This is a genomic window from Chryseobacterium electrogenes, from assembly GCF_053553015.1.
In genome coordinates this window covers 1,611,339-1,669,009 of sequence record NZ_JBNPPB010000002.1, presented here as the reverse complement: position 1 = coordinate 1,669,009, position 57,671 = coordinate 1,611,339, and the positions used below count along the sequence as shown (strand labels likewise).

The window sequence follows — 57,671 nt, the reverse complement described above, 5'->3', positions numbered from 1 at the left end:
GGTAGAGAAGTTGCTAAGAAAGATAAAGCAAGAATTATGGGAGCGCTTAGTAATTATGCTAAGTTCGGTAAGGAAAGCCGCTTTACAGATATTCTTTCAAAAGAAACTTTAGAAAGCATCAAAGCTAACGATCTAATGAAGAAAATTAAAGATATTAACAAATATCCTTACGAAGTTTTCTTATACGGAAAAGATCAAAAAACTCTTACCAATAACGTAAAACCTTATATCCAAAATGCTAGTCTGGTTGCCGCAAAAGCAAAAGACTATCCAGAACCAGCAACAAGCGGAAATGTGTATTTTACCAATTACGACATGGTGCAGACTGAGATGTCTAGAGTAGCAAAAGGTAGCGAAGTTAACACTAAGAATTTCGGGAAGATCAATGTATTTAACGGATATTTTGGTTCAGGACTATCGTCTATCGTTTTCCAAGAAATTAGAGAAAGTAAGTCGTTAGCATATTCAGCTTATGTTAATTACTCACCTAACAGCATTCTTAAGCATCCTAACTATGTAACAACTTACATCGGGACTCAGGCTAATAAGTTGCCGTTGGCAGTTAACGCGATGAATGAGTTGATGGCAGATTTCCCACAAATCCAGACTCAATTCGATAATTCTAAGAGCTCTGCACTTAAGCAGATTGCCTCTAACAGAATTAACAGAACTAATATCTATTTCAACCAATTAGCTTTAGCTAAGTTGGGTATCAATTATGATATCAGAAAAGATACTTATGCAGAGATTCAATCTTTAACATTACCTCAATTGACTAATTTCTATAATTCAGAAATAAAACCATTGAAGTATAACACCGCAATTATCGGTAAAAAAGAAAATCTAGACATGGGTGCAATTAATAAAATGGGAGATTTCAAAGAGGTAACTCTAGAAGAAATTTTCGGATACTAATCTATTCTCACAAGATCATAAAGAACGGCTTCTATTTTTATAGAAGCCGTTTTTTTTATGCATAATTTTTTAGGAGCTTTTTCCTGCTTTTCGCTCATACGCTTCACGCCTTAGCTTTTCCCAACGCATGTTGCAGGGTATCCGCTACAATCAGGTTTATCATTGAATAATCCGTTACATTAATGTTAATTATTAATGATTAATACTTCTAATAATTATTATGGATTGGATATTTATTTTTTTTAATAAAATATATTAATGTATTCAAAATTGTTATACATTCGTTATAAAGAAAATGTAAACCATATTGTTATGAAGAAGGTCTTGAAGGAGAAAATAGCAATCTTGCTATTTGTGATGTGTTTTGGTAGTGCTTATGCACAACAGAATCCACTGTTTTCTAACGATATATATAGCGGGATTAGCTCTGCTACAACATCACCTACACAGACTTTTATTAATCCCAATCCATGGGATGTACAGTTATTTTCTGAGGATATTTCATTGTTAAATGATTACACTTACGTTTCTCAATTAAGCTTATTTGGACTTACAAGCACCAAGATAGAATCTGCATCGCCCAGAAAAGGGATTAGAGGTGATACCAAAGCTGGTGTTTTGGATTTCTATAATAAAGATTTAGCTAATCTGCATTTTAGTTCGGATATAATGGGGCCTTCTTTTTCTTTAAAAACTCATCTTGGCGATCAAGAGTTTAGTATTGGTTTGTTTTCCAGGCTTAGGACACAAGCATCTGTTAAGGATTTTGATAACTATTTAAGATTTCAAAATGAAAATATTAATAAGCCGGATAATTATTTTCTAAAACCATTTAATACCAATTTTATGAACTGGGGAGAATTAGGACTTAATTTCTCGACCAAAATTTTCCAACAATCAGATTACGATTGGTTACTAGGTTTTAACCTAAAATATGAAGTAGGTTTTGATGCCTATAATCTTAGCAATATAGATGATCTACAACTTAGTGCAAGGCAAGATAGTAATGGGAAAAGCATCGTCTCTGCACAACATTATAATATTGCAGCAAGCTATGTGACTAATTATAACTTTGATCAAAAAAAATATGAGCTCAAGCAACAAGGTAAAGGTCTTGGTTTGGATATTGGATTATCATTTATTAATAAATTCCCGAACACTGAGGGTTATGATTTTAAAGCAAGTATTAATATTTTAGATATTGGCTATGTTAATTTTAATCAAGGCGTTAATCATCAGTTTGTAGGTAATAAGAAAATCGAGCTAGATCATAATCCTGCTTTTGATAATATAAAATTCAATTCGGTAGAAGAGTTTTTACAAACTTTGAGTCAAGAAGTCTATGGCAATGCTCATGCATCTCTTGAGTCTCCGGGTTTTAGAATCGGCTTGCCTACAAGTATTAATTTGGGCTTAAGTAAGAATCTTAAGGATTATCATTATCTTAATTTTAATTGGAGTCAGCGAGCGCCAGTTTTTGATAATAGCCTAAAGAAGATGAATGCGATGTCCGTTTCTTATTCTGTCCAGAATAAAGCCATTGCCTATGGATTCTCTTCTTCTTTATATGAATATCAAAATCTACAATTTGGTGCTTATGCTAGATTAGGCCCATTTATCATAGGAAGCGAGAATGTTTTCCCATTAATTTTTAATCATAAAAAACTGCATGCAGCCAATATTTTTATTGGATTAAAGTTATATCCTTTTTGGGATGACGATCTCAAAAGGCATCGCAGAAAAGATTGTAATTGTGACTAAAACAAAAAAAGGCAATTGATATCATTGCCTTTTTTGTTTTTATTAATTTTAATGCTGATAAGTGTAATATCTAGCACCTAATGAGAGAGGATTATCTTGTTCTATAGATGTTAAGCCAAATCCTTTATAGTGAGGATTAACTGACGATTTTAACTGTTTTTTATGTAGCTTCTCATAAGTGTCAAAATCTATAGCGGTACGATTGTCTAAATTCTCAAAAAGTTGCCATTTTTCTACAACTGATTTCCAATTTGATCCAATTTTTCCTGCGAAAACTTTGGATTTCGATCCGCTGCCGTAAGCTACGAAACCAATTTTTTTCTCAGCAAGATCCTCATTGTTATCATAACTAACTTGTAATGCAGAAAGCAAAGCCATAAAGATGGAAGCAGTGTACATATTGCCAATTTCTGACGATGCGCGCTGAGACGTTTCAATTTTTTGATTAATAAAATCAATATATTGTTCAGATTTTGCTACCGCTTTTTGCTCTTCTGCGTTAGAGTAGGGCAATTGGTTTTCTATGCTGTAGATCTCCGTGAAAACTCTTTTCCCGTGGAAGGCATAAGGTAAATGGAAAATAATATGGCGCCAGTTTTCATAAGGTTTTTCTATTCCGGATAATTCTGTGTAATGCTGATAAGCTTCGCGAATGCGATCTTGATAACATTGGTTAGAATATTGACCATCAAAGATAGGTTCGTCCGTAAAGATCTCTATACGATCTGGCATCTCTTCTGTTGCATTTTTTAGATCAGACTTCAAGATGCTTCGTCTTGGTTTAAAAAAATCAAAAACGCTTTCTGTGGCAACTCCAAATGTACTTTCTATTTCCAAAAGTTCTGGATTGGCAGATATTAATAAAGCTACAGCGCCACCACCTTGTGTGTATTCTCCAGAAGAATTAAGTTCGTATTTTGCATAATCAGAAGCAATTACAACTGCCTTTTTGTCTGGGTTGCAACGGATATAATCCAGGCAATTTTGCAAAGCATCTACAGCGCCAATACAAGCAAAGGTGAGATCTACAGCGTCACAATGTTTAAAAGTGCGTGCTCCTAACTTAGGCTCTAACACTTTTTCTACCATTTGTAATGCATAAGTTGCTGTAGGTTTTGCTGCGTCTAAAGCACTTTCTGTACCTAGATATAATCTAGAAATATCTTTAGGGTTAATATTATAGTCACTGATTAACTTAAGTAGTGCTTCTGCTGCAAAAGTAGCTGCATCCTCATGAGTATCAGGTAAGGCCATTTTTTTTAGACCTAGTCCTTTTTCTAATTTTGCGGGATCGATGTTTCTTTTTTCTGCTAACTCGTTGATCTTTAAGTAAAGTGAAGGGATGTAATAGCTGGCTGCTTCTAATCCAATAGTCATAATTAATTATTTATATACGAATTTACAAAAGTTAAAAGAGAAAATAGGAAAACTGTAACGTTAAAAGTAATAAAAAAGATAATTATTTTAGATGATAAAAAAGCAAAGTTTTTTTAGAGATTATAAAATCAAGATCTAAAATAGCTTTATGATGAGCTTAGATAGGGCTATTAAAAAAATAAAACGCTCCTTATCAAAGAAGCGTTTTAGTATTAAGTATAGAAATATTTATTTTTTTACAATTTTCTGAGAAACAGTCTTACCATTAACCGTAGCTGTTACGATATAGATGCCTTTAGCAAGTTCGGATACATTAAGTCTGCTATTGTCGTTAACTTCAGCGGTTTTTACAACTTGTCCGTTCATATTAGTTATAGATACTTTTGTAGTTTGCCCGAAGATGATTTCGTTAGATACTACAGTGTTTTTCACTAAGTTAATTTTGGAAGCGTTAGCATCAACAACTGCCATGGTTTTTGTAGAATATGTTACAGAAATAGAGGTAATTCTCAATTGCGTATTAGAGGTATTCGCATTCTGAAACATAAAAGATTTTGATGCCTCAATGTCAGAGATTGTATAAGCACCATTTTTTAAAACTGCATTTTTACTTGTAGTTTCATCTACGCTATATTTTACTGTTGGTGTATTACCTGAAACTGCATTAATTGTAATGCTTTTTATTATTGCACCATCATTAGGCGTAATAGTCATACCGCCGCCGTTTCCATTAGCAATAAAGTAAAATCTTAAAGACTTGTCTGCTGCATAGTAAGCTGGATTATTAGACGAACCATTTTTAGAGGTTGTAAAATTAAGATTTTCATCTATAACTCCTGATGAGATAATTTGACTGTTATTCCAATTTTGATCTGCAAATACGAAATCAACAGTTTGTGTCTGTGCATTCATTGATAATGCGAATGCTGCAACAGCTAATAAAGAATAAAATTTTTTCATTTTTTTTAAATTTTCTGTTACAAAAATATTTGTTAATTATTGATTATCATGTATATGTAGTGTTATGTGTATGTAAATAATTATTAATATTTTTTAGATGACCACAAAAAAACCGTCTCGGTTAGGAGACGGTTTCTTATATAGTTTTTAGTATAAACTTATTTTTTTACAATTTTTTGAGAAATAGTTTTACCGTTAACTGTAGCTGTTACGATATAGATACCTTTTGCAAGTTGAGACACGTTAAGCGATCCGTTTTCTAGGACGTCAGCAGTTTTTACAACTTGTCCGTTCATGCTAATGATAGATACTTTTGCAGCTTGCCCGAAGATGATTTCGTTAGATACTACAGTGTTTTTAACTAGTGTACCTTTAGCTACATTAAGATTATCAACTGCTAAGCTTTGAGTTACTGTAAGAGTTACTTCATCAGAAGTTGTTGTACAAGTATCAGAAGAAATAACTACTCTGAATTTAGAGCCATTCATCGACATTTCTGTTTCAGAAATACTGTACGTCTTAGTTTTAGCAGAATCAATTAAGTCAATGTTTCCCCAAGTTTTAGCAGATTCGTCATAAGCTTGCCATTGGTAAGTCAAATTATTACCTGTAGCATTAACTGTAAATTCAGCTGCTGTACCTACTACAACGCTTTTGCTAGTTGGTTGATCTACAATAACTGGAGCTGTACAAGTTTCTGTTTTTTTCTCTTCATATACTATTTCAATTGAAGAAACATAAGATACACCAGAACTCTTTTTAATTGCAAAGTAAGTGTAATTAGTATCCTTAAGATCATCAGCCGTCCATCCTGTAGCAGATGCTGCACCTACCGCTGTACCACCTGTTACATTATAGTTACCGCTATTAGTGTTTACCAATCTGTCAGAAGAACCACCTTGTAATGTAAAATTATTGGCACTACCTACATAATTGATTTTTACGCAGGCAATGCTGTTGTATTGTAGATGACACCATTATTAGATTGCGCTTGTATATTGGTATTAGCCTCAGCACCTGTTGGAGTATTTTTATTATTACTCGTAATTGCTTTCCCACCGAAGTTAACCTCGTCTGTGGTCCATTTTCTTTCTGCACCATTAGCATAGGTGTTTGAACCTAATACTTGAGTTCCTCCAATGCTAGTGTTGGTAATAGTAATGGTTTTGGTTTGTCCAAAGGCTGTTAAGCTACCGAAGCTTAATACTGCTCCTAATAAAGCAGACTTTAAAGAATAAAGATTTTTCATGGTTTTGAAATATTTAATTAAGTTAATTTTTTTTTAATAAGTTTTTATAACCTTCTATTAATTACTTATAAAGATTGAATAATAGATTGAAACTATCTTACATTTGTTTTTAATAGATGGGCTACAAATATAAACTTTTATATTTAATCATAATTTTTTAGTTAAAAATGACGTTAATTAGCTGTAGATCTTTTATTCATCTGTATTATTCGTAGATTTACATCTAGATTTGATTTGAAATTGTATCGGCATATTTTTACCATTTTGTTGTGTTGTTTGGCTTGTGGATTATTACAAGCACAGGTTTTTTCATGGCAAAATCCTAATCTTCCTAAAGATTCTATTAAAAAAGATAGTATTCTATCTGCCAAAATCAACAAAGATTATTTTACTAAGGATACCTTAGATTTTGTTAAAAAATCAAACAAATTAGTATACGACGAAGAAGTCTTGGTAAAAAACACGAAATCAAAAATTCTCGGTGATCTAACCTCTAAAGGATCTATCGTACGTGGAATAACTTTCGGGAACAATCAGGGATCTTCTGTCCAGAGTACGATGGATCTTCAGATTTCTGGGAAACTGAGCGATGATGTGTCGATTTTAGCATCCATTTCGGATCATAATTTGCCAATTCAAGCAGATGGTTATACGCAGACGTTGCAAGAGTTTGATAAAATTTTCCTTCAACTTAATATCAAAAAAAGAAGTATTCTTAGAGCCGGACATCTAGATTTGGATGATGATAGGACGTATTTTGGACGTTTCCAAAGACGAAGTATGGGCATGCAATTCCTTACCAATTGGGAAGAAAACGGTAACAAAACCTCCGTGGACGTCTCAGCGGGTATTGCCAGAAGTGAGTTTAATAGGATAAAATTTCAAGGGATAGAAGGTAACCAAGGACCGTATCGATTAACCGGGAAAAATGGCGAACTGTTTATCACAATTATTTCTGGATCGGAGCAAGTCTATATCGATGGTGTGTTAATGAAGCGCGGTGAGAATCTCGACTATATTATTAATTACAACACCGGCGAAGTTACTTTTACGAGTTTTAGACCGATATATAAACAGAATTTTATCACTATTTCTTACAATTATACCAACCGAAATTACACCCGGTTTTTAGTGACAGGTAATATCCAACATCAGCGAGAACGACTAAAAGTTGGCTTAAGCTGGTTCATGGAAAATGATAATAAAAATGCACCACTTTCTCTCAATCTGAGTAAAGAAGACATGCAATATCTAGTTGATGCGGGTAACAATCGGGATCTTATGTATGCGCCTTCTGGCGAAAGAACGGATTATGATGTTAACAAAATTCTGTACAAGAAAATATATGCAGGATCAGCGTATCACTTCGAGTTTTCTACCAACAAAGAAGATGAGTTGTACCAAGTGTCTTTTACATATTTTGGTGATACCAAAGGTGATTATCGACTGACACAAACTACCAATAATGGTCGGGTTTTTGAGTATGTTGGGTTAGGATTAGGCGATTACAAAGCCGTGCGTAAGTTACCTGCTCCAGAGAAATCTCAGGTGTTTTCTACCAATGCAGAATATGCTTTAGAAGATGGTGTTGTAGGCGTAGATTTGTCATTAAGCAATCGAGATATTAATCTTTTTTCTTCTAAAGACAATCAGGAAAATATTGGTTATGCCGCAAGAATCTACGGAAACAAAATTTTCAAGAAAAATGATTGGACAGGTACGCCAATGTTCGAATATCAACATATCGAAAAAAACTTCCACGTCTTGGATCGTATCAATAATGTTGATTTTTGGAGAGATTTTAACTTGACCGAAGAGTTTAGCCAAATAACCCAAAATAGATTAATGTTAGGTTTCAATAACCAATGGAAAGATCACACTTTTCTTAATTATAAACTGAACTATCTCGACGAGAAAGACAATTATAAAGGCATTAAAAATGATCTGGCTTTCGGCTGGAAAAATCAAAAATGGATTACAACAGCCAATGCGTCTTATCTGGATACCAAGTCTACCTTAATGAACTCTACTTTTGTGCGTGGTGGTGCCTCTGCGGAGCTTCTAGGTGAAAAAGGGAGTTGGGCAGTTGGCGGATCTATGGAGCATAATCTTAAGAAATTTAATAATAATCAATTGTATGATGTCGGTAGTTTTAGTTGGAAAGAAATTTTCCTTCAAAAGAGAATATCAGACAGCACAAGGACTAAATTACTGACCAAAATCTATCTAAGAAATAACGATTCTATCAGAGATAATCGCCTTCAGAATATGAACAATATTTTGGGCATCATGGCAGAAAGTCAATTGATAAAGACCGAGGCTACACAACTTTCGACGTTAATCCATTACCGTAAGTTTTTTTATAAAGATCAGACGTTTATCAATAACCAAAACCAGGATTTTGTGGTCGGCAATATTATGTACAACCAGCAACTCTTCAAAAACGGAATGCGATTGCAGGCTTTTTATGAGCTCGGTAATGGGCAAGAAGCGCAGAGAGAATTTCAATATATTAAGGTGACAGATGGACAAGGCGTTTATAAATGGACCGATTATAATGGTGATGGTATCCAACAGTTAGACGAGTTTGAGGTGGCAGAATATGCTGATCAGGCGCAGTATATAAGGATCTACACCAACACTGTAAAATATTTGGCGTCTAATAAAAACAAACTGCAATTGGCATTATTTGTCAATCCGTCGGTGATTTTTAGCTCTGGCAATGACTTCTTAAAACGCTGGAATTTCAATGTGTCCCTATTATCGCAAAATGCTTTTACCAAAGGCGATCGCGTATTAATTTTTAATCCATTTGCCAAAGAAAAAGATCAGATTAGCAAAACGCAAAACCTCATGTTTTCGACTTTGTTTACGTCCACGGATAAGTCCGGCTGGAACGGCAATTACCGCTTCACGGCGACCAATAATTTGGTTAATGCCAATTACAGTATCGAGGAGCGTTCTCAAGATTCTCACTTCCTTAATGTTGGCTATTGGTTTAATAAAAACTTCCGTACAGATTGGGAAAGTCAATTTCAAAATATTGATAATAATTCTCAGTTATTTAGTACCAGAAACTATCTTTTACAAATCTGGGAAACGAAGCCAAAAGCCACTTATAAGCTCACAGAAAGCCTACAGACAGAATTGTATGGCGCATTGCGACAAAAGAAAAGAACCGATGGTGATGAGCTTCTCAAGGCGTACGAGCTCTCTGGGACCTTGCAATGGGATCGCCAGAAAACCTCTGTTAGAGCGAGTTTCTCATTCATCAATAACGATTTTACAGGCAACAGTTTCAGTATTGTAGGTAACCAAATGTTGGAAGGTCTTAAGTCTGGCAAAAACCAAGTTTGGACGGTGTTTTTACAGCAAAGCGTCAACTCGTTCATCCAGCTTAACGTTAATTATGAAGGGCGTAACTCGGGCGACAGGACAATTCATATTGGCAGTATGCAGGTTAAAGCTAGTTTTTAGGATTTTTATTTGGGCGGCATTTCGGGCTATTCAGGGGTTTCGTCTTCAGAAGCCTTGGTTGGTCCAGCGCTATTCTTCAGACCGCTCGCAAAGTTTATATTGAGCGAAGTCGAAATGCTCGCGCCCTTACTATCCCGGCCGCTTTTAAAGTATACAAGAAAAGCAAGCTTGCTATGGAGCAATGACAAGCTTGTCGTGAGGTGATAACAAGCTTGTTATTTTTATCAACTAGATTTATAGCTTAGAAATCAGCGATTAGAAAGTCAGAATTTAGTATTTTTAACCAATAATCAATACCTATCTTACATCAACTCTAAGATGGAATATTAATCTTATTATTGTAAAATAAATTCATAATTATGGCAGATATAAAAGTAAGCGCTGTAACAGGCAAAGAAGCCTATTTAACCAAAGTTACGGCGAGAGATCACACAATATTAATCGACGAACCTAGTGAGCAAGGTGGCAAAGATCTCGCTCCAAAGCCCACCGAATTACTTGCGGCATCATTAGCGAGTTGTACAGCAATTACCCTAAAAATGTACTTTGATAGAAAAGGTTGGGAAGTTGGTGATATTGTTGTAGATGTGGAGATAGATGTTGATAGTCCTATTACCAAGACTATTTTTTCTAGAAGCATTAGTTTTTCTAATTCTCAACTAGACGAAGCACAACTTAAGCGAGTAGATCTCATTGCTAATGCTTGTCCTATTCATAAGATGTTATCAAGTACAATAGAAATTAAAACCAAAATAAATTCATAATGGAAATAAAACACACTAACAACGAAAAAAATGGCCAATTCGAAGGAGTTATAGATGGTAATCACGCTGGCGAAATGACTTACACTTGGGCAGGAACGGACAAGTTAATTATTGACCACACAGGTGTAGAAGCCGCTTACAACGGACAAGGTGTCGGGAAGAAACTTCTTTTAGCATTGGTGGATTATGTTAGAGAGAATCATGTTAAAGTCATTCCGCTTTGTCCTTTTGCAAAAGCAACCTTTGAGAAAAATGCAGACTTGCAAGATGTATTATAATGTGATAATTCTTTAATCACTTTAAGTTATAAAAAAGGGTCAAAAATGAATTTTCATTTTTGACCCTTTTTTCGTTTTATGATTCTTTTTAAATGTCTTCAAATCCTCAAATTACCACATCAAATTATCTCAACTTTTCAGCGATATATTTAGCTGTTGCTGATTTTTTGTTTTTAGCAAGATCCTCAGGAGTTCCTGTAAAAACAACTTCGCCACCATGTTTTCCGGCATTAGGACCAATGTCAATAATATAATCGGCACATTTGATAATATCAGGTTGATGCTCTATCACAATCACAGAATGGCCTAACTCTATCAAAGCTTGCAGAGATTTCATCAACTTGTTAATATCATGAAAATGAAGTCCTGTAGAAGGTTCGTCAAAGATGAATAAAGTCTTATCCGTTGTCACTCCTTTAACCAAGAATGACGCCAGCTTTACACGCTGAGCCTCACCACCAGAAAGGGTAGAAGAGGATTGTCCCAATTGTAAATAACCAAGACCAACATCTTGTAATGGCGTTAATTTCTGTACAATCTTAGCTTCATTATTTTCTTTAAAAAACTCTAAAGCTTCATCCACAGTCATTTTCAGAATGTCAGAAATGTTTTTCTCGTCAAATTTTACTTCCAAGATTTCATTCTTGAATCTTGTGCCGTGGCAATGTTCGCATTCTAATTCAATATCCGCCATAAACTGCATGGATACAGTGATAACGCCTTCGCCTTTGCATTCGTCACATCTTCCGCCATCTACGTTAAACGAAAAATGCTTTGGTTTTAACCCTAATAATTTCGCGGCTTTTTGCTTTGTGAACAAATCCCGAATATCATCATAGGCTTTGAGATAGGTTACTGGATTGGATCTGGACGATTTCCCGATTGGATTTTGATCGATCAGTTCGATGTTTTTAATCAATTTTTCAGGAAATTCTACGCTGTCATAATCTGCCTTTTTACCACCCATTCCTAATTGGATTTGGATTGCATTGGTTAAGATTTCTTTCATCAACGTCGATTTTCCACTACCAGAAACGCCGGTTACAACCGTTAACATCTCTAGCGGAACATCAACATCTATATTTTTAAGATTGTTTTGTCTTGCGCCTTTTATTTTGATAAATTCTTTAGGCGTTCTGCGCTTTTTCGGAACTTCAATTTCTAAATCGCCGTTAAGATATTTAGACGTTAGACTATCTGATTTTTTTAATGCATCATAATCTCCCGCAAAAACCAATTCGCCACCAAGGTAACCCGCTTCTGGACCAATATCTACTATGTAATCTGCAGCGTGCATAACGTCTTCATCATGCTCTACCACAATAACCGTATTGCCAAGATCTCTGAGGTTTTTAAGCACTTCGATTAGATTTTCGGTGTCGCGAGAATGCAGTCCAATACTTGGTTCGTCCAAAATATAGATTGATCCAACCAAAGAACTTCCTAGACTTGTTGCCAAATTGATTCTCTGACTTTCTCCACCAGAAAGCGTATTAGACGTTCGGTTTAAAGTCAAGTATCCCAAACCGACTTTTAATAAAAATTCTATTCTGGAAGTGATTTCGTACATCAATCGTTTAGCCACTTCAGCGTCGTATTTTGATAGCTTGAAGCTTTGCATTAACGGTAATAATTCGTCCAACGGTAATTCTATCAATGACTGAATGTTGTGACCATCCACTTTTACCCAAGAGGTTTCTTCTCTCAGTCTAAGTCCTTCGCAGGTCTGACAATCGGTTTTCCCACGGAAACGTGACAACATCACACGATATTGGATTTTGTAAAGATTCTCCTCCAACATCTTGAAGAAGTTATCAATGCTCGGGAAATTGGCGGTTTTGTCACCTTTCCAGAGATATTGTTTTTGTTCTTTCGTTAATTGATGGTAAGGTTTGTGGATTGGGAAATCTTTAGCATTTTTGATGAAAGACTTCTTCCATTCGCTCATCGTTTCGCCTTTCCAAGAAGAAATAGCATCTTCGAAAACCGATAGATTTTTGTTAGGAATAACAAGATCTTCGTCTATGCCAATCACTTTGCCGTAACCTTCGCAGGTTGGACATGCGCCATAAGGATTATTGAAACTAAAATAATGAACATTAGGCTCGTTAAATACGATATTGTCTAACTCAAATTTATTAGAAAAATCATGGATTTCGTTGGTGTCAATATTTTTTAGGGCGCAATAGCCATGACCTTCGTAGAAAGCCATCTGGATAGAATCTGCCAAACGTTGTAAGAAGTTTTCGTCTTCTTCATAGCTAAATCTATCAATCACCAAATTGATTATTGTTCCTTTTTCTGGGACAAAACCAAAGCTTTCTAGATCTTCTATCCCAGCAAGATTGCCGCCAATTTCTAATCTTGTAAAACCAGAAACTTTTAAGGTTTTAAGCTGTTCTGCAAAATGTTCAGGATCGTAGGTTAATGGTGCTAATAATAGAAAACTCGTGTCTTTTTTAGATTCTTTAATATAATCGATAACGTCGGTAACGCTATCTTTTTTTACTTCTTCGCCTGATACTGGAGAAAATGTGTGTCCAACTCTGGCAAATAGCAACTTCAGGTAATCATAGATTTCTGTAGATGTCCCAACTGTAGATCTTGGATTAGAAGAAATAACCTTTTGTTGTATGGCGATAGATGGCGCTAGACCTTTGATATCATCTACTTTTGGTTTCTCTAATTTGCCCAAAAATTGTCTGGCATAAGAGCTAAGACTCTCAACATATCGGCGTTGACCTTCGGCGTATATCGTATCGAAAGCTAAAGATGACTTGCCACTACCGGAGACACCTGTTATCACGATGAGTTTGTTTTTTGGTAACAAAACATCAATGTGTTTCAGGTTGTTGAGGTGTGCATTCTTTACGAATAAGAATTTTTTTATATCAATATCTGCTGTTGCTGCCATGGTAAAATTAAGAGGTACAAAATTACGGATTTTTAAAAGATTTTTTGAAAATCATTTTTACTAATTATTGTTAAGGAAATACTGGGATTTTTATAATATTTCATAATAATATGATTTATAATTTTAGATTAGTTGTAATAAAGTCCTTTATTACTTAGTGAGTCTATTATTTTTAATTGTTCTTTGTTTATATAAATTTGTGCATCATAAAATTATTTAATGAAAATAGTATTAGTTTCTTTATTAATATGTGCAGGTTTTATAGCTCAAGCACAGGATAATAATATCGACGAAGTAGTTGTGCAAGGTAAATTCTTATCAACGCCAATCTCTAAAGTCAGCGAAAATATTACCGTTATTACCAAACAACAAATTGCAGAATCTCCATCTAGAAGTGTTGCAGATCTGTTACAATATTATACAGGATTGGATATTAGAAGACGCGGGATGAACGATGTACAGACGGATCTTAGCGTTAGAGGAAGTTCTTTTGAGCAAGTATTGGTATTGGTAAATGGCGTCCGTATTAACGATTCTCAGACGGGACATAACACCTTTAATTTACCAATTGATATGGTTTCTATTGATCGTATCGAGATTATAAAAGGCCCAGCAGCAAGACGATTCGGGCAGAATGCTTATGCTGGTGTTATCAATATTATTACCAAAGTAGGCAAGGATAATCAATATCAGGTTAATGCATCTGGTGGAGATTTCGAAACTTGGTCTTTGGGCGCTTCTGCGGATTTTGGGAATGAAAAATTCGGGAATTTTATTCAAGTTAATAAAGCACAATCTGAAGGTTATCGTTTTAATACCGATTATGATGTGCAAAATGTTTGGTATCAAAATCAAATCAAAATCAATAACGGATCGGTAAAAATGCAAGCCGGCTTTACCGAAAAGAAATTTGGTGCCAATGGATTTTATTCTTCCCCCAAAGCAGCAAATCAATATGAAGAAACACAAACTTCTTTGATAAGTGGAAGTTATGAGCAGACTTTTGGTAAGCTTAATCTTAACGCCAATGCATACTGGAGACGCGGGCAAGATATGTATCTTTTCGATAGATGGAAGCCAGAAATATACAGAAATATGCACATCGGTAATAATATTGGTGGAGAGGTTAATGCTAGTTATCAATCATCATTAGGGACAACGGGCGTAGGTGTAGAGTTGAGAAATGAAAAGCTAAGAAGTAATAATCTCGGAGAGAGAGAACGATTTATCACACAATTGTTTTTTGAACATCATTTCACATTTTTGGATCAGAAGCTTAATATCGTACCTGGTATTAGTTGGGCTAATTATCCTGGTAGTGGTAATTTTTTCTATCCAGGATTAGATGTTGGGTATAAGATTAATGCTAATCATAAAGTCTATGCTAATGTTGCCAAAGTTAATCGTGTACCAACTTATACGGATCTTTATTACATGAGCAAAACCGAAGAAGGAAATCCCAATCTAAGACCAGAAAATGCAGTGTCTTATGAAGCTGGTTATCAATTTCAAAAGTCGGCGACACTCTTTAAGGCAAGCGTTTTTGGTAAAGAATCAAAAAATGCAATAGATTGGACCAAGCAAAATGAAAGTGACAGATGGCGTGCAGAAAATATCTCTAATATTAAATCTTTAGGTTTCGAAACGGAGGTTACACAAGGTTTCAATTGCTTTGTTAAAAATCTCTCTGTAGGCTATACTTATCTGGATAATAAAATTAGCAAAGACGATAAAGATTTCTCCAGGTATGTTCTGGACAACTTGAAACACCAGTTTAATGCTAAACTTCAATTAAAAGTTAAGAAATTGGGCGCGGATGTTATCTACCGTTATAATGAACGTGTTGCATTGGGAAGCTATAACTTGCTAGATGCTAAGCTTAATTACCAACTCCCGAAGCTAGATCTTTATTTATTGGTTAATAATATCACCAATACCCGATATACTGAGACCAGCTTGGTTCCTATGCCGGGACGTTGGTTTATGCTAGGATTTACCTTTAAAAATAAATTTTAATTATAGAAACATCTGCCAGAATAGGCGGATGTTTTTTATTTTATCTTCTAAAAAGGTACAAATGACAAATTAATTTTTGTTAATCTTATTTCATTTAATATTTAAAATTTGCCTTTGTTTTACTTCTAAAATAGAAATAATTTCAAGCACTTGGCTAATTAATTATAAATGTTTATAAGGGATGTTTTAATTTTTGATTTTATTTTGTCTAATTTTACACAAATTATTACAATGCAAGTAGGAAAAACACAAAGCTTAACAATTAGTGAACAAATTAATTCTGGCTTTATACTAACTGATGAATCTGGTGAAAAGGCATTCTTATCCAAAATTTTTGTACTAGATGATATGATCATTGGCGAGCAGATTGAAGTTTTTGTTTTCCAAGATGATGACGCTATAAAAGCGACTACAGAGTTACCATTATGTGAAGTCGATGAGTTTGCGGTAATGACTTGTGTACAAAGTATGGCTGGTGGTGCTTTTATGGATTGGGGGATTATCAAGGATCTTTTTATTCCTTATAAACTGCAAAAAGGAAAGATGCTAGAAGGAAAACGTTATATGGTCTATGTCTATGTAGACGAAGATTCTGGCAGATTAACAGGCACAACCAAGTTTAAGCGTAATCCTCAGTACGAAAATCTAGCTTATCAGAAAGGTGATAAAGTACAGTTGATGATGATTAATGAGTCTGAGCTAGGCTGGAATGTTGTGATTGATAAAAAGTATATTGGATTAATCTATGCCTCTGATGTATACAAAAAACTCTATCCACTATCTTCTGAGATTGGTTATATCAAGACGATAAGAGAAGATGGTAAGATTGATATTTCTCTACAGCCAGAAGGTTTCGAAAATATAGATGAGTATAAGCAGATCGTTCTGGATCGATTAGAAAGTAATGCAGGATTAATTTATCTATCTGATAAGTCTTCTCCAGAAGATATTAAATATGAATTGCAGATGAGCAAAAAGAATTTCAAGAAAGCAATTGGTGGTCTTTACAAAGACAAAAAAATTGAAATCTTGGATGATAAGATTCGTTTACTATAATACATATTACAATGGCAAAAGTATTGGTGACAGGTGCAACAGGATTGGTAGGTACAGTCTTATGTGAGTTATTACAATCCAGTGGCTATGAGGTCTCCATTATTGTAAGATTCTCAGAAGAAAAAAATAATACACCTTACAAAGCCTTTTTAATAGACTATGATAATCAAAGTGTAGAAGATGGCGCTCTAGATGAGGTAGATTATATCATTCATCTTGCAGGGACGCCTATCTCTATGCGATGGACAAAGGCATATAAAAAATTAATTATTGATAGTAGAGTCGTATCGGCAGATATTCTTTTAAAAGCCATTCAGCGAAAAAATTTACGATTGAAAGCCTTTGTTTCTGCCTCCGCAGTAGGCTATTACGGTGCAATTACCTCCAAAAAAATCTTTACAGAAGAAGATGCTCCTGCCAATGACTTCTTAGGGCAAGTTTGCCAAGCTTGGGAGCAGAAAGCCCAAGATTTCAGCAATGTTGCAGATAGAGTAGTTATGCTTAGGACTTCTGGAGTGCTGTCTAATAAAGGAGGATTGTTGGCAGAAATAAAAGAACCTGTGGAGAAAAACGTAGGCTCACCTCTAGGTAGTGGCAGACAGTATGTCCCTTGGATCCATGTAGATGATATGGCAGCAATGTATCTCAAAGCTATTGAAGATCCTAATATGGAAGGCGCTTACAATGCAGCGGCGCCAGAAGAGGCAACTAATAAATATCTAATAAAGAAAATCGCTCGTCAACTGAAAAAGCATTTGTGGTTTCCCAAAGTACCCGCTTTTATGCTTAGATTGATGTTCGGGCAGATGTCTAGCCTTATCCTTAAAGGCAGTAGAGTATCGTCAGAAAAAATTATTAAGCAAGGTTTTAATTTTAAATATGAAACTCTAGAGTCTGCGCTTAAAGATCTTTTGCCTTTGGCTAAAAAGTAATACTTAGTGGTTGACAAATGAATGATTTTTTATAAGCCTAGCATGTCATCTGTTAAGATTAGGTGTACTAACAAAAAATGGCAAGCTTGCTGTCGTGTCATAACAAGCTTGCCGTGATACCATAACAAGCTTGTCGTTGAGTAATGACAAGCTTGTTATTTTTAAAGGCAAAATGTAAATAGAGTATATCACCATATATTGATATTCAAATACAAAAAAAGACTGCTCAATTGAACAGTCTTCTTTTTGTTTATACAAGGTCTTTATCAGACGTTTTTTTCTTTTTTCTGTACCAAAGTCCGAGACTTCCTATGGATAGCAATGCAAATAATCCTGCACTGGCTAAAGAAATAGACTTACCGGTCTTGATAACTTCTGGTTCGAAAACCATTTTTATCTGATGTTTTCCCGCTGGGATATGTACCGCGCGCAAGAGATAATCTGCTTTTATGTAAGGTACTTCATCATTATCGATATACATCTTCCAGCCATGTGGATAATAGATTTCTGAGAAAATAGCCAGCTGAGGAGTTTTACTTTCTGACTCGAATTCCAACGCATTAGCCTCATAATTCTTAAGCTGAATGTAAGCTGTAGAGTCTTTTTCTAGCTTTTTATCTTTAAAATAAGCTTCGTCTTCTTTACCAATAACAGCTAATTCTTTAGAATTGATATCCCCTAAAGATGCTAATTCTTCATTAGGAGAATTGGCGATTTTTATCTGTGAGACAAACCATGCATTACCATTAGCTTCGGGATTAGGGAAGCTCTGTGGTTGTTGCGTATCACCACCAACAAAATACTTAGCATTTAACATATTAAGAATTCGAGGTGTCTTCACGCTATCTGTATTGTAAAAATAAGCATTAATGAGGTCGTCATAACGTCTAAGTTTTACGGCATGATAGCCACCAATGGATGACTTGAAGTAAGACGTATTGGTTTCGCTAAAAGTCCCTAATGTGCTATTAAAAATTCTATAATGAGATTGGTCTTTTTCGGCAATTGTTTCTAGAGTTTTATTGACTTTAGCTTGTTGTAACAATGTTTGGATGTAAGGATTCTCACCAGCTTTACCGGATAAATAGTCAGAACTTTCTGTCTGGAAAGGGTTCTCAGCAAAAGTTTTATCTACAAAGTTACCTTCATTAAGATAACGCTTATCCACTGTCCAAAGATCGAAAATACTAATCAATCCAATAACAATTAATGCTACATTAACAGATAGTTTTTTCTTTAAAGAAAGGAATAATACAGCTGCTGTTATTGCTACATATATAATAGCTTTAATAGCATCTGTGCTAAACATCTTATAACGCTCATCTACCAAGTAATCTAAGAAGATAGGCTGTAGATATGTTTTTTCACTATTGGTGTAGAAGCCTAATAAAGCCTTCCCGAATACTAATAATATCAGCGTAAAACCAAGTACACCAGCGGTTACATAGGTTAATATTTTTTGTTTATATGCATCTGTTAAGATATTGTCTGTAGAAGTTTCTGTTGTTTCATTAGAGTTGAAAAATCTATATAAACCAACAATTGCAATAAAAGGGAATAGTAATTCTACAACAACCAATATAGAAGATGGCGCTCTAAATTTATTATAAAGCGGAACATAATCTATAAATAAATCTGTTAAGAAAGCAAAGTTACTTCCCCAAGCTAATAAAACTGTTAAAATAGAAGCGCCTAAAATCCAGTAACGGTATTTTTTATTAGCAAAGAAAAAGCCTAGTAAAGCCAGAAAACATACTACCGCACCTTGGTAAGCTGGACCAGATGTACCAGGCTGATCTCCCCAGTAACTAGGACTACCAAAACCTTTCATGAATTGATCATACTGTGCTTGGCTCGTAATGTTCTCTTGCGCCATTTCTTGGATGTGTGACATAATCTTATCACTACCTTCTTCTTGGCTAGCACCACCCATCAATCTCGGGATAAAAAGGTTGAGCGTCTCTAATTGTCCATAGCTCCATGCTGTAATGCTGGCTCTATCCATACCAGATTTGCCTGCTGTATGTTTGTCACTATTTAGGATTTGTTTTCCTCTTACAGTTTCTTTGACATATTCAGAATTTGCCATTAGCCTTTGTGCATTCATCCCTACGCCTAATACCATAGCTAAAGCTAAAATACCTGTAGAAAGCCCGAAGTGCTTCCAAGTGATTTTATGCTGAAAAGCACGTACAAGCTCTGATAAAAATAAAAAGCCTAATGCCAAAAATAGATAATACGTCATCTGAGGATGATTGGCACTAATCTGCAATGCCATAAACAAAGTGGTAACTATAAAACCTAAAATGTACCGCTTGCGGATGTATACTAATAAAATACCAGCTAGCAATGGCGCAAAATAAGCAATGGTGTGCGCTTTTCCGTTATGACCTGCAGCGAGAATAATATAAAAATAAGTAGACAAGCCGAAGAATGTTGCACCTAATAAAGCGTATTTCCAATTGCGTGTTGCTACAATTCCTAAAAAGAAAAATCCAGCACATAACAAGAAAATATAATTGGCTGGTTTTGGAAGAAACATAATGCGGTCATCCACTTTTTTAATAATATCACCACGAAATTGTGCTCCTGACTGATAGGTTGGCATACCGCCGAACATAGCATCGCTCCAGTAAGTTTCTTTGCCATTCTGAGCACGGTAATCTAGTAGTTCTTTGGCGCCGCCTTTATAATAAACAATATCATGCTGCATCATTTGCTTGCCAGAGATGATCGGACTAGCATATAAGACGGCCATGATAACAAAAATCACCAGGCAAATGGCGATATAAATAAAGTTTTTGTTTTTCAGCATTGTTTAAAAATGTGAGTATGGTTGTTTTTTTATTTGTATTAATTAAGAGGATTTTTTATCGTCTTTTATTTCTTCATAATCTACAGTTTCTGCGTCCCAATTAACTTTTTCTTTGACTTTTTTATCGGCTTTAGATTGTTGTTGATTATTTTGGTTGTTGGGTTTAAGTTGTGGAAAGTTTTTATAAAACGAATTAAAAAATAATCGCTTAAGGATATTCCAAACAAAGAATATTACCACAACGGAAAGGATTAATTCTAAAATATATTTCATTGTTTATTAATATTTAAAATTGAAGCCAAGATAATCTCGGCTCCAATGATGAATTATTTATAAGCAGGGTTAATAATGATGGATGAGTTAGAAGTCTGTGTCATACTTTGGCTCTTTTTACCGTCAGAAAGAGACTCTTTTTGATCAGTCTTAATGCTTACATTTTCATGCAATAGCCAGCCTGTATTAGCATCCAATATTATTTTTCCTGTTTGTGTACCTCCTACAGACATGCTGTGTGTCATGCCTTCTTGAGATCTCTTATTGGTCTTGGTAGGGATTGTACCTGTTACTGCGATTTCTGCTTTACCATCTTCAACTTTAACAAGGCTATAATTGGTAGTTAGCTTGATGTCGCCACCAGGAAGAATATCTTCTGTATCTGTCCATTTCTCACCAATTTTAACTCCTTTTGCAGGAATGAAGGTTAGGTTTTTTTGAAATTGTTCTTTCAATGTTTTTTCATTAAAAGAAGCTTTCATGCCCTCCATAACTTGTGCTTTCTGCTTTGGTTCTTTAACCAGATTAACTAGCGCTGCATCAATTTTTTTGTAAACTGCATCAAAGCCTGTAATAGAGTTGATTTTACCGTTTACGGTCATTTTCATGTTCAGTTTATTACCGACCATTGCCTTATTGATGATGTACATACCTTTAAGTTGTTCATCTTTAGGCTCAGCACCTTTGGTATCAGAGATAACTGTTTTTCCGTTGGCAGAGTTAGAGTTTCTTTTACCGATTAGATTAATAGAAATATCGTAGACATTATCTTTGAAATCATTAACCGTAATAGACATTTCGTCTGTAATCTCGTTGGTACCAGACATGGTTTTGCCTTCTGGTGTAGAAATACTTTGGATGTCTCTTTGGTAAGATGTTAATGGATAAGTTTTACCTTTTTCTAGAAGAAAAGTCTGCTTATAAATACCGCTACTGTCTGTAATAGCCATTTTGGTAGTTGCTTTTTCTTCTTCTGGTACGGTGACAGTTACAGTTTCGGTTTTTCCTGTTTCGGGATTAACTTTTGTAATTGTCTTGGTTGTTTCTTTTTTACAAGCTGCTAAGCTTATCGCAATAAGAGCAAGTGCTGTGATTTTTTTCATCAAAAAAAATTAGATCGTTTTACTTATTTTTTGTCTCATAGCTTCATACAAGAATGCGCCACAAGCAACGGAAACATTAAGAGATTGTGTTTTTCCTTCGATAGGAAGTTTTACTTTCTCATCACTATGGTGTAAAACTTCTTTAGAAATCCCCGTTTCTTCATTTCCCATTACTATAGCACAAGGCTCTGTGAAGTCTACATCGTAAAGCAATTTTTGCGCCTTTTCTGATGCTGCAAAGATACGAACGCCAGATTGCTGCAAATAATCTACAACATGTGCCAGGTTATTTTCTTTACAGATTTTGATATTATAGATGGCTCCAGCTGATGTTTTTATAGCATCAGAATTAATTGGTGCACCTCCTTTTTCTGGGATAATAACAGCGTCTACACCAACACATTCTGCTGTACGACAGATAGCGCCAAAGTTTCTTACATCTGTTAATCTATCCAAAATCAATAAGAATGGCGTACGTCCTTCTTCAAAAATCTGTGGTAAGACATCCTCTATTTTATGAAAAGGAACTTCAGAAATAAACGCAACAATTCCTTGGTGATTTTTTCTAGTAATACGGTTCAGTTTTTCTACAGGGACGTAGTTAGGGCGGATTTTATGTTTTGATAAAATATCTTTCAGTTCGGCATAGATAGGTCCTTGTAATGCATTTTGTACAAAGATCTTATCGATTGTTTTTCCAGCTTCAATGGCTTCAATAACGGGTCTTAACCCAAATATGAAATCGTCTTTCATGTATATAATTTATAGTGTGCTTAATCTATTACGAATACTAAGAATTCGTCATTTGGTGTTTTAAATCCTAAATCGTTGGTTCTTCTATAATCTTCAAATAATCTTGAAGGAAAAGTATCATCAAATTTAGTTGTTTTATAAAATTTCCCTTTTAATTCTACAGGGATTTTTTTAGTGAATTTATCTCTTATTTCTTTAGTGAAATTAAGTGAGCTTATATTTTTAGAATCTACATAAAAGCAATGCTGTATTAATTTTTCTTGATCTGCATACTTTTTATAATCTTCTAATAAAATATAATTAGGAAGATTGGTATTGCCCCAAGTAAGATACATGACGCTAATGCTTTTTTCTTTTTTATCTACTGCTTTATAATGTGTAAAACGGTCATTGCTTTGGTTCATTTTCTGGTCATTCTTCTTAAAAAACATAAGTAGAAGTAGAGTAGAGAATAACGTCAAAGTTACAAAGCCTTTTTTTATCATTACTTTAATTTTTCTCCTAAAATTGCTCTTTTTTGAGCCAGAATATATCCGTAATGCAATGACTCATGCATATTATTAAAAGTGATTGCATCTTGGATATCCTTCAGATCCATCCCGAAACTTGTAGAATACGGTGTGTAATCTGGGAAAAATTCTGCATCGTAATCTTTCATCAACACTTTAGAGGTTTCTATCAAAAGAAAAGAAAGGTCTTCTATCTCAGAATTATCCACTTCCATCTTTGCAAAAGTTCCCTTTTTATACTGTTCTACCCAATATTTATCAATTCTGAAAGGGTTACCACTCAGGTAATAATGCAACAATTGTTGAGTGGCCACACAATGCGCAATGTTCCAATAGATATTGTTATTATATCCATCAGGTATTAATAACAGGTCTTCTTTTGGTGTGTTTTGTAGGACTTCCAAAAGGTTTTTTCTGACTTGTCTATGTGCGGAAAAATGATAATTCATTTTAAATCAAGATTTAGAGTTCAAAATTAACTTAATTCTATGAATGCGACAAATGCTGATTATCCTAATAAACGTTAATTGATATTGATTTTCAATATTTTTGAAGAGAATAATGACTTTATTGTAGTAACTTTCTTTGTTTTCCTAGTTTGTAAAGTATTAATTTATAAATATTAAAGCTACTTTAACAAATATTTAACTCAAGATTGGCAATCATTATGTTGATTATTGTGGGTTTTTAGTAGAAATTTACCAATTATTTTTAAATAAAATTATGTCAGAATTGAACCACTCTGAGGATATTAAACAATTGATGGAAAAAGTAAAAGAGCAGAATTATTTCTTCTCTTTATTGAAACAAGAAATCAACCGTGCAATTATCGGACAAGAATACATGGTAGATCGATTATTGATCGGCCTTTTGGGTAATGGACACGTTCTCTTAGAAGGTGTACCTGGATTGGCAAAAACTTTAGCAATAAAGACCTTGTCAGAAGCCGTACAAGGCCAATTTTCTAGGATACAATTCACCCCAGATTTGCTGCCTGCAGATGTTGTTGGGACAATGATTTATAATGTCAAAGACAATGATTTTTCTATAAAGAAAGGGCCTGTTTTTGCCAATTTTGTTCTGGCAGATGAGATTAACCGTGCGCCGGCCAAAGTTCAATCGGCATTATTAGAAGTAATGCAAGAACGACAAGTAACAATTGGAGATGAGACGATGCCTCTTCCAAAACCATTTTTGGTGTTAGCGACTCAGAACCCGATAGATCAAGAAGGAACTTACCTCTTGCCAGAAGCGCAGACCGATCGTTTTATGCTAAAATGTAAAATTGATTACCCAGAGCTAGAAGACGAAAGGAAGATTATGAGAATGATCTCCACACAAGATATTCCGCAGATTAGACCAGTGATTACTTTGGATCAAATTGTTGAGGCCAAAAAACTGATTAATCAAATTTACCTAGACGAGAAAATCGAAAAATATATCTTAGATATGGTTTTTGCGACGCGTTATCCTCATCAATATGGATTGGATGATCTAAGTAATTATATCAGTTTTGGGGCATCTCCAAGAGCGAGTATCAACTTAGCGATTGCTTCCAGAACTTATGCTTTTCTTAAAGGTAGAGCCTTTGTTATTCCGGAAGATGTAAAAGCTATCGCAAAAGATGTATTAAGACACAGAATTGGATTAAGCTTTGAAGCGGAAGCGGAAGAAGTAACACAAGATCAAATTGTAGAACGTATTTTAACCAAAATACAAGCTCCATAATTTAATTGGTTGACAGTTGATGGTTTTTGGCTTGTGAGATTATCTCATGGCTAATGACTGTCAACCATCAACCGACAATTATAATCGTATGCAAATAAAAGATATTGTCAAAAAAGTAAAACAGATAGAAATCCGCACCAGAAAGAAGACGGAAGCTAGTCTTATGGGACAATATCAAAGTGCTTTTAAAGGGCAAGGGATGACATTTTCTGAGGTTAGACCTTATCAATTCGGGGATGATACACGCCGTATGGATTGGAATAAAACTGCGCGCTTCCGAGAACCTTTTGTTAAAGTTATGGAAGAAGAGCGGGAGTTAACCATGATGCTTTTGGTAGACATTTCTGCATCGATGGATTACGGTACACATACACAACTTAAGAGAGAATATGTTGCTGAAATAGCCGCGACATTAGGATTTTCTGCCGTGGGGAACAATGATAAAGTTGGACTAATTTTATTTGCAGATAAAGTGTATAAAGTTATTCCGCCACAGAAAGGTAGAAAACATATTTTGAGTATTATCAGTCATATTTTGACAGCCGATTATATTCCTGCAAAAACCAATATCGACGTTGCTTTTAATTATATGATGAGTGTTTTTAAAAGGAAATCTTTATTGTTTGTTTTTTCTGATTTTCAGGATGAGATAGATGATAAGATTCTTAATGTTACCGCAAGAAAACATCAGATGCTCGGGCTGAGGATCTATGACCAGAAAGATCAGGAAATTCCAGATGTTGGCTATGCCTTGCTTAATGATGCAGAAACAGGCGAAGAAATCTGGGTTAACACTTCTAATTCTAGATGGCGATACGAATATGCCGAGAATCAAAAACAAAAATTCCGACATTTAAAAGAATTATTTGAGAAAGGTTCTGGGACGCTAATGGAGATTAATACGGGACAAGATTATAGTAGATTTTTATATCAATATTTTAAAAAATAGTAATAGACTTTGATATTTTTCAGAAAAACATATGTGATTATTTTAATGTTAATCGGAGGTTGGATGATGTCTCAGACCTTATCTTCTACGCTTAACAAGTCTACTTTAGGCTTAGGCGAAGCCGCCGAATTTAAGATTAACATTAATGACATTAACGGAGAAGATGTCTTGGCGGCGCCTAAAAATGAGTTGTTACCTTTTCATTTTGAAGTCGTTAAAGACAGCATTTCTAAACAACAGAATTCTTACTCGAGAGTGATTGCTTTTGCCGTTTTTGAGGAAGGAAAATTTATTATTCCGGCTTTGGATATCAAGGTAGGAAACAAAATCATGAAAACCATTCCTTACGAAGTTGAAGTGACTAATACGGCACAGAAAACCGACCAGATTAGTGATATCATGAAGAATAAGGAAGTGAAGTTGAATATCAAAGATTATTGGGAACTTTACAAGTTTTACATTTTGGCTTCGATTGCTGTTTTGGGGATTATTTTCTTGATTATTTATTTTATTAAATTCGGTAAAAAACGAAAAGGAAGTCCAATTGTTACGACTAATCAAACCTTAAAAGAATTAGAACGTCTTAAAAAGAAAAACTACATAGACAACGGTGATTATCGTATGTTTTATGTAGAACTGATAGAGATTAGCAGAGGATTTTTAACCAAGCAATTTAAGATTCCGGCGGATGTATTGTTAACCGACGATTTGATTGATAACATGAAGCTTAATAATGTTATTTCTCTAGAAAACGAAAAAATTTTAGAAGATATTTTCCATAGAAGTGATTTGGTGAAATTTGCCAAAACGATTCCCGCAAAAGCCTTGATGGAAAAGGATTTTGAAGATATTAAAAATTTAGTAAAACGATCCACAAAAGATGTGGAAGCAGAGCAGATAAGGACTATGAATTAGGTTTTTTCGCCTTTTCTAAAGCCTCCGTTACAATGATGAATTTCGAATTTTACAGCCCTTGGTTATTATTACTTTTTGTTTTCATGATTCCCATTTTTATTCGGGATGTCAGTAAGAAAAAACAAAAAGGTATCAAAGTTCCCACCATACAATCCATGCGAAAAAGTAACGGAATTGGATTGGTGATGTTTTTTCTCAAAGTATCAAAATATATCATATTATCAGCTTTAATCATCGCTATTGCCCGACCGAGAACCTTTACGGTTTCTGATGATCGCGATGAGACCAAAGGTCTGGATATTATGTTAACGGTAGATGTGTCGCTCAGTATGCTTGCCAAAGATCTTGATCCTGATAGATTAGAAGCCCTGAAAAGAATCGCCAAAAATTTTGTTAATCAGAGACCTAATGACCGCATTGGTTTGGTGGCTTATTCTGGTGAGGCTTATACCAAAGTACCTCTGACAACCGATCATCAAGTCGTTAACGAGGAAATTAATGAGCTTAATCCGCTAGAGTTGCAACCAGGGACTGCCATTGGAGAAGGTCTAGTAGTTGCCGTTAATCACCTTAAACATAGTAAAGCCAGAAGTAAAATTATTATCTTAATGACCGATGGTGAGAACAATGTCCTTAATGCAATGGCGCCTAACGTAGCGGCAGAATTAGCAAAGAATAACGGGATTAAAGTCTATACAATTGGCATTGGTAGCAAAGGTTATGCGTTGTTCCCGACGGCAACTAACGCGTTTGGCGAAATTGTTTTTACAGAAAAAGCGACCGATCTGGACGAAGGTTTACTGAGAGACATTGCAAGCCTTACAGGTGGAGAATATTTCCGGGCAACGTCTAATGACAGTCTGCAGAATATCTACAATAATATTAATCAGTTGGAGAAATCTGATATTAAAAATACAAAACTCTATAATTATCAAGAATACTTCCGTGTATTTTTGTGGATTGCTTTAGTCGTTTTACTTTTTGATGCGCTACTGCGTTGGGTTTTATATAAAATTTTGAATTAATGATGAACTGGTATCTAGGGAATAATTCTTATCTATTACTGTTACTGCTTTTGCCATTAATAGGCTATTTTCTGGTGCATTATATCCGTTGGAAGCAGAAGAAACGTAATATCTTTGCAGAAGAATCTTTTCAATCTAATTTATTTGAGAAAGTAGGTTTCTTTACTAAACTTTTTCCTGTTTTATATTTTGTTGCTTTTTTGTTTTTAATCTTTGCAATGATTGATTTGTTGGGAGGGAAACAAGAAATTAAATCTGAACAAAAAATGAGTAATGTTATTTTTTTGTTGGATGTTTCTAATTCTATGAACGCTCAAGATATACAACCAAGTCGCCTTGAGGAAGCTAAAAATATTATTACCAATAGTCTGCAAAAGATGGCAAATGATCGTGTTGGTATCGTTGTTTTCGGTGGTGATGCTTATTCTGTAATGCCATTAACTACTGATTATTCTGCGGCGCAAAACTATATTTCTGGCATAGAAACTAATGTGATGCCCACTCAAGGTACAGATTTTTTGAAAGGGATGCAGATGGCAGTTAAGAAATTTGCAAGTATCCCAAAAGGTGCCAGAAAAGTTGTTCTCATTAGCGATGGCGAAGATAATGAAGGTAATGAAGGAGCTGCTATTAATTTGGCTAAAAAAGAAGGCATTTCTGTGATTACGATAGGTATAGGTTCTGATGAAGGCGCACCAGTTCCGGAGTATTATTATGGTCAATTAATGGGTTACAAGCTGGATAGAAATGGAGAAACCGTTGTAACCAAATTACAAAATAAATCTTTGAAAAGTATTGCTAACGCTACAGGAGGGGCTTATCTTCTTGGTAATGATCTGGATGAAGCTGTAAAAGGAGTTCTTTCTAATATTAAAAACAACAGTTCATCTAGTTCTTTGATTGTGTCTTCTCAATCTTCTGAGCATTATTATCAGTACTTTTTAGCGGTTTCTATTATTTTCTTTTTGATGATTTATCTGTTTAATCCTAAGAGAGATTTTAATATTTAGAAAATAAAATGTTTATCAATTTTCATATTCATTTATTTTTAGAAAATAATAGAGTAGAATACCGTAATTGTATTTTTATAATAGAGAATTTAAAGCCTTTATTTTAACCCAACTTTAACTTTTAATCCATTGGTTTTAACAGATAATAGAATAATTTTGTAGCATGATTTTTAGATTACGCTTGGCGCTATGTATGTTAGTTTTTTCTGGGCAACTTTTGTGGGCGCAGGAGAGATATAATACATTGATTTATGAAGGTAATAAGCTTTTCGAAAATAAAAATTATGATGCATCTTCTTCTAAATTTTTAGAAGCAATTAAGAGTAAAGAGAAAGACTTTGGAGCACACTATAACTTAGGAAATGCTTTGTACAAAAAGAAAATGTATGAAGAAGCTAAAGCAGAATTTGATAAAGCACAGCAAAATACCAATAATAAGTTAGAAAAAGCTGCAGCACTTTACAATATGGGTAATGCTTATATGCAAACTCAAAACTCTGATAAAGCAGCCGAGTTTTATAAAAAAGCCTTGAAACAAGATCCATACAACGAGAGTATTCGTAAGAATTTTGAAATTGCTAAACTCAAAGAAAAGCAAAAACAAAATCAACAAAAAGATCAAGGGAAAGGCGATAAAGACCAAAAAGATCAAAAGCAAGGTCAGGCAGGAGATCAAAATCAACAAAGCCAACAACCTAACGGAAAAGGAAATCAAGAAAAAGGTAAAGGCGAAAATGGCGAGCAAAAGAAATCTCAAAAGCCAGAACAAGAAAATAAAATACCAAAAGATATAGAAAATGCGATAATGGATCGCGTTGAAAACAAAGAGCGTGAGACTGCTAGAAGAATACTGAATAAAGATGCCAACAGTATGCCGCAGTCTAACGAGAAAGACTGGTGATGAAGCTAAAACTTTCTTACATAATTATTCTATTGTCTGCCATAATGACTTATGGTCAGGTTTTTTTGAGCACTGAAACCAATGTCAAAGAAACAACACTAAGAGATGTCGTAAGCCTTACAATAGTCATGAAAATTAGCGGAGAAGATTACGTGCAAGAGTCCCGTCTTATTCTTCCTGATCTAGAAAAATTTGATATTGTAGCTAACGGATCAGACCAAAAAACTTTTATTGATCCCGTTAATAAAGTAAGAGTTAATCAATTTATTTATCAGCTTTTATTGCAACCTAAGCAGGTTGGTAATGTGAAAATAGGCTCGGCACTAGTTAAGGTTAACGGTAAGATGTACAAGTCAGAACCCTTTGATATTCTCATTAAACCAGATGGATTAAAAAGGCAGCAAGAGAAAGCAGCTTACGCCAATGATGTCTATCTTAATGTAAAAGTAGAAGACAGAGAAATCTATAAAAATGCTCCAGTAGTAGCGGTGTTAAGAGTATACAGCAAAGACATAGATAATTTTAGGAAGATAAAAAATATTCATCCTAAAAAACAAAACAACGTCATAGTACAAGCCATTAATTATAATCGATCGGATATAGAGTCTGGCGGAAAACAAGAGTATTCTTCTCAAATTATTGGTACGTTTGTGATTTTCCCAAAAGAAGAAGGCGAGGTAGAGTTGCCCTCTTTTATAGCAGAAATAGCTAATTCTAAAGAAGGGAAATTAGTTTCTAACCGTCCCGTTGTTAATGTTAAAAAATTACCAGCTGGCGCGCCAGAAGATTTTGATAATTTTGTAGGTAATTTTAGTTTGACAATAAGCGACGTCGAGACTTTACCACAACCCATTGAAATTAATAAACCAATAGATGTCGTTCTCAAAATGGTTGGTAAAGGAAATCTATCTTCCAAAAAAATGCCTCGCATCTTAGAAACGGAAGATTATAGTGTTTTCCCTCCTAAGTTTGTGAAAAAAATTAAAACTGAAAGAGAAGGTGTTGTAGGCGAGATTGAAGCACATTATATTGTAATTCCCAAAAAAGCTGGTGATATAACGATTAAGAGTGAAAGTATGTCATTCTTTAATCCAGCTAATAAAAAATATAAAGAATTAGGTAGTCAAGCAATAGTGATAAAAGCGATGACGCAAGAGCAAATCTCTAATAACAAAACTACTCTGCAAAAGGTTAACGAGTATACCAATAATGTATTAGAAACTGTTAGTACACCTGTTATACAAACTAAAAATTTAAAAATATCTACAACTAAAAAAATTAATTGGTCGGTTATTATTGCTAATCTAACACTAGTTGTGGTATTATGTGGTGTGTTTTTGTTTATTAGAAAAAAATTAAAATCAAGACAGAATGCAATTCAAGTTGCGCAATCTATCGTTACACCTAAGATTACTAATATTGAAGAAACCGAAGCGCTTCTCAGAAATAAAAAATCTATAGATGTAGAATCTTCATTAATGTACTTGAATAAATTAGTCGATCAGAAAAAATATAAAGAATTTTTTGCGGGATTCTCAGAGTTAGATGAAGAGGTTAATGTGTATTTTGCGACCGTTAAGACCATCGATTTTAAAGATTACCTTTACCGAAAGTCTGGATTCTTAAGCGTAGAAAATTACAATAAATTATTACAAACAGTAGAGATTGAGAAGTATGCTCCATTACATTCTGATGAAGAAATGATTGAGTTAATGAAATTAATTAATACAGTCTTTTTAGAAATTGAGAATTAATTAAAAATATTTCATAATTTTGCGAAATTATTAATGTCAGCCAATGGAGTTTTTCGAGCATATTTCTTTTAAAGAAACAATGACCTGTTTTATGGTTTTATTTGCAGTTATAGATATTATAGGATCTGTTCCTATTATCGTGTCATTGCGCCAAAAATTCGGGAAGATAGAATCCGAGAAAGCAGCAATTGTAGCTGGTTCTATAATGATCGCTTTTCTTTTTATAGGGAATAAGATGCTAAAGTTTATTGGTGTCGATCTTAATTCTTTTGCCATTGCGGGAGCATTTGTTATTTTTATCATCGCTATAGAGATGATCTTAGGCATAGAAATTCAGAAATCTACTCAGTCACAAGCTGCTTCTATTGTACCAATTGCTTTTCCTTTGGTAGCAGGCGCAGGGACATTAACAACAACATTATCACTTAAGGCTGAGTTTCATGAGATTAATATTATTTTAGGGATTATTCTTAATACGATATTGGTCTATATTGTGCTCCGTGTTGCGCCTTGGATAGAGAAAAAATTGGGTGAAGGCTCGCTGCAAATATTGCAAAAAGTTTTCGGTATTATCCTGTTAGCAATCTCTATTAAATTATTTACAGCTAACTTTGCACAGCTCATACAAAATTATGTTCATTTTTAAAAAATTATAATTATGCAGATGTTTTATAAAATCTTCGTGGTCTTATTTATTATTTTCATAGGTGTTAATATCTATGGAATTAATTGGAATGATGGCTTACTAGCTGAAGAAAATTCTAAATTTGTATTTTCTATAGCGGTATCACTTTTAGGTCTTATGGTTATAGTTATTATGAATAACTGGCAGAAATTGACTGTTAAAAGATAAAAAAAGACCTTTCAAAAATTGAAAGGTCTTTTTGGTTATTATGATCTATCGTACATTTTATTGTATAGATCTAAAAAATGTTCTTTAATAATTTTTCGTTTTAGTTTTAAAGTCGGCGTTAGTAAGCCATTGTCTTCAGTCCAGATTTCTGGAGTCAACTCAAACTTCTTAATTTGCTCCCAATTTCCTAATTGTTGATTCATTTTATCCAACTCTTTATTTATAGCATTTTTCACATCATTGCTCGTAACTATTTCTTTCAGGGAGTTTCCTACATTAATATTATTGTCCTTAGCCCATTTTTTAATATAGTCAAAATCAGGTTGAATTAAAGCAGTTGGCATTTTTTCGCCTTCACCTACAATCATAATCTGTTCTATGAATAACGAAGCTTTGGCTAGATTTTCTATAACTTGTGGTGCGACATATTTTCCTCCAGAAGTCTTGAACATTTCTTTTTTACGATCAGTTATAAACAGAAAACCATCCTCGTCTATAAGTCCTATATCACCAGTTTTGAAATAGCCTTCATGATCAAAAGCTTCCTTAGTTAATTCTGGATTTTTATAATAACCTTGAGTAATGGTAGGGCCTTTTACGGTAATTTCGCCGTCTTCAGCAATTTTAACATCAATGTTTTTTAGAGGTTTTCCGATAGAACCTAATTTCATAAACTCGAAACTATTAACGGATATTACCGGTGAGGTTTCTGTCAACCCATAACCTTCTTGGATAGGGATGCCAGCTGCTTGAAACATTGTGTTTAATCTTTTAGATAAAGGAGCAGAGCCAGATACTAACGTCAATATATTACCGCCAATACCTGCACGCCATTTAGAAAATACTAATTTGTCTACAATTTTGTGCATTAATCCTTTAGGAGCGCCTAATTTATAATTTTCGGCAATGGTTAGCGACCAAAGGAATATTTTAGACTTGATACCACCAGCTTCTGTCCCTTTTTTATAGATAGAATCGTAGACTTTTTCTATTACTCTTGGGACTACAGTCATATAGTGTGGCTGTACTTCGAGCAGATTTTGGCTTAGCTTATCGGTACTCTCTGCAAAATACATGGAGAATCCGTTATAGGTAAAGAGGTAATAAACCATTCTTTCGAAAACGTGGCACATTGGTAAAAAGCTCAATGCTTTGCTATCACCGTCTCTGCGAGGGATTCTGTCTTCGCATCCTAATATATCTTGTACGATGTTACGATGGGTCAACATTACGCCTTTCGGTCTTCCAGTTGTACCAGAAGTATATATGATAGAAACTAGATCATCTTGTTGGATATTTTGTTTGATAATTTCTAATTCATTTTGATTAGAATTATCTTCTCCAAGTGCTAAGACTTCTTTCCAATTTTTAGCATTGTCAACCTTATCAAAAGTATAAATGTCTTTTAAGAAGTTAAGTTCATCTTTAATTTCATTTATTTTTTGAAATAATTTCTGATCTGAAACAAAACAAAATTGACAATCAGAATCTCCTAAGTTATAGATAAAATCATCCTTAGAAAGCGACGGATAGATAGGAACTGTGATAATGCCTAAGTGTTGCGCTGCTTGATCTACAACACACCATTCGGTTCTGTTGGTTGATGAGATTAATCCAATTTTGTCTCCTTTTTTAAGACCAAGATTCATTAAGCCTCTAGAAAGCTGATTACTAAGGTTAATAAACTCTTGCGTGGACAGAGAAGTCCAAGAGCCGGTTATTTTATCATTAATATAATCCGGTTTTGGATATTTATCTAAGGTGAAATAAGGAATGTCGAATATGCGTGTAATTGTCATGGTTGCCAAATAATTGGCTGCAAATATAAGCATTATGGGTTTTTATGATGCAAAAAAGCTATCCAATAGATAGCTTTTTTTGTTTGTAGATGTATTACGTTATTTCTTAGAAGGTTCGCTACGATCGTATAATTTTTCGTAAAGATCTATGAAGGCTTCTTTGATAACTTTTCTCTTTAATTTAAGAGTTGGAGTTAGTAAGCCGTCTTCAATGCTCCATACTTTTGGTGTAAGTTCAATTTTTTTAATTTGCTCCCATTTGCCTAATTTAGAATTGATTTGTTCCATTTCTTTCATGATACGTTCTTTAAGTTCTGGGCTATTGGCTATCTCTTTAGGCGTTGTACCAATATTTATATTTTTATGTTTAGCCCAATTCTGAGAGAAGGTAAAATCAGGCTGAATTAATGCTGTTGGCATTTTTTCTCCTTCACCAACGACCATAATTTGTTCTATAAATTTAGAGGCTTTGGCGTGATTTTCTATAATCTGCGGTGCGATAAACTTACCTCCCGAAGTCTTGAACATTTCCTTTTTACGATCTGTGATAAAGAGAAAACCATCTTCGTCTATGTGACCAATATCTCCAGTTTTAAAATATCCATCGTTATCAAAAGTTTCTTTGGTTTTTTCGTCATCCATATAATAACCACTAAAAACGGAAGGTCCTTTTACGGTAATCTCGCCATCTTCGGCTATTTTTACTTTGAGATTTTGTAGCGGAATGCCTACTGAGCCAAGTTTCATTTTTTCAAAACTATTAACAGAAATTACAGGTGATGTTTCTGTGAGGCCATAACCTTCTAATACGGGAATGCCTGCTGCCTGAAACATTCTGTTAAGCCTTGTGGATAGTGCCGCAGATCCTGATACTAAGGTGATGAGATTGCCACCAAGGCCTTCTCTCCATTTTTTAAAAACCAATTTATCCGCTATAATGTGTGCGAAAGATTTAGGGGTATTTAATTCATATTTTTCTGCAATGGTTAGCGACCAAAGGAATATTTTTGATTTTAGTCCTCCTGTTGCAGTTCCTTTGTTGTAAATAGAATCGTAAACTTTTTCTATCAATCTAGGCACTACCGTCATATAATGAGGCTTTACTTCTTTTACATTGTCTCCAATTTTCTCAATACTTTCTGCATAATAAACAGAAATACCATTATTAACAAAGATATAATACACCATTCTCTCTAAGATGTGACAGATAGGAAGAAAGCTTAAGGCTCTAAGATCTTTATAATCTATGTTTTTACCTCTTGGGATTCTGGAGTCACTTGCTAATACGTTAGAGACAATATTCTCGTGAGTGAGCATTACTCCTTTAGGGCGACCTGTAGTCCCAGAAGTATAGATTAACGTCACAATATCTTCTGCGCTAATGGCCTTTGATAGATCCTCTACTTCTTCTTGTGTGGCGTCATCTTCTCCGAGGTCAAGAATCTCTTTCCAGTTAGGTGCGCCTTCTAGATCATCAAAGCAAAATACACCGACCAGAGAGTTAACTTCTTTTTGGACGGCTTTCATTTTTTGATAAAGTTCAGCGTTAGAAACAAAGCAATATTTAATTTCAGCATTATTAAAAATGTAGATGTAATCGTCTTCAGAAATTGTAGGATAGACAGGGACAGAAATGGCACCAATTTGAGCAATACCAAGATCCATAATACTCCATTCTGTACGATTAGTATTGGTGATTAATCCAATTTTGTCACCAGGCTTAATACCAAGTTTTAGTAAGCCTCTTGATATTTTATTTCCTTGATTAACAAACTCTAGAGTTGACGTCTTTTTCCAAGAACCATTTTTTTTTGTAACAAGCGCATCATCTTTAGGAAATTGATTTAATGCCTTGTGAGCGAAATCGAATATTCTTTTAACAGACATATGTTTAGATTTTTAAGAATTTAACAATTGATTATGGTGGTTGTTAGTGTTTTAGTAAATATACTTTTTTTTATAATACTGACAAACTTCTTTTTTATTGATGGCTTTATTTTTTACTTTTATAAAAAAGTGTATTTTTACGAACAAACAATACTAAGATTAGATATGGATTTTAATTTATCAGAAGAGCAACTGATGATTCAGCAAGCTGCAAGAGATTTTGCACAAAATGAACTTCTTCCAGGTGTTATAGAGAGAGATACACATCAAAAGTTTCCTCATGATCAAGTGAAAAAAATGGGAGAACTGGGCTTCCTAGGTATGATGGTAGATCCAAAATACGGAGGTGCTGGTCTTGATAGTGTTTCTTACGTTGTCGCTATGGAAGAAATAGCAAAAGTAGATGCTTCTGCAGCCGTGGTAATGTCTGTTAACAATTCATTGGTATGTGCGGGCCTTGAGAAATTCGCAAGTGAAGAGCAAAAAATGAAATACCTGAAACCTCTAGCAAGCGGTGAAGTTATTGGTGCTTTTGCCTTGTCTGAGCCAGAAGCAGGTTCTGATGCAACTTCTCAAAGTACAACGGCTGAAGATAAAGGTGATTATTACTTGTTAAACGGAACAAAAAACTGGATAACAAATGGTGGTACAGCTTCTTATTATATTGTTATAGCACAGACTAATCCTGAGAAAAAACACAAAGGTATTAATGCTTTTATTGTAGAAAAAGGTTGGGAAGGTTTCGAAATTGGTACTAAAGAAGATAAGTTGGGTATTAGAGGAAGTGATACGCATTCTCTATTGTTTACTGATGTTAAAGTACCTAAAGAGAATAGAATTGGAGAAGATGGATTTGGTTTCAACTTTGCGATGGCTGTTCTCAATGGAGGTAGGATAGGTATTGCTTCTCAAGCTTTGGGGATTGCCTCTGGTGCTTATGAGCTAGCTTTAGCATATGCAAAGACAAGAAAAGCATTTAAAACAGAAATTATAAATCATCAGGTTATTGCTTTTAAATTAGCAGATATGCACGTTAATATTACTGCGGCAAGAATGCTTTGTTATAAAGCAGCTGTAGAAAAAGATGCAGGTAAAGATATCTCAGAAAGTGGTGCAATGGCAAAACTTTTTGCATCTCAAACTGCTATGGATACTACTGTAGAAGCAGTACAGATCCATGGAGGTTATGGTTATGTCAAAGAATATCATGTAGAGCGTATGATGCGTGATGCTAAGATTACCCAGATCTATGAAGGTACATCTGAGATACAAAAAATTGTTATTTCTAGAAGTATTGCAAAAAAATAATTAGATTTGTAAATAAACACGAGTCATTATGAAATATTTCTGGATTTTTTTATCAGTAGCTATTCTTTTTTTAGGTGGTTTTATTTGGTATAAATATTTTTTTGTTTTTGGGGAAGGAGTAAAATCTGGCTACCTTAATTATGCTGTTAACAAAGGCAATGTTTTTAAAACTTACGAAGGAAAACTAATCCAAGAAGGTTTTGGCGCAGCTAAAGGAGGCGGTATTATTGGTAGTAATCAGTTTGAGTTTTCTGTGGAAGACGAAGCCGTATTTAAGCAATTAGAACTTAATAGCGGGAAATATTTTGACTTACACTATAAAGAATATCATGGCGCATTACCTTGGCGAGGCAACACAGTCTACGTTGTAGATAAAGTTATTAGTATGAAATAAATATCAATCCCTTTCAAGAAATTTTGAAAGGGATTTTTTTTGTATTCATGACTTTATTTTTCTAACTGTAAATGAAAATTTTTATCGAAATAATTAAATATTTCCATATTGTTATTATTTGGTATTTGACTGATTTTATTCTTAGTTTTTTTTGCGATTTGTAAAAAAAATAATCAATTAAAGTTAATTTTAGCATTTTTATTTTAAGATATAAGGAAGAATACGTATGGATTATTAAGGTTTTTATAATATGTTTATTTGTTTTTATCTTGATGGTTTTCAATTATTTGCACTTATTTTTATTGATTGTGATGTTGTTATTTCTCTATGTTTGGTAAAATATTCTTATATTTATAAAAAAGAATTAATGAAATTAATATCAATAATGTTTTTGTTGTTTTTTTTAGCATCCTGCAATGTAAATTATAAAAAAAATACTATGGGTGATTTTGTAGAGGCGAGGCATAAGAATATAGAATTTTTTGAAGAGAGAAGGCTTAATAAGGATATAGAATTAAGGGATGTGCTAATTATTAATTCAATACAAGGTATTACAGAACTATATGCAAGATTAGAAAATCCCCGATATTCTAGATCGGCTCCAATTCCTATATTAGAGGATAGTAATGAAGTTTTTTTGGTTATAAAACCTATTCTTAAAGATGTTTTGTATGGTGATATAGAGATTATAAATATAGAAAGACTTAATGATAAATTAGTTGTGAATTATAAGGAGATTGAAAACAACGAATACAGAGATGAAAAACTCAGCCATCCAATAGTTATCATTAAAGTTAAGTCCAACCCCAAATCTGTCACATTAAATAAAGTAAAATAATAAATATTATATAAATCAGAAATCAATATGAAAACAAAATTATTATTTGGTATTGGTATTTCTTTGTTATCCGGAATGGCTTTTGCACAACAAAACTCATGGTCTACGATCTATGCAAAGAATATCCCTGAAGCAAGAATTAGAACTTTAAAAGTTACGGATTATAAACTTTTAAGTTTGAATCAAGATCAGTTTGTACAACAATTAACGAGTATTTCTAGTAAAAATAATTTTACTCAAGCAAAAAGTTTGATAAAATTTCCTGACGAAAATGGAACTGTTGATGTCTATGAGGTCACAGAATCATCTACAATGCATCCTGATTTACAATCAAAATACTCCGACATAAGATCTTTTGTAGGTGTTAAAGTTGGTGATCCAACTTCAAAAATAACATTTACTTATGATCCATATTTTGGACTCAACGCAACGCTTAAAAATACTAAAGGTACTTATTATATAGATTCTTATTCTCAGAATAATAAGATCTACATGATGTATAATAGAAATAATGCTTCTCCAGAGCGTAATTTCCAGTGTCTTTTTCAACAAGATGAAGCTATTGCGCAAACTTTGGAAACTGCATCTCAAGACAAAACTGTTATAGATGGCCAGATGAGAAAGTATAGATTGGCATTAGCTACTGCGGTAGAATATACAGCTTATATCTCGCAACAAGCTGGTGTTGCTGATGGAACTAATGATCAGAAAAAAGCAGCAGTTATGTCTGCTCTTAATCTTGTTGTTAATAGGCTTAATGAAGTTTTTACAAATGAATTATCTCTAAAATTAGAGCTAGTTCCTAATACGGATCTGTTAATTTTTATAGATTCTGATAATTATGATCCAGTTGATGCTGGATCAATGTTGGATATTAATCAGACTAATGTAGATAATATAATTGGAAGTGCTAATTATGATATTGGACACGTATTTTTTCAGGCTCAGGAAGGAAATGATAATGGTGTAGCATATAAGCCATCTGTATGTAATAATAGAGCTAAAGCAGGTGGTGTTACTGGATCTGCTAATCCAGTGGGAGATCCTTTTGTGATTGATTTTGTTGCACATGAAATGGGGCATCAATTTGGTGCAGATCATACGCAGAATAATCGTTGTAACAGAAATAATTCTACTTCTATAGAGCCAGGAAGTGCTAGTTCTATTATGGGTTATGCTGGGATATGTGCTCCCAATGTACAGCGTAAAAGTGATGACTACTATCATGCTGTAAGTATTAGACAAATGTATAACTATATAAGCAGAGGTAATGGTAGATGTAGCGTTAATAATCCAACAGGAAATAATGCGCCAATAGTTAATGCTGGTGTAGAAAAAACTATCCCAAAAGAGACGCCTTTTGTATTGGTGGGTGCAGCTAGCGATGCTGATGGTGATGCAATTACATACAATTGGGAACAGATTGATGCAGGTGCTGCAACCATGCCTCCAAGGCCAGTAAATGCAGTAGGTCCAATGTTTAGAACTTTACCATCAACAACTTCTCCAGAAAGATATTTTCCTAGACTTTCAACTATTGTAGAAGGTTATAATGCCACAATCATTAGTGAAAACAATTATAGATCATGGGAGAAATTATCTTCGGTTGAAAGAACTTTAAATTTTTCTTTAACTGTAAGAGATAATAATCCTGTTGGAGGGCAATCGGGTAGAGCTGATGTAAAATTAAATGTTACTGCTGATGCAGGTCCATTTTTAGTAACTTCTCAGAGTGCATCAGGAATCGTATGGAATTTAGGAGAATCTAATACAATTACATGGAATGTTGCTAATACAGATGTAGCTCCTGTAAATACTACTAATGTTAAAATTTTAATTTCTACAGATGGAGGATTAACTTTCCCTCATACTTTAGTAGAGAGTACGCCTAATAACGGTAGTTATACATTTAACGTACCTGGAGGTTTAGGCGTGACTGATAAAGCTAGATTTATGATTAAAGCAGTCGATAATGTATTTTTAAATGTTAATACGGTTAATTTTAAAATTAATTCTAACTTATCAACTAACGAAGTGTCTAGAGTAAATGAATTTACAATTTACCCTAACCCTTCCAAAGGTATATTCACTTTAGAAGCTAATGTCAGCAAAAATCTTTCGTATAGCGTTTATACAATGGATGGTAAACAGGTTAGTTCTAAAAAAGAAGTGAGTAGTAAGTCAGGTAAAGTTTCTGAAAATGTTAACTTATCTAATTTGACTTCAGGCGTTTATATTATCAAAGTTGAAAATGATGGTCAAACAGCTTCTAAGAAATTAATTATAAATAAATAATAATTTTAAGATTAAATAAAAGCCCGTTCAATTTTACTTGAACGGGCTTTTTATATATCAATAAAACCTTTAAAGTTAATCTTGATTTCTAAATTCGCTAATAAAGTGAAGCTTTATATTAGGGAATTTTTCTTGAGTCATGTGAATTGTGAAAGAAGAATCTGCCAAGAATACCAATTGATCGTATTTATCTCGCGCCAAGAATCTTTGTTTTAGCTTAGAAAACTCTTGGAATTCTGCGGACTTTTCATCGGCTTCTACCCAACAAGCTTTGTGGATGGATAACGGCTCATAAGTACATTTTGCACCATATTCGTGCTCCAGACGATATTGGATAACCTCGTATTGTAGTGCACCAACAGTACCAATAATTTTTCGGTTGTTCATTTCCATGGTGAAAAGCTGTGCTACACCTTCGTCCATTAATTGGTCTATACCTTTTGCCAACTGTTTTGCCTTAAGAGGATCATCATTATTGATATAACGGAAATGCTCTGGAGAGAAGTTAGGAATCCCCTTGAAGGACAGTTTTTCGCCAGCAGTCAAAGTATCTCCAATACGGAAACTTCCCGTGTCATGTAATCCCACAATATCACCAGGGAAACTCTCATCAACAACTTCTTTTTTGTCAGCAAAGAAGGCGTTAGGAGAGGAGAATTTCATTTTTTTACCTTCTCTAACAAGAAGATAGTTTTCATTTCTCTTAAATGTCCCCGAAACAATCTTGACAAAAGCTAATCTGTCACGGTGCTTGGGATCCATATTGGCATGAATCTTAAAGACGAATCCTGTAAAAGTTTTTTCTTCTGGATTAACAATTCTAAGATCAGATTCTTTAGCTTGAGGCATTGGAGCAATGTCTATAAAGGCATCTAGTAATTCTTTTATTCCAAAATTATTAAGCGCAGATCCAAAGAAAACGGGTTGTAGATCACCTTTCATGTAAGCTTCTCTGTCAAATTCTGGATAGACAGATTGGATCAATTCTAATTCTTCACGAAGTTGTACTGCTGCTTTTTCTCCAATGATATCATCAATTTTAGAATCATTGATGTCATCAAATTTTATTGAATCTCCAACTTTCTGTTTTTTCTCCTCTAGAAATAACTGGATATTGTCTTCCCAGATATTATAAATCCCTTGGAAATCGCTGCCCATACCAATTGGTAGAGATAACGGGACAACGGTAAGTCCTAGTTTTTGTTCTACTTCATCTAATAAATCAAAAGCGTCTTTCCCTTCTCTATCCAATTTGTTAATAAAAACAATCATTGGGATATTACGCATACGACAAACTTGTACGAGTTTTTCGGTTTGCTCCTCGACACCTTTTGCAACGTCTACCACAACAATTACAGAGTCTACAGCGGTTAATGTACGGTAAGTATCTTCTGCAAAATCCTTGTGACCAGGCGTATCTAAGATGTTAATCTTGTGATCTCTATACTCAAAGGCTAAGACGGAAGTCGCTACGGAAATCCCTCTTTGGCGTTCTATCTCCATAAAGTCGGAGGTTGCCCCTTTTTTTATTTTGTTGGATTTTACTGCGCCCGCTTCTTGGATAGCTCCTCCGAAAAGAAGAAGTTTCTCTGTCAATGTAGTTTTACCTGCATCGGGGTGGGCGATAATACCAAATGTTTTTCTTTTGCTAATTTCTTTTTCTAAAGACATAATGAAAATTGAGATTGCAAAAATCGTGATTTTTATCGAGAACAGAAAATTAGATTTTGACACCCATTTCTAGCCCCGATGGAAACGGCATCCTTTTTCTAGTGGAGTGAGGTGGTGGAGCGTAGCGGAAACATCCGAGCGGAACAAGATAAAGATACAGTGGACAGCGGGAATTGCTCCTAAAAGTAATCGACGGAGTTAAATATCTTCTAAATAAAATTTAAAAATATAGCTGAGCATAAAATTTGCTATTTTTGCGGCGTAAATTATGCCTTACATGTGGAAATTAATAAAAAAAACAGTCTTTGTAATTGTAATTGCTAATATCTTATTTATAGCATTAGGGATATTTTTTAATCCACCAATTACATGGACACAACTGAATGGAATAGTGAAATATGGTAAGCTAAAGCGTGATTATATTTCTTATGATGAAATGGGGAATAATGTTAAAAAAGCAGTGATTGCCTCAGAAGATCAATTGTTTTTTTCGCATAATGGTTTTGATGTTAAAGCGATAGAAAAAGCGCTAAAACATAACGAAAAGAAAGGCGAAATTAGAAGAGGCGGGAGTACAATCTCGCAACAAACTGCCAAAAATGTCTTTCTATGGCAGGGCAGAAGTTGGGTGAGAAAAGGGCTAGAAGCTGTTTATACTTTTATAATTGAGAAAGTCTGGGGTAAGGATATTATCTTGGAGCGTTATCTTAATTCTATAGAAATGGGACGTGGCGTTTTTGGGGTAGAAGCAGCATCTCAATATTATTTTAGTAAATCTTCTAAAGATCTTACCAAAAGCGAAGCCGCGTGGATTGCTACTGTATTGCCTAATCCACAGAAATATGATCCCAAAAATCCGTCTCCTTATCTGACTAAAAAACATAATTGGATAATGAGACAGATGAACAATATTGTTCTGAAATAGTTATATTTGTCGATAATATGGCATTTAGATTAATCAATAAGGGTAGTTTTAGTGTAATACTAAAGAAGTATTTCAGCGAAAAAAATGAAACATTTTCTCTAGATCCATTGGCAGAATTGGTTGCCAGTGTTAAGCGAGAGGATTTATCAGTTTTTGTAGCTTATCTTAAGGATAATCCTAAAGTTCTGGATCATCTTGTCTATTATATTCATAATATTTTTAGAGGGAGACCTTTTAATTTGTCTTTGACAGAGGCTGATATTTTGTCTGAGAATGCATTTTTCCCAGAGTTTAAAAAAAGACTTCTTAACAAAATCTTACCAAGCATTGAAAACGAAAAAACAATTTGGTATCTCGTAGATTTTGTATCCGTAACACCACAGAAAGATCTAGAATATTTTAGAAATTCTGATGAGCAAAAGTTAAGCGAGCTTTTCGAAATGTTGAAAATAGATCGTTTTATCGTTAACAATCACGCGAAAAACGAAATGATATTTTCTCTTAATATCTTAGCTTGGCGTGTGATAGGTAATGCTATGGATGTGGAGGTCATGAAAATGGCGCCAGAGTATCGCAATTTTGATAATCCATTTTTAGCATTACAGAATGAATTGGATATTCTGAATCAAAGTTATAAAGAGGATTCTGATTTTGTGCTTCACTCCAAAGATGTTATTTATAAGCAAATTAAAATTTATCTGGATCAATGTCAAGAATTTGTAAATATTGCTTTCAAGAATTCTTCTGTCTATGGTATTTCTAGTAAGATTAATCTTTATCTTTTAAAAATCAGACAACAACTTACAAGGATGTCTGATATTATTAATCTCTTGGTTATAGACGAAGATGGTGATTATGTAGTAAAATCTAAGCAGTTGGTTCTTAATGTTCTGCAATATAAATCTCACAAGAATAATCTGCAAGATCTGGTCTCTGATAGTACAAGATTGATGTCACATCTTATCACTAATCACACGGCAGAAGCAGGGACACATTATATCACATCATCGTTAAAGGATTATTTTAAGATGTTTTGGAAAGCATCCGGAGGAGGTGTCGTTGTAGGTGCTTTATGTGTGCTTAAGATGCTTTATAGTTATGTACCAGCAAGTGATTTTGCCCATGCTTTTTTATATTCTTTAAATTATGCAATGGGATTTGTGATGATCTATCTTATGCACTTTACTTTGGCAACCAAGCAGCCCGCAATGACTGCTGCGACAATGGCAAAAGTCTTATCAGAAGGGGAAAATACTAAGAAAAATTATGAGGATTTTGCCCATTTGGTTTCCAAGTTATTTAGGACGCAATTTATAGCATTTGTAGGTAATGTTTTGTGGGCATTTCCTGTAGCTTTGGCTATTATCTACGGACTAGAAATATTGTTTAAACAAAATTTTGCAATCGATAAGTCTGCCAAACTTTTACAAGACTTAGATCCTGTGCATTCTAAAGCGATTTTGCATGCAAGTATCGCAGGTTTCTTCTTATTTATATCAGGGATAATATCAGGGAATATTGGTAATAATTCGGTTTTTTATAAAATCCCAGAGCGGATCATGAAAAATCCATTTATCAATTATTTTTTCGGAAAAAAGTTTGCAACAAAGCTTTCTGACTATTATTCTAGAAATTGGGCTGGTATTGTTTCTAACTTTTGGTTTGGTGTGTTCTTAGGAGCGACTGCGCCAGTTGGTATCTTTTTCGGTTTAGATTTGGATATTAGACACATTACTTTTGCGGCGGGTAACTTTGCATTAGGTCTTTATGGTAAAGATTTTTCTGTAGATAATTATACTTTTTGGATAAGTTTTGGGACTGTTTTTCTGATAGGATTTTTCAACTTTATAGTAAGTTTTGGCTTGTCTATGGTATTGGCATTTAGATCTAGAAAAATTAATTACGGTGAGTTTAAGCAGATTTTTAGAGAGATTTTTAGTTATTTTTTAAAGAATCCTTTGATATTTTTTATTCCGATAAAATCTATCCTAGACTTAAGAGCCAAACAATTAATGGAGAAAACAAAATCTACAAAATCAAAAGATCTTTAATCTCATAATCTTCTTCTAAAGCAATACTGAATTTGGCTAAGAAAAAACTTTTTCTCATCCGGAAATCATTCTTGAGAAGTGGTGATTTTATTTTTATAGAGAGAACATGATTTTTTAGATTAACGCTTTCTATTTCATTAAAAAGATCAGATGTAAGGTAGTCTTCTAGAAAATCTTTAATTTCGAAAGCTCTTAGTTTATCTTCGAAACCATGGATTCTGGCAAAACTTTTAACCAATTCTGAGGATTGATATTCTCTTTTTTTTCTCATGATCAGTATTTAATTGATGAAAGGAAGATTTTAATTAACATTTTCTAAAACAAATTAGCTTCACTATATTTGCAGGGCTGTAAAATTAAGATATTCAAAATTGAAATCATTATTTTACATAAAATTATTACGAGCAATGATGAGTGTTGCTCTCAACTTTTAAATAATAGAATTAATATATGAAATGTGGTATTGTAGGCTTGCCTAACGTTGGTAAATCAACTCTTTTTAACTGTCTTAGCAACGCCAAAGCGCAGTCTGCTAATTATCCATTCTGTACGATAGAGCCTAACATAGGGACGGTTTCTGTACCAGATCCACGTCTTTTTGAGTTAGAAAAATTAGTTAATCCAGAGCGTGTTTTGCCTGCGGTTGTAGAGATTGTGGATATTGCAGGTCTAGTAAAAGGAGCAAGCAAAGGAGAAGGTCTTGGGAATCAATTTTTGGCAAACATCAGAGAGTGCGAAGCGATTATCCATGTATTAAGATGTTTTGAAAACGGAAATATTATCCACGTAGAAGGTTCTGTAGATCCACTTCGTGATAAAGAAATTATAGATATAGAGCTTCAGCTTAAGGATCTAGAAGCGATAGGAAAAGCAGCAGAAAAGGCTAAGAAATTTATTAAATCTGGTAAGAGAGAAGACGTATTAACGTATGAGACACTTGTTAACCTTCAGAAATTTGTAGAAGAAGGTAAGAATGCAAGAGAGTTTCCTACAGATGATTTTACAAAATCAATTATTGATGACGTACAGTTATTAACTAAGAAGCCTGTGCTTTACGTTTGTAATGTAGACGAAAATTCTATCAAAAATGGCAACGAATGGATTGCTAAAATTGAGGCAATGGCGACTGCAGAAAATGCTGAAATCGTTGTTCTTGCAGCTCAGATAGAAGCTGATATTAACGAGTTAGAAACTTTTGAAGAGCGTCAAATGTTCTTAGAAGAATTGGGATTAGAAGAGCCAGGTGTTAACCGATTAATCCGTAAAGCTTACGATCTATTAAAACTTCAGACGTATTTTACAGCTGGTGTTAAGGAAGTTAGAGCTTGGACAATTGGACAAGGTTGGACTGCGCCGCAAGCGGCAGGAGTTATCCATACTGATTTCGAAAAAGGTTTTATCCGTGCAGAAGTTATTAGATTTAATGATTTTGTAACGTATGGTTCTGAGGCTAAAGTTAAAGAAGCTGGTAAATTATCTGTGGAAGGTAAAGAATATATTGTACAAGATGGCGATGTAATGCACTTTAGATTTAATGTATAATCTACATCAAATTTGAATATATATTAAACTCTCGATAATTCGGGAGTTTTTTTTGCTTAAATTTGATAGCTAATTTAAAAAATGATTATATGCGTAAAAAATTACTATTTGTAACTTCTTTGGCTGTAGGTGCTTTTGTTTTTTCTCAAACGACTATTTTTAAAGAAGATTTTGAAACTGAGCAAGGCAGAAGTTCTTGGGTCAAGGCAGACTTGGATGGAGATGGAGAAACATGGGAGTTTGACGATTCTGAAGTGGATGCTTTTACAGGATATTATGCAACATCTTGGTCTTGGTTTTTTGAGGCTTTTACACCAGATAATACATTGACGAGCCCTGTTATCAAATTGCCTAAAAATCAAGGCAAGAAATTAAGTTTAAAATTTGATATTGGAGCTTATGATGATGAATTATTTCAAGAGCATTATGCGGTTTATGTAATTCCGGCCAATTCTAGTTTTACGGGAACAGAAAAACCTATTTTCGAAGAAACTTTAGATGCTGGATACATGGAGGAGGCTAAACATATTACTGTAGATATTACTGAGTACGAAGGCAAAGATGTTCAGTTAGTATTTAGACATTATGATTGTACTGATTTATTAGTTTTGATGTTAGATAACATTGAGGTTTTAGAAGAAAATAAATTATCAGTTGCGGATAGCAATTCTGTTAAATTAAAATTGTATCCTAATCCTGCAACAGATATTCTTAAAATTGATGGTATTAAGACTCTTGATAAAGTAAGGATTTTTGATATGAGCGGTAAAATGGTAAAGGAAGTTACAACTAAAGATATTGATATTAAAAGTTTGGCTCCGGGACAATATATTGTAAATGTATATTCAGGAAAAGAGGTCATCTCTAACAAGATTATAAAAAAATAAATACAGCTCCCGATTATTCGGGAGTTTTTTTTATCGATTAATTTATTATTTATTGGTAATTAAATTTCCAGTTATGGTGTGATTTCACTAATTTTGTAAAGATGAGCTTTTTCTCATTTTTTAAAGCTAATATTGCTATTAGCCGCCCATTATTATGATAGAAAATAACGCAGTTAATTATTCCGAGGATAACATTAGGACGCTGGATTGGCAGGAACATATCCGCCTGCGTCCAGGGATGTATATTGGTAAATTAGGAGACGGATCGTCAGCAGATGACGGTATTTATATTTTACTTAAAGAGATTCTGGACAACTCAATTGATGAGTTTAGGATGAAGTCTGGCAAAAGAATCGAGATAAAAGTTGACGAAGGTAAAGTAAGCATTCGAGACTTTGGTCGTGGGATTCCGCTTGGGAAAGTTGTAGATGCAGTTTCTAAAATGAATACTGGAGGTAAGTATGACAGCAAAGCGTTTAAGAAATCAGTAGGTCTTAACGGTGTTGGTACCAAAGCTGTTAATGCATTGTCTGATTATTTCCGTGTACGATCTTTCCGAGATGGTAAGATGAAAATTGCCGAATTCTCACGAGGACTTCTTACCGAAGAACACGAAGAAAAAGATACTTCGGACAGAAACGGAACTGAGATTTCTTTCGTACCAGATGGCGATATTTTTATTCATTTCAAGTACAGAAAAGAATATATAGCAAGGATGCTTCGCAATTATGCGTATCTTAATCCTGGTCTTAAAATTATTTTTAATGGCGAAACTTATTTCTCTGAAAATGGTCTTAAGGATCTTCTAGAAGAAGAATTAGAAAGCGAAACTCTGTATCCTATTATTCATCTCAAAGATGAAGATATAGAAGTGGCGATTACGCATACTGACAAATCACAAACCGAAACTTATTTCTCCTTTGTTAATGGGCAAAATACAACGCAAGGAGGGACGCATCTTAATGCCTTTAGAGAAGCTTTTGTTAAGACAATTAGAGAGTTTTATAATAAAACTTTTGAAGCTTCAGATATTAGAAAAGCCATTGTAGCAGCCGTTTCTATTAATGTCGAAGAACCCGTTTTCGAATCTCAGACTAAGACAAAGCTTGGCTCTAATGAGATTGCGCCTGGAGGGATTACTGTGAGGACTTTTATAATAGATTTTTTAAAGAACAAATTAGATAATTTCCTGCATAAAAATCCGGAAGTTGCCGAAGCAATACTGCGTAAAATCATCATTTCTGAAAGGGAAAGAAAAGAACTCTCAGGGATCCAAAAATTAGCGAGAGAACGTGCTAAAAAAGTTTCTCTTCATAATAAAAAACTAAGAGATTGTCGTCAACATTATAACGATCAAAAAGCACAAAGAAAATCCGAAAGTATGATCTTCATTACCGAGGGAGATTCTGCTTCTGGATCTATCACTAAGTCTAGAGATGTAGAAACGCAGGCTGTTTTTTCACTTAAAGGTAAACCGCTTAACTGTTATGGATTGACTAAAAAAGTGGTGTATGAGAATGAGGAATTCAACCTTTTGCAAGCGGCACTTAATATTGAAGATAGCTTAGAAGATTTACGTTACAATCATGTGATTATCGCAACCGATGCCGATGTTGATGGGATGCACATTAGATTATTGATGATAACATTTTTCCTTCAGTTTTTCCCTGATGTAATAAAGAATGGACATTTGTATATTTTGCAAACTCCGCTTTTCCGTGTTAGAAATAAAAAAGAAACAAGGTATTGTTATAATGACGAAGAACGCCTAAAAGCTTTGAACGAACTTGGGAAGAATCCTGAAATTACTCGATTTAAAGGACTTGGGGAGATTTCTCCAGATGAGTTTAAGCATTTTATAGGCAAAGATATTAGGCTAGAGCCAGTGGTTATAGGTAAAGATCAGACGATAGATCAACTGCTAGAATTCTATATGGGGAAAAATACACCAGATAGACAGACTTTTATCTTAGAAAACTTGGTGGTAGAAGAGACGGATATCGATAAAAAAGAACAATTAGACGATATTTTATAACATTATGAGGTTGACAAATAGAAGAAGAATCCCGATTTATAATTTCATATTAACGTCTTTAATTATATTCTCGATTGCTTGTGTTTCGTTATATGTAGTAGAAAAATATAAGTTGGATTTTTTAGGAAAAGAAAATATTTTATTACTTATAATTCCTGTATTATGTTTTATATTTTTTTGGATTAAAGGTAATCAGGTCTTTGAGTATGATAGCGATGGCGAGGCACTTAATTTTAATAATTTTAATGTGGTGCCGTTTTTCAAAAACGCTAAAAGAGATGAGTTTCCTAAGTATAAATTAATAAAATATGAAGTCCTTAATTTATTTTTTATTAAAAGGCTTTATATCACAATTTCGAGTAAAAAAACGCACAGTTTAATTTTAAAATATGATATTTCTTATCTTAGTGATAAAGACATCAAAGATTTGAAATTTTCTTTACAAAAAGTTGTAAAGTATAATACTGAAAACCCTAATATATCAGATTTTAATTAATGGAAGAGAATAATCAGCAGGAGGAAAGCCTGAAAAAAGTTTCCGGTCTATATAAAGAATGGTTTTTAGATTATGCATCTTATGTAATTTTAGATCGTGCTATTCCGTCTATTTTTGATGGATTCAAGCCTGTTCAGCGTCGTATCATGCACTCTATGAGAGAGCTAGAAGATGGTCGTTATAATAAAGTTGCCAATATTGTTGGTAATACTATGAAGTACCACCCACACGGGGATGCGTCTATTACAGATGCCATGGTGCAGATTGGACAGAAAGAATTATTAATCGATACACAGGGTAACTGGGGCAATATTTATACGGGAGATTCTGCGGCAGCGGCTCGTTACATAGAAGCCAGATTAACGCCTTTTGCGCTAGAAGTTGTTTTCAACCCGAAAACGACCGAGTGGAGCAAGTCTTATGATGGTAGAAATAACGAACCTATTGACCTTCCTGTAAAGTTTCCTTTGCTTTTAGCATCTGGTGTAGAAGGTATTGGAGTTGGACTTTCTACCAAGATTATGCCTCATAATTTTAACGAATTAATTAATGCTTCAATTCTTTATCTTAAAGGAAAGAAGTTCGAGTTATTTCCGGATTTTATTACCGAGGGTATGTTGGATGTGTCCAATTATAATGATGGACATCGCGGTGGGAAATTAAGAGCACGTGCAAGGATTATCCAAAAGGATAAAAATACCTTGTGCATCACACAATTGCCTTTTTCTAGAAATACCAGCGACTTGATTGATAGCATCATCAAAGCCAATGATAAGGGTAAAATTAAAATTAAAAAAATAGAGGATAATACCTCTGACAAAGTAGAGATTAATATCCATCTTCATGGTGATATTTCTCCAGATAAGACGATTGATGCTTTATACGCTTTTACAGATTGCGAAGTGGCTATTTCTCCTAATGCTTGCGTTATCGTTGGTGATAAACCGATGTTTCTTAATGTCTCAGAAATTCTGAAACAGAATACAGATCATACCGTTCATCTTCTAAAAACCGAACTAGAGATTGAGCTTAAAGAGCTTGAAGAAAAATGGCATTTTGCCTCTCTGGAAAAGATTTTCATAGAAAACGAAATCTATCAAGAAATAAAAAATAGAAGTTCTAAAGAAGAAGTTTATAATGCTGTTAATCTGGCATTGCAACCTTTTATCAAGAATCTGATGAGAGAAGTGACAACAGAAGACATTATTAGATTGACGGAGTTGCCTTTCATGAGGATTTCTCGATATGATCAGGATAAAGCTTTGGATAATATTGCTGCTCTAGAAGGAAAGATGGAGCAGGTCAAATACAATCTAGAACATCTTATTCCGTATGCAATTGAGTATTTTAATAACATTCAAAAGAAATACGGAAAAGGCAGAGAGCGTAAAACCGAACTTAGAATTTTTGATACCATTGATGCAACTAAAGTAGCTGTGGCAAACGAGAAATTCTATGTTAACAGAGAAGAAGGCTTTATCGGAACATCGCTTAAAAAAGACGAATATCTTTTCGACTGTTCGGATATTGATGACATCATTACCTTCCAAAAAGATGGTACTATGAAGGTGGTGAAAGTTGAAGCTAAAACCTTTATTGGGAAGAATCTCCTGCACGTTGGCATTTGGAAAAAGAATGACAAACGTACCGTCTATAACATGATCTATCGTGAAGGTAGAGAAGGTCCTTATTATATGAAACGTTTCTCTGTAACGGCAGTTACAAGAAATACAGATTATAAATTAGCATCTATTGCAAAAGGATCAGAAGTGCTTTATTTCTCGGCAAATCCTAACGGTGAGGCAGAAGTGGTTTCGGTATTATTAAAACCAAATGCCAGAATTAGAAAAAACAGAATGGATATTGATTTTTCAGAATTGGCAATAAAAGGTCGAGATTCTAAAGGAAACTTGGTCACCAAATATTCTGTAAAAAAAGTCGATATGAAAGAAGAAGGTGTCTCTACTTTGGCACCAAGAAAAATATGGTTTGACGAAAGTGTAAGACGACTTAATGCCGATGGAAGAGGTCAGTTTTTAGGTAATTTTAAAGGTGATGATAAGATTTTAATCATTAATATACAAGCCGAAGCCAAGTTGGTAACCTTTGATTTGATGAACCGTTTTGATGATGAATATCTAATTCTCGAAAAGTGGAAACCAGAACAAGCGGTGACTTGTATCTACTTTGATGGTGAAAAATCTATTTATTTTATCAAAAGATTCTTGTTAGAAAATACCAATAACGTACAAGGATTTATGCCGTCTGAGCATCCTAAATCTTTTATAGAATTTGTAGGTGTATCGGATGGCAGCATTGCCGATATTACTTATGCTAAAGATAGATCAGGAAAAGAAAAAGATCCCGAAACGATTAATATTGATGAGTTTATTGCGATTAAAGGGATTAAAGCAATGGGTAATCAGTTTGTAAAAGATAAAGTTAAGAGCATTAATATTACCATTCCAGAGCCTGTAGAAGAGCCTGAAGCAGATGATGATATTGATGTACATACAACTTCTAATCCTTTTATAGATCAGGAAGATGGCGGGACAATTGGTAATCTTTTTACTGAAGGTGAACCAGAAGCATAAATATTATTATAATTAGATGATGTTTTAGAATTAACTAAAACATCATCTAATTATCACATTATCACATCAACCAATCATCACATCAACCAATTAGCACATCAATATGACTCCTATACTTTTAATTATTATTGCAGCAACGTGTATCATCAGTTATTTTGGATTTCAAAATCGCGCGATGTTTGAGCAATACAAATTTAACGTTGGCGCAATTGTCAACAGAAAAGAATATATAAGGTTATTATCAGCAGGTTTTTTACATGCTGATTTTATGCACTTGTTTTTTAACATGTTTACGTTGTATTTCTTTGCACCGATTGTTATAGAAGACTTTGGTAATATAGGTTTTATTGCTATTTATTTTGGCTCTATTTTCTTAGGAAATTTATTCAGTTTATATATTTATAAGAAACAATCGTATTATTCGGCTATTGGTGCGAGTGGTGGTGTTTCTGGTATTTTATTTGCGGCAATTGCTGCTTATCCACAGATTGGTATAGGATTTTTATTTATCCCGATCCCTATTCCTGGATATATTTTTGGAGCGCTATATTTTGGCTATTCGGTATATATGATGCTTAACCCTAAACAATGGGATAATCTTGGACATGCCGCGCATTTAGGAGGTGCAGGATTTGGGTTGATATACGCATTGATTTTCCACACAGCATATGTTGTTAATAATGCTTTTTATCTAGGGATTATGGCTTTGCCACTCATTTATTTAGCTTATGAAGTTTTGGTGAAAAAGAGAATTGGATAAAAGTAATTTACTTGTAACTTCTGCTAGCTCTGTTTTGGCGCTATGCGCGTAATTTATCCAGGTTGTTTATTCAATTTTTTAAGCCACCGAATGCCTTTAATTCCAACATTTTTTGTATTTTAATTTTCATTAAAAACATTGGCTTCACGCGGTTATCAATTGAACTTTCAGTTCTTCGAAAGTCCGCACTTAGCTTCGCCGAATCTGCGATTTCGCCAAGTCTTTTTAGGTTAGCTGTAATACAAAAAAAGACGTCTATTTAAGACGTCTATATATTTTAAATTAATAATATTTTAAAAATTAATCAATTTAAGATTAATCATAAATAATGTCATTGATTAGTGTTCCTTTTTTCATTGCTGTAAGATTTTTAGTTGTTAATTATTTTAATACTGTAAATATATATTTAGTTTGTTATATAACCAAGAAATTTAACATATATCCTTGGTTTTGGAAGAAAATACCTTCATGTTTAGTTTTTAAATACTTAATTTCTTCACTAATACTACTCGTTTCAACATTTTGCCATTGGTTGTTTAATCCTAATTTGGAAAAGCGAACTCTTAATTTTTCCGGATAATAAACTGCTAATTGAAAATTATTGTAAATTTTTAAAGCTGAATGAACTCTGTTTGGATTAAGCCTTAATGAATATCTTTTCTTTTCAATACGAGAAATAGAATATTTCATAGAACCAGACAAGTCAGAATTAATTTTAGCTTTCAATATACCATCATCCTTATTAATATCTTTAATGAGGCTATCTAACTTATTTTCCCCATTAACAGTAAATTCTATTGCTTCAAAAGTCGTTCCATCTGCATTATTTTCATCATAATCAATATTACTCGAATAAGAATATTCAATTTTATCAATGTTTTCACAGATTAAATCAACTCTAGTTTTTTCTTCTATAATAATATAGTCATTATTGTTTTCATCAATTTTGATAATTATTTCCAAATCAAAATCTTGATAGTAAAAATTCTGTGAAATAGGTAAATAATTTTTCTTTATACTATTGAATAATTGGTCACTTATTTTATAAAAATTCTCACTGCAAACGGACTTTGTTACAATATTCCATATTTCATCAATGTTTTTCTGCTTAGATAAAAACTTTTCTGTATAAACAATTTTCTTAATTTCATTACTGAAAATATTTAGAAAATGTTTTGATTTTGTAATCGAACTAAAAACTCCCGAACTTAATATAACTGTAGCAATTGAAGTAGCAATATTATTAATTGTATGGGATTCAATAACATAATCTTGAAAAATACTTATGTTTTTATAATCAAAAGATGCTATTACATAAAAAAATATGGAAACTATAAAATATAAAATGAAATTGTATTTTATATATATATCCGAAATTGGTTCGAGGATTTTTTCAAAAAAGCCTACATTTTGTTTTACTTCAAAATTATTAAACTTTTTTAACTCTGCAGATAAAAACTTATTTTTTTCATATAATTTGTATATAGCTATTCCACATGTAATAACGCAAAAACAAAGTAAAATATAAATCATAGTTATTTTTTTACAAATATGAATAAAATAAATCAAATTCTACCTCTGCTAACACCGCTAAACCTTACACAACTTCAATATTCAGTAAAAGATAAAGTAAATCACCTCGCTTAAGCCTTTTTTAAGCGAGGTTTATTGTGGGAACTTCCAGAAAAATAGAATAATTTAAGAGGCTTAAATCAAGCTATCGAACGAGTATTTTGTTGCGTAATCTTAAAATGTCACTATTATTTTTGTGCATAAATCATACGATCATTATCAGAGATGTCTTTTATGAGCTTACTAATGGCGAAATTTTGATATAAATCTAAAGTTTCTTTGCCTAATTTCTGGTTAATTTCTAAGAAAACTAATCCATTTTTTGCCAAATGATTTTTACAATCTTCTGCTATTTTTCTATAAAAAATTAAAGCATCAGAAGTCGGAGAGAAGAGCGCCAAATTCGGTTCAAAACCTTTTACCGAGTTTTCTATTTCTGGATTTTCCTCAATGCCGATGTAAGGTGGGTTACTGATGATAACGTCATAGATTTCATCAAGATTTTCATTAAGGTAATCTTTTTTAATAAAATTAATTTCGGTGTTGTGATGTACAGCATTTCTTCTGGCAACATCCAGTGCTTTTGCAGAAATATCGATGCTTGTTATGTCTGCGGTTGGAAACATTATTTTCAAAATAATTGGGATTACACCGCTTCCTGTACCGATATCCAGAATCTTAATTGTAGCAGAATTATAGTTTTTTTGATATTCCGAAATATAATGTGAGGCAAGTTCTAGCAATTCTTCCGTTTCTGGTCTTGGTATTAAGACATGATCGTCTACAAAGAATTTTTTGCCATAAAATTCGGTTTCACCAATAATTTGTTGATAAGGTTTTCCGGATTTTAAAGTAGAAATAATTTGGTCAAATTGATCTTCATCTTGACTAAGTATTTCCTGATCGATTAATTTCCGAACTTGATGCTTTGAAAAACCAAATTCTCGTTCTGCAAAAATATAGAATAGCATTAGACTTTCTGCAACCGAATATTGCTCAGAAAGTTCTTCTTGAAATCTTGTTTTTAATTCTGAAATTGTCACGCAATTGTTTTAAGTAGAAGAATATTGTAAAAAATAATGATTAATTATCGGGTGAAAACCAAATTAGTTTCTGTAGAAAGATTTTCGTCCAAAAGATAATTCTCATAGTTGAAAGCTTTAACATCGTCTAATGTTTTGACATTGTTTTCTGCACAATATCTCACCATTAATCCTCTCGCATGTTTTGTGTAGACAACAATCGTTTTCAGTTTGTCATCAGCTTGTATTTGTTTAAACTCAAAATTAATAATTGTTGCTTTGATTGCCTTTTTATCAATCACTTTAAAGTATTCGTTACTCGCCAAGTTAAGGACAATATCTTTAGCTTTGAGTTCGGCATTTAGTTGCGCTGTTACTTTTTCTCTCCAAAATTCATATAGATTTTTCGCGCCGTCTACAGGAAAAGCTTTCCCCATTTCTAATCGGTATAACATCACTTTATCAGACGGTTTTAGGTAGCCATAAAGTCCTGATAACATACGGTAGTTTTTTTGCAAATAGTCTACAGCATTTTTATCTAAAGTTTTGGCATCTAAGCCGCGATATACTTCTCCAACAAAGGCGAACATCGCAGGAGCAGACTCTGTCGGTTTTGGGTTAGCTTTCCAGTTTTGGTTGCGCTCCCAATTTTCGTTGGCTAATTTGGGCGAAATCTCCATGAGTTCTGACAGATATTTAGGATCTTTTTCACGAAGTTTTGACTGTATTTCTTCAGCTTCTTTAATAAAAGTGGGCGTGCTTATTTTTAGAAAATCGGTCTGATTATTGATATTCATTAATTTGGCTGGTGAAGTCAATATTTTCATAAAGTTGTTGGGCTGATTTTAATTTGAAAATGTAAATTTAGCAAAACCTTATTTAACCAAAAGATTCTGTTACAGTAATTAAATGACTGGCATCTATTTTTATATAAAGTGGTAATATATTAGATGTCTCCTTTCCCTTGTCTGATTACTTCTGGCTCTCCTGAAGTAAGATCTACAATTGTAGAAGCAATATTATCGCCGTAACCGCTGTCTATAACGATATCAACAAGGTTATCATATTTTTCTGCAATCAATTCTGGGTCGGTAGAGTACTCTATGATTTCGTCTTCATCATGGATGGATGTTGATGCAATGGGATGACCAAGTTTTTCTACGATAAGTTGCGGAATGCTATGATCCGGAACGCGGATACCAACGGTTTTTTTTCCTTTGTATGCTAAAGGCAAATTTTTATTAGCTTCCAAAATAAATGTAAAAGGACCTGGTAAATGATTTTTTAAGAACCGAAATGTTGATGTTT

General features: G+C 33.8%; 47 protein-coding genes (2 of these 47 cut by a window edge). 28 read left to right on the top strand and 19 right to left on the bottom strand.

Annotation, left to right across the window (positions count from 1 at the left end; translation table 11 throughout):
• Together ACQQ6V_RS07655 and ACQQ6V_RS07650 are read left to right on the top strand one after the other, a co-directional pair.
• Positions 1-915: the final stretch of a M16 family metallopeptidase gene (locus tag ACQQ6V_RS07655; protein ID WP_448844949.1), read on the top strand. The gene continues 2,001 nt to the left of window position 1, outside the view; 915 of the gene's 2,916 nt are visible here — the last part of the coding sequence; its start codon lies off the left edge, out of view; it ends in the stop codon at positions 913-915.
• Between the two features lie 312 nt (positions 916-1,227).
• Entirely contained in the window at positions 1,228-2,676 is a 1,449-nt protein-coding gene (locus ACQQ6V_RS07650; protein WP_448844948.1) for a hypothetical protein, read from the top strand.
• Positions 2,677-2,724: 48 nt separating this feature from the next.
• Here ACQQ6V_RS07650 and ACQQ6V_RS07645 read toward each other — a convergent pair whose 3' ends face one another.
• The 4 genes from ACQQ6V_RS07645 to ACQQ6V_RS07630 all read right to left on the bottom strand — a co-directional run bounded on the left by ACQQ6V_RS07645 (position 2,725) and on the right by ACQQ6V_RS07630 (position 6,262).
• Positions 2,725-4,053, bottom strand: a complete 1,329-nt coding sequence (locus ACQQ6V_RS07645; protein ID WP_448844947.1) for a hydroxymethylglutaryl-CoA synthase family protein — start codon at positions 4,051-4,053, stop codon at positions 2,725-2,727.
• 228 nt (positions 4,054-4,281) lie between these two features.
• On the bottom strand, positions 4,282-5,013 hold the full coding sequence (locus ACQQ6V_RS07640; RefSeq protein WP_448844946.1) for a T9SS type A sorting domain-containing protein: 732 nt from the start codon (positions 5,011-5,013) through the stop codon (positions 4,282-4,284).
• Positions 5,014-5,171: 158 nt separating this feature from the next.
• The gene (locus tag ACQQ6V_RS07635) at positions 5,172-5,894 is read right to left on the bottom strand and encodes a T9SS type A sorting domain-containing protein (RefSeq protein ID WP_448844945.1); all 723 of its coding nucleotides are present in this window, start codon (positions 5,892-5,894) and stop codon (positions 5,172-5,174) included.
• 59 nt (positions 5,895-5,953) lie between these two features.
• The gene (locus tag ACQQ6V_RS07630) at positions 5,954-6,262 is read right to left on the bottom strand and encodes a hypothetical protein (protein ID WP_448844944.1); all 309 of its coding nucleotides are present in this window, start codon (positions 6,260-6,262) and stop codon (positions 5,954-5,956) included.
• A gap of 276 nt (positions 6,263-6,538) precedes the next feature.
• On the opposite strand from ACQQ6V_RS07630, the gene ACQQ6V_RS07625 reads away from it, so the two are divergent.
• The 3 genes from ACQQ6V_RS07625 (at position 6,539) to ACQQ6V_RS07615 (ending at position 10,781) form a co-directional block, all read left to right on the top strand.
• A complete protein-coding gene (locus ACQQ6V_RS07625) occupies positions 6,539-9,739 on the top strand; it encodes a DUF8818 domain-containing protein (RefSeq protein ID WP_448844943.1) in 3,201 nt (1,066 codons plus the stop codon).
• Between the two features lie 359 nt (positions 9,740-10,098).
• Positions 10,099-10,503: an OsmC family protein gene (locus ACQQ6V_RS07620; RefSeq protein ID WP_448844942.1), complete on the top strand. Its 405-nt coding sequence runs from the start codon at positions 10,099-10,101 to the stop codon at positions 10,501-10,503.
• Complete coding sequence (locus tag ACQQ6V_RS07615; protein ID WP_448844941.1) at positions 10,503-10,781, top strand: GNAT family N-acetyltransferase; 279 nt, start codon at positions 10,503-10,505, stop codon at positions 10,779-10,781. Before ACQQ6V_RS07620 ends, ACQQ6V_RS07615 begins: the two co-directional genes overlap by 1 nt.
• A gap of 124 nt (positions 10,782-10,905) precedes the next feature.
• Here ACQQ6V_RS07615 and uvrA read toward each other — a convergent pair whose 3' ends face one another.
• The gene (gene uvrA / locus ACQQ6V_RS07610; protein WP_448844940.1) at positions 10,906-13,695 is read right to left on the bottom strand and encodes an excinuclease ABC subunit UvrA; all 2,790 of its coding nucleotides are present in this window, start codon (positions 13,693-13,695) and stop codon (positions 10,906-10,908) included.
• 219 nt (positions 13,696-13,914) lie between these two features.
• On the opposite strand from uvrA, the gene ACQQ6V_RS07605 reads away from it, so the two are divergent.
• The 3 genes from ACQQ6V_RS07605 to ACQQ6V_RS07595 all read left to right on the top strand — a co-directional run bounded on the left by ACQQ6V_RS07605 (position 13,915) and on the right by ACQQ6V_RS07595 (position 17,699).
• Positions 13,915-15,711 carry a TonB-dependent receptor plug domain-containing protein gene (locus tag ACQQ6V_RS07605; protein WP_448844939.1) on the top strand — a complete coding sequence of 599 codons (1,797 nt, stop codon included), beginning with the start codon at positions 13,915-13,917 and terminating at the stop codon, positions 15,709-15,711.
• Positions 15,712-15,942: 231 nt separating this feature from the next.
• Positions 15,943-16,767 carry a CvfB family protein gene (locus ACQQ6V_RS07600; RefSeq protein WP_448844938.1) on the top strand — a complete coding sequence of 275 codons (825 nt, stop codon included), beginning with the start codon at positions 15,943-15,945 and terminating at the stop codon, positions 16,765-16,767.
• 11 nt (positions 16,768-16,778) lie between these two features.
• Positions 16,779-17,699 carry a TIGR01777 family oxidoreductase gene (locus ACQQ6V_RS07595; protein WP_448844937.1) on the top strand — a complete coding sequence of 307 codons (921 nt, stop codon included), beginning with the start codon at positions 16,779-16,781 and terminating at the stop codon, positions 17,697-17,699.
• Positions 17,700-17,949: 250 nt separating this feature from the next.
• Here ACQQ6V_RS07595 and ACQQ6V_RS07590 read toward each other — a convergent pair whose 3' ends face one another.
• Genes ACQQ6V_RS07590 through ACQQ6V_RS07565 form a run of 6 tightly spaced genes read right to left on the bottom strand, consistent with a single transcriptional unit; the run spans position 17,950 to position 23,601 of the window.
• The gene (locus ACQQ6V_RS07590) at positions 17,950-20,514 is read right to left on the bottom strand and encodes a YfhO family protein (RefSeq protein ID WP_448844936.1); all 2,565 of its coding nucleotides are present in this window, start codon (positions 20,512-20,514) and stop codon (positions 17,950-17,952) included.
• 42 nt (positions 20,515-20,556) lie between these two features.
• The gene (locus ACQQ6V_RS07585; RefSeq protein ID WP_448844935.1) at positions 20,557-20,787 is read right to left on the bottom strand and encodes a hypothetical protein; all 231 of its coding nucleotides are present in this window, start codon (positions 20,785-20,787) and stop codon (positions 20,557-20,559) included.
• Between the two features lie 53 nt (positions 20,788-20,840).
• Positions 20,841-21,890, bottom strand: a complete 1,050-nt coding sequence (locus ACQQ6V_RS07580) for a DUF6263 family protein (RefSeq protein ID WP_448844934.1) — start codon at positions 21,888-21,890, stop codon at positions 20,841-20,843.
• Between the two features lie 9 nt (positions 21,891-21,899).
• Positions 21,900-22,643 (bottom strand): 23S rRNA (guanosine(2251)-2'-O)-methyltransferase RlmB, encoded by a 744-nt coding sequence (gene rlmB, locus ACQQ6V_RS07575; protein WP_448844933.1) that lies wholly within the window; start codon positions 22,641-22,643, stop codon positions 21,900-21,902.
• Positions 22,644-22,663: 20 nt separating this feature from the next.
• Positions 22,664-23,128: a hypothetical protein gene (locus ACQQ6V_RS07570; protein WP_448844932.1), complete on the bottom strand. Its 465-nt coding sequence runs from the start codon at positions 23,126-23,128 to the stop codon at positions 22,664-22,666.
• Positions 23,128-23,601: a DinB family protein gene (locus ACQQ6V_RS07565; protein WP_448844931.1), complete on the bottom strand. Its 474-nt coding sequence runs from the start codon at positions 23,599-23,601 to the stop codon at positions 23,128-23,130. The genes ACQQ6V_RS07570 and ACQQ6V_RS07565 overlap by 1 nt, the downstream gene beginning before the upstream one ends.
• Positions 23,602-23,875: 274 nt before the next feature.
• Between ACQQ6V_RS07565 and ACQQ6V_RS07560 the strand changes: the two genes are divergently transcribed.
• From ACQQ6V_RS07560 to ACQQ6V_RS07525, 8 genes are all read left to right on the top strand, one after another.
• Positions 23,876-24,880 (top strand): AAA family ATPase, encoded by a 1,005-nt coding sequence (locus ACQQ6V_RS07560; RefSeq protein ID WP_448844930.1) that lies wholly within the window; start codon positions 23,876-23,878, stop codon positions 24,878-24,880.
• An 88-nt stretch (positions 24,881-24,968) separates the two neighbouring features.
• Complete coding sequence (locus tag ACQQ6V_RS07555) at positions 24,969-25,829, top strand: DUF58 domain-containing protein (protein WP_448844929.1); 861 nt, start codon at positions 24,969-24,971, stop codon at positions 25,827-25,829.
• 45 nt (positions 25,830-25,874) lie between these two features.
• Positions 25,875-26,744, top strand: a complete 870-nt coding sequence (locus ACQQ6V_RS07550) for a BatD family protein (protein ID WP_448846185.1) — start codon at positions 25,875-25,877, stop codon at positions 26,742-26,744.
• A 32-nt stretch (positions 26,745-26,776) separates the two neighbouring features.
• A complete protein-coding gene (locus ACQQ6V_RS07545) occupies positions 26,777-27,769 on the top strand; it encodes a VWA domain-containing protein (protein ID WP_448844928.1) in 993 nt (330 codons plus the stop codon).
• Positions 27,769-28,779, top strand: a complete 1,011-nt coding sequence (locus tag ACQQ6V_RS07540) for a vWA domain-containing protein (RefSeq protein ID WP_448844927.1) — start codon at positions 27,769-27,771, stop codon at positions 28,777-28,779. Before ACQQ6V_RS07545 ends, ACQQ6V_RS07540 begins: the two co-directional genes overlap by 1 nt.
• Positions 28,780-28,942: 163 nt before the next feature.
• The gene (batC, locus tag ACQQ6V_RS07535) at positions 28,943-29,680 is read left to right on the top strand and encodes a TPR repeat aerotolerance protein BatC (protein WP_448844926.1); all 738 of its coding nucleotides are present in this window, start codon (positions 28,943-28,945) and stop codon (positions 29,678-29,680) included.
• Positions 29,680-31,434, top strand: a complete 1,755-nt coding sequence (locus ACQQ6V_RS07530; protein WP_448844925.1) for a BatD family protein — start codon at positions 29,680-29,682, stop codon at positions 31,432-31,434. Before batC ends, ACQQ6V_RS07530 begins: the two co-directional genes overlap by 1 nt.
• Before the next feature lie 43 nt (positions 31,435-31,477).
• Entirely contained in the window at positions 31,478-32,080 is a 603-nt protein-coding gene (locus tag ACQQ6V_RS07525) for a MarC family protein (protein ID WP_448844924.1), read from the top strand.
• A 245-nt stretch (positions 32,081-32,325) separates the two neighbouring features.
• Here the strand turns inward: ACQQ6V_RS07525 and ACQQ6V_RS07520 are convergent, their stop codons facing one another.
• Both ACQQ6V_RS07520 and ACQQ6V_RS07515 read right to left on the bottom strand, forming a co-directional pair.
• Positions 32,326-34,086, bottom strand: a complete 1,761-nt coding sequence (locus tag ACQQ6V_RS07520) for an AMP-dependent synthetase/ligase (protein WP_448846184.1) — start codon at positions 34,084-34,086, stop codon at positions 32,326-32,328.
• A 99-nt stretch (positions 34,087-34,185) separates the two neighbouring features.
• Positions 34,186-35,973, bottom strand: coding sequence for an AMP-dependent synthetase/ligase (locus ACQQ6V_RS07515; protein ID WP_448844923.1), 1,788 nt, complete (start codon positions 35,971-35,973; stop codon positions 34,186-34,188).
• Positions 35,974-36,138: 165 nt separating this feature from the next.
• Between ACQQ6V_RS07515 and ACQQ6V_RS07510 the strand changes: the two genes are divergently transcribed.
• From ACQQ6V_RS07510 to ACQQ6V_RS07495, 4 genes are all read left to right on the top strand, one after another.
• The gene (locus tag ACQQ6V_RS07510; protein WP_448844922.1) at positions 36,139-37,281 is read left to right on the top strand and encodes an acyl-CoA dehydrogenase family protein; all 1,143 of its coding nucleotides are present in this window, start codon (positions 36,139-36,141) and stop codon (positions 37,279-37,281) included.
• A gap of 28 nt (positions 37,282-37,309) precedes the next feature.
• A complete protein-coding gene (locus tag ACQQ6V_RS07505; protein ID WP_448844921.1) occupies positions 37,310-37,675 on the top strand; it encodes a hypothetical protein in 366 nt (121 codons plus the stop codon).
• Between the two features lie 367 nt (positions 37,676-38,042).
• The gene (locus ACQQ6V_RS07500; protein ID WP_448844920.1) at positions 38,043-38,513 is read left to right on the top strand and encodes a hypothetical protein; all 471 of its coding nucleotides are present in this window, start codon (positions 38,043-38,045) and stop codon (positions 38,511-38,513) included.
• A 27-nt stretch (positions 38,514-38,540) separates the two neighbouring features.
• Positions 38,541-40,808 carry a zinc-dependent metalloprotease gene (locus tag ACQQ6V_RS07495; RefSeq protein ID WP_448844919.1) on the top strand — a complete coding sequence of 756 codons (2,268 nt, stop codon included), beginning with the start codon at positions 38,541-38,543 and terminating at the stop codon, positions 40,806-40,808.
• Positions 40,809-40,883: 75 nt separating this feature from the next.
• Here the strand turns inward: ACQQ6V_RS07495 and ACQQ6V_RS07490 are convergent, their stop codons facing one another.
• Complete coding sequence (locus tag ACQQ6V_RS07490; RefSeq protein ID WP_448844918.1) at positions 40,884-42,479, bottom strand: peptide chain release factor 3; 1,596 nt, start codon at positions 42,477-42,479, stop codon at positions 40,884-40,886.
• Between the two features lie 277 nt (positions 42,480-42,756).
• Here ACQQ6V_RS07490 and mtgA point away from each other — a divergent pair, with 277 nt between their 5' ends.
• Both mtgA and ACQQ6V_RS07480 read left to right on the top strand, forming a co-directional pair.
• Entirely contained in the window at positions 42,757-43,404 is a 648-nt protein-coding gene (mtgA, locus tag ACQQ6V_RS07485; protein ID WP_448844917.1) for a monofunctional biosynthetic peptidoglycan transglycosylase, read from the top strand.
• Positions 43,405-43,421: 17 nt separating this feature from the next.
• On the top strand, positions 43,422-45,455 hold the full coding sequence (locus ACQQ6V_RS07480) for a transporter-like protein (protein ID WP_448844916.1): 2,034 nt from the start codon (positions 43,422-43,424) through the stop codon (positions 45,453-45,455).
• Here the strand turns inward: ACQQ6V_RS07480 and ACQQ6V_RS07475 are convergent.
• The gene (locus ACQQ6V_RS07475; RefSeq protein ID WP_448844915.1) at positions 45,433-45,726 is read right to left on the bottom strand and encodes a hypothetical protein; all 294 of its coding nucleotides are present in this window, start codon (positions 45,724-45,726) and stop codon (positions 45,433-45,435) included. The two genes, ACQQ6V_RS07480 and ACQQ6V_RS07475, sit on opposite strands and share 23 nt — an antisense overlap.
• Before the next feature lie 179 nt (positions 45,727-45,905).
• Here ACQQ6V_RS07475 and ychF point away from each other — a divergent pair, with 179 nt between their 5' ends.
• The 6 genes from ychF to ACQQ6V_RS07445 all read left to right on the top strand — a co-directional run bounded on the left by ychF (position 45,906) and on the right by ACQQ6V_RS07445 (position 53,769).
• Positions 45,906-46,997: a redox-regulated ATPase YchF gene (gene ychF / locus ACQQ6V_RS07470; RefSeq protein WP_448844914.1), complete on the top strand. Its 1,092-nt coding sequence runs from the start codon at positions 45,906-45,908 to the stop codon at positions 46,995-46,997.
• A gap of 89 nt (positions 46,998-47,086) precedes the next feature.
• The gene (locus tag ACQQ6V_RS07465) at positions 47,087-47,884 is read left to right on the top strand and encodes a T9SS type A sorting domain-containing protein (protein WP_448844913.1); all 798 of its coding nucleotides are present in this window, start codon (positions 47,087-47,089) and stop codon (positions 47,882-47,884) included.
• A gap of 154 nt (positions 47,885-48,038) precedes the next feature.
• Complete coding sequence (locus ACQQ6V_RS07460; RefSeq protein ID WP_448844912.1) at positions 48,039-49,919, top strand: DNA topoisomerase IV subunit B; 1,881 nt, start codon at positions 48,039-48,041, stop codon at positions 49,917-49,919.
• 4 nt (positions 49,920-49,923) lie between these two features.
• The gene (locus ACQQ6V_RS07455) at positions 49,924-50,415 is read left to right on the top strand and encodes a hypothetical protein (RefSeq protein WP_448844911.1); all 492 of its coding nucleotides are present in this window, start codon (positions 49,924-49,926) and stop codon (positions 50,413-50,415) included.
• Complete coding sequence (locus tag ACQQ6V_RS07450) at positions 50,415-53,009, top strand: DNA gyrase/topoisomerase IV subunit A (protein ID WP_448844910.1); 2,595 nt, start codon at positions 50,415-50,417, stop codon at positions 53,007-53,009. Before ACQQ6V_RS07455 ends, ACQQ6V_RS07450 begins: the two co-directional genes overlap by 1 nt.
• Before the next feature lie 103 nt (positions 53,010-53,112).
• The gene (locus tag ACQQ6V_RS07445; protein WP_448844909.1) at positions 53,113-53,769 is read left to right on the top strand and encodes a rhomboid family intramembrane serine protease; all 657 of its coding nucleotides are present in this window, start codon (positions 53,113-53,115) and stop codon (positions 53,767-53,769) included.
• Positions 53,770-54,183: 414 nt separating this feature from the next.
• Here ACQQ6V_RS07445 and ACQQ6V_RS07440 read toward each other — a convergent pair whose 3' ends face one another.
• From ACQQ6V_RS07440 to ACQQ6V_RS07425, 4 genes are all read right to left on the bottom strand, one after another.
• Positions 54,184-55,302, bottom strand: a complete 1,119-nt coding sequence (locus tag ACQQ6V_RS07440) for a hypothetical protein (protein ID WP_448844908.1) — start codon at positions 55,300-55,302, stop codon at positions 54,184-54,186.
• Positions 55,303-55,529: 227 nt separating this feature from the next.
• On the bottom strand, positions 55,530-56,384 hold the full coding sequence (gene prmC, locus ACQQ6V_RS07435; RefSeq protein ID WP_448844907.1) for a peptide chain release factor N(5)-glutamine methyltransferase: 855 nt from the start codon (positions 56,382-56,384) through the stop codon (positions 55,530-55,532).
• A 44-nt stretch (positions 56,385-56,428) separates the two neighbouring features.
• Complete coding sequence (gene yaaA / locus ACQQ6V_RS07430) at positions 56,429-57,190, bottom strand: peroxide stress protein YaaA (RefSeq protein ID WP_448844906.1); 762 nt, start codon at positions 57,188-57,190, stop codon at positions 56,429-56,431.
• 119 nt (positions 57,191-57,309) lie between these two features.
• On the bottom strand, positions 57,310-57,671 hold the 3' portion of the coding sequence (locus ACQQ6V_RS07425) for an L-threonylcarbamoyladenylate synthase (protein ID WP_448844905.1). The gene runs 250 nt beyond the window's last position; 362 of the gene's 612 nt are visible here — the last part of the coding sequence; its start codon lies beyond the right edge, outside the window; its stop codon occupies positions 57,310-57,312.

What these genes read in the sequence shown, in the direction of transcription:
- ACQQ6V_RS07650 (WP_448844948.1), top strand. Translation starts at nt 1,228, where the DNA reads ATGAAGAAGGTCTTGAAGGAGAAAATAGCAATCTTGCTATTTGTGATG.
- ACQQ6V_RS07645 (WP_448844947.1), bottom strand. Translation starts at nt 4,053, where the DNA reads ATGACTATTGGATTAGAAGCAGCCAGCTATTACATCCCTTCACTTTAC.
- ACQQ6V_RS07640 (WP_448844946.1), bottom strand. Translation starts at nt 5,013, where the DNA reads ATGAAAAAATTTTATTCTTTATTAGCTGTTGCAGCATTCGCATTATCA.
- ACQQ6V_RS07630 (WP_448844944.1), bottom strand. Translation starts at nt 6,262, where the DNA reads ATGAAAAATCTTTATTCTTTAAAGTCTGCTTTATTAGGAGCAGTATTA.
- ACQQ6V_RS07620 (WP_448844942.1), top strand. Translation starts at nt 10,099, where the DNA reads ATGGCAGATATAAAAGTAAGCGCTGTAACAGGCAAAGAAGCCTATTTA.
- ACQQ6V_RS07615 (WP_448844941.1), top strand. Translation starts at nt 10,503, where the DNA reads ATGGAAATAAAACACACTAACAACGAAAAAAATGGCCAATTCGAAGGA.
- uvrA (WP_448844940.1), bottom strand. Translation starts at nt 13,695, where the DNA reads ATGGCAGCAACAGCAGATATTGATATAAAAAAATTCTTATTCGTAAAG.
- ACQQ6V_RS07605 (WP_448844939.1), top strand. Translation starts at nt 13,915, where the DNA reads ATGAAAATAGTATTAGTTTCTTTATTAATATGTGCAGGTTTTATAGCT.
- ACQQ6V_RS07600 (WP_448844938.1), top strand. Translation starts at nt 15,943, where the DNA reads ATGCAAGTAGGAAAAACACAAAGCTTAACAATTAGTGAACAAATTAAT.
- ACQQ6V_RS07595 (WP_448844937.1), top strand. Translation starts at nt 16,779, where the DNA reads ATGGCAAAAGTATTGGTGACAGGTGCAACAGGATTGGTAGGTACAGTC.
- ACQQ6V_RS07590 (WP_448844936.1), bottom strand. Translation starts at nt 20,514, where the DNA reads ATGCTGAAAAACAAAAACTTTATTTATATCGCCATTTGCCTGGTGATT.
- ACQQ6V_RS07585 (WP_448844935.1), bottom strand. Translation starts at nt 20,787, where the DNA reads ATGAAATATATTTTAGAATTAATCCTTTCCGTTGTGGTAATATTCTTT.
- ACQQ6V_RS07580 (WP_448844934.1), bottom strand. Translation starts at nt 21,890, where the DNA reads ATGAAAAAAATCACAGCACTTGCTCTTATTGCGATAAGCTTAGCAGCT.
- rlmB (WP_448844933.1), bottom strand. Translation starts at nt 22,643, where the DNA reads ATGAAAGACGATTTCATATTTGGGTTAAGACCCGTTATTGAAGCCATT.
- ACQQ6V_RS07570 (WP_448844932.1), bottom strand. Translation starts at nt 23,128, where the DNA reads ATGATAAAAAAAGGCTTTGTAACTTTGACGTTATTCTCTACTCTACTT.
- ACQQ6V_RS07565 (WP_448844931.1), bottom strand. Translation starts at nt 23,601, where the DNA reads ATGAATTATCATTTTTCCGCACATAGACAAGTCAGAAAAAACCTTTTG.
- ACQQ6V_RS07560 (WP_448844930.1), top strand. Translation starts at nt 23,876, where the DNA reads ATGTCAGAATTGAACCACTCTGAGGATATTAAACAATTGATGGAAAAA.
- ACQQ6V_RS07555 (WP_448844929.1), top strand. Translation starts at nt 24,969, where the DNA reads ATGCAAATAAAAGATATTGTCAAAAAAGTAAAACAGATAGAAATCCGC.
- ACQQ6V_RS07550 (WP_448846185.1), top strand. Translation starts at nt 25,875, where the DNA reads ATGTTAATCGGAGGTTGGATGATGTCTCAGACCTTATCTTCTACGCTT.
- ACQQ6V_RS07545 (WP_448844928.1), top strand. Translation starts at nt 26,777, where the DNA reads ATGATGAATTTCGAATTTTACAGCCCTTGGTTATTATTACTTTTTGTT.
- ACQQ6V_RS07540 (WP_448844927.1), top strand. Translation starts at nt 27,769, where the DNA reads ATGATGAACTGGTATCTAGGGAATAATTCTTATCTATTACTGTTACTG.
- batC (WP_448844926.1), top strand. Translation starts at nt 28,943, where the DNA reads ATGATTTTTAGATTACGCTTGGCGCTATGTATGTTAGTTTTTTCTGGG.
- ACQQ6V_RS07530 (WP_448844925.1), top strand. Translation starts at nt 29,680, where the DNA reads ATGAAGCTAAAACTTTCTTACATAATTATTCTATTGTCTGCCATAATG.
- ACQQ6V_RS07525 (WP_448844924.1), top strand. Translation starts at nt 31,478, where the DNA reads ATGGAGTTTTTCGAGCATATTTCTTTTAAAGAAACAATGACCTGTTTT.
- ACQQ6V_RS07520 (WP_448846184.1), bottom strand. Translation starts at nt 34,086, where the DNA reads ATGACAATTACACGCATATTCGACATTCCTTATTTCACCTTAGATAAA.
- ACQQ6V_RS07515 (WP_448844923.1), bottom strand. Translation starts at nt 35,973, where the DNA reads ATGTCTGTTAAAAGAATATTCGATTTCGCTCACAAGGCATTAAATCAA.
- ACQQ6V_RS07510 (WP_448844922.1), top strand. Translation starts at nt 36,139, where the DNA reads ATGGATTTTAATTTATCAGAAGAGCAACTGATGATTCAGCAAGCTGCA.
- ACQQ6V_RS07505 (WP_448844921.1), top strand. Translation starts at nt 37,310, where the DNA reads ATGAAATATTTCTGGATTTTTTTATCAGTAGCTATTCTTTTTTTAGGT.
- ACQQ6V_RS07500 (WP_448844920.1), top strand. Translation starts at nt 38,043, where the DNA reads ATGAAATTAATATCAATAATGTTTTTGTTGTTTTTTTTAGCATCCTGC.
- ACQQ6V_RS07495 (WP_448844919.1), top strand. Translation starts at nt 38,541, where the DNA reads ATGAAAACAAAATTATTATTTGGTATTGGTATTTCTTTGTTATCCGGA.
- ACQQ6V_RS07490 (WP_448844918.1), bottom strand. Translation starts at nt 42,479, where the DNA reads ATGTCTTTAGAAAAAGAAATTAGCAAAAGAAAAACATTTGGTATTATC.
- mtgA (WP_448844917.1), top strand. Translation starts at nt 42,757, where the DNA reads ATGTGGAAATTAATAAAAAAAACAGTCTTTGTAATTGTAATTGCTAAT.
- ACQQ6V_RS07480 (WP_448844916.1), top strand. Translation starts at nt 43,422, where the DNA reads ATGGCATTTAGATTAATCAATAAGGGTAGTTTTAGTGTAATACTAAAG.
- ACQQ6V_RS07475 (WP_448844915.1), bottom strand. Translation starts at nt 45,726, where the DNA reads ATGAGAAAAAAAAGAGAATATCAATCCTCAGAATTGGTTAAAAGTTTT.
- ychF (WP_448844914.1), top strand. Translation starts at nt 45,906, where the DNA reads ATGAAATGTGGTATTGTAGGCTTGCCTAACGTTGGTAAATCAACTCTT.
- ACQQ6V_RS07465 (WP_448844913.1), top strand. Translation starts at nt 47,087, where the DNA reads ATGCGTAAAAAATTACTATTTGTAACTTCTTTGGCTGTAGGTGCTTTT.
- ACQQ6V_RS07460 (WP_448844912.1), top strand. Translation starts at nt 48,039, where the DNA reads ATGATAGAAAATAACGCAGTTAATTATTCCGAGGATAACATTAGGACG.
- ACQQ6V_RS07455 (WP_448844911.1), top strand. Translation starts at nt 49,924, where the DNA reads ATGAGGTTGACAAATAGAAGAAGAATCCCGATTTATAATTTCATATTA.
- ACQQ6V_RS07450 (WP_448844910.1), top strand. Translation starts at nt 50,415, where the DNA reads ATGGAAGAGAATAATCAGCAGGAGGAAAGCCTGAAAAAAGTTTCCGGT.
- ACQQ6V_RS07445 (WP_448844909.1), top strand. Translation starts at nt 53,113, where the DNA reads ATGACTCCTATACTTTTAATTATTATTGCAGCAACGTGTATCATCAGT.
- ACQQ6V_RS07440 (WP_448844908.1), bottom strand. Translation starts at nt 55,302, where the DNA reads ATGATTTATATTTTACTTTGTTTTTGCGTTATTACATGTGGAATAGCT.
- yaaA (WP_448844906.1), bottom strand. Translation starts at nt 57,190, where the DNA reads ATGAAAATATTGACTTCACCAGCCAAATTAATGAATATCAATAATCAG.